Annotated in this window: 57 protein-coding genes (1 of these 57 cut by a window edge); 39 read left to right on the top strand and 18 right to left on the bottom strand. The window is 60.6% G+C overall.

The features are described 5' to 3' along the window. On the bottom strand, positions 1-193 hold the start of the coding sequence (locus I5L79_RS11020) for an EamA family transporter (protein WP_196955100.1). It extends 680 nt beyond the left edge of the window; the window shows 193 of its 873 coding nt (coding positions 1-193); the start codon lies at positions 191-193; its stop codon lies beyond the left edge, outside the window. 87 nt (positions 194-280) lie between these two features. Continuing rightward, on the bottom strand, positions 281-2,353 hold the full coding sequence (gene ispG, locus I5L79_RS11015; protein ID WP_196955099.1) for a (E)-4-hydroxy-3-methylbut-2-enyl-diphosphate synthase: 2,073 nt from the start codon (positions 2,351-2,353) through the stop codon (positions 281-283). A gap of 212 nt (positions 2,354-2,565) precedes the next feature. Between ispG and I5L79_RS11010 the strand changes: the two genes are divergently transcribed. Then, entirely contained in the window at positions 2,566-3,762 is a 1,197-nt protein-coding gene (locus I5L79_RS11010; RefSeq protein WP_196955098.1) for a lactonase family protein, read from the top strand. Positions 3,763-3,795: 33 nt separating this feature from the next. Here the strand turns inward: I5L79_RS11010 and I5L79_RS11005 are convergent, their stop codons facing one another. Then, the gene (locus I5L79_RS11005) at positions 3,796-4,770 is read right to left on the bottom strand and encodes an NAD(P)H-quinone oxidoreductase (protein ID WP_196955097.1); all 975 of its coding nucleotides are present in this window, start codon (positions 4,768-4,770) and stop codon (positions 3,796-3,798) included. Positions 4,771-4,930: 160 nt separating this feature from the next. On the opposite strand from I5L79_RS11005, the gene I5L79_RS11000 reads away from it, so the two are divergent. From I5L79_RS11000 to I5L79_RS10950, 11 genes are all read left to right on the top strand, one after another. Continuing rightward, the gene (locus tag I5L79_RS11000; RefSeq protein WP_196955096.1) at positions 4,931-5,437 is read left to right on the top strand and encodes a hypothetical protein; all 507 of its coding nucleotides are present in this window, start codon (positions 4,931-4,933) and stop codon (positions 5,435-5,437) included. Between the two features lie 86 nt (positions 5,438-5,523). Continuing rightward, complete coding sequence (locus I5L79_RS10995) at positions 5,524-5,922, top strand: hypothetical protein (protein ID WP_196955095.1); 399 nt, start codon at positions 5,524-5,526, stop codon at positions 5,920-5,922. Positions 5,923-6,088: 166 nt separating this feature from the next. Next, a complete protein-coding gene (locus I5L79_RS10990) occupies positions 6,089-6,343 on the top strand; it encodes a hypothetical protein (protein WP_196955094.1) in 255 nt (84 codons plus the stop codon). A gap of 154 nt (positions 6,344-6,497) precedes the next feature. Continuing rightward, on the top strand, positions 6,498-7,028 hold the full coding sequence (locus I5L79_RS10985; RefSeq protein ID WP_196955093.1) for a GNAT family N-acetyltransferase: 531 nt from the start codon (positions 6,498-6,500) through the stop codon (positions 7,026-7,028). A 208-nt stretch (positions 7,029-7,236) separates the two neighbouring features. Then, a complete protein-coding gene (locus I5L79_RS10980; RefSeq protein WP_231403041.1) occupies positions 7,237-7,476 on the top strand; it encodes a hypothetical protein in 240 nt (79 codons plus the stop codon). Between the two features lie 166 nt (positions 7,477-7,642). Further along, entirely contained in the window at positions 7,643-8,107 is a 465-nt protein-coding gene (locus tag I5L79_RS10975; protein ID WP_196955091.1) for a hypothetical protein, read from the top strand. 79 nt (positions 8,108-8,186) lie between these two features. Next, positions 8,187-8,600 (top strand): hypothetical protein, encoded by a 414-nt coding sequence (locus tag I5L79_RS10970; protein WP_196955090.1) that lies wholly within the window; start codon positions 8,187-8,189, stop codon positions 8,598-8,600. Between the two features lie 208 nt (positions 8,601-8,808). Continuing rightward, positions 8,809-8,976 (top strand): hypothetical protein, encoded by a 168-nt coding sequence (locus I5L79_RS10965; RefSeq protein WP_196955089.1) that lies wholly within the window; start codon positions 8,809-8,811, stop codon positions 8,974-8,976. A gap of 96 nt (positions 8,977-9,072) precedes the next feature. After that, entirely contained in the window at positions 9,073-9,552 is a 480-nt protein-coding gene (locus I5L79_RS10960; RefSeq protein ID WP_196955088.1) for a hypothetical protein, read from the top strand. 166 nt (positions 9,553-9,718) lie between these two features. After that, positions 9,719-9,952 (top strand): hypothetical protein, encoded by a 234-nt coding sequence (locus I5L79_RS10955; protein ID WP_196955087.1) that lies wholly within the window; start codon positions 9,719-9,721, stop codon positions 9,950-9,952. A 10-nt stretch (positions 9,953-9,962) separates the two neighbouring features. After that, positions 9,963-10,229, top strand: coding sequence for a hypothetical protein (locus tag I5L79_RS10950; protein WP_196955086.1), 267 nt, complete (start codon positions 9,963-9,965; stop codon positions 10,227-10,229). Positions 10,230-10,446: 217 nt separating this feature from the next. Here the strand turns inward: I5L79_RS10950 and I5L79_RS10945 are convergent, their stop codons facing one another. After that, a complete protein-coding gene (locus tag I5L79_RS10945) occupies positions 10,447-12,636 on the bottom strand; it encodes a glutamine synthetase III family protein (protein WP_196955085.1) in 2,190 nt (729 codons plus the stop codon). A 274-nt stretch (positions 12,637-12,910) separates the two neighbouring features. Between I5L79_RS10945 and I5L79_RS23660 the strand changes: the two genes are divergently transcribed. The 3 genes from I5L79_RS23660 (at position 12,911) to mtaB (ending at position 16,597) form a co-directional block, all read left to right on the top strand. Then, entirely contained in the window at positions 12,911-14,764 is a 1,854-nt protein-coding gene (locus I5L79_RS23660) for an LTA synthase family protein (protein ID WP_196955084.1), read from the top strand. Positions 14,765-14,788: 24 nt separating this feature from the next. Continuing rightward, on the top strand, positions 14,789-15,169 hold the full coding sequence (locus I5L79_RS10935; RefSeq protein ID WP_196955083.1) for a hypothetical protein: 381 nt from the start codon (positions 14,789-14,791) through the stop codon (positions 15,167-15,169). An 87-nt stretch (positions 15,170-15,256) separates the two neighbouring features. Beyond that, positions 15,257-16,597 carry a tRNA (N(6)-L-threonylcarbamoyladenosine(37)-C(2))-methylthiotransferase MtaB gene (gene mtaB, locus I5L79_RS10930; RefSeq protein ID WP_196955082.1) on the top strand — a complete coding sequence of 447 codons (1,341 nt, stop codon included), beginning with the start codon at positions 15,257-15,259 and terminating at the stop codon, positions 16,595-16,597. 200 nt (positions 16,598-16,797) lie between these two features. On the opposite strand, the gene I5L79_RS10925 is transcribed toward mtaB, so the two are convergent. Then, a complete protein-coding gene (locus tag I5L79_RS10925; protein WP_196955081.1) occupies positions 16,798-17,055 on the bottom strand; it encodes a hypothetical protein in 258 nt (85 codons plus the stop codon). Between the two features lie 886 nt (positions 17,056-17,941). On the opposite strand from I5L79_RS10925, the gene I5L79_RS10920 reads away from it, so the two are divergent. The 5 genes from I5L79_RS10920 (at position 17,942) to I5L79_RS10900 (ending at position 20,771) form a co-directional block, all read left to right on the top strand. Next, positions 17,942-18,406, top strand: coding sequence for a hypothetical protein (locus I5L79_RS10920; RefSeq protein WP_196955080.1), 465 nt, complete (start codon positions 17,942-17,944; stop codon positions 18,404-18,406). Positions 18,407-18,424: 18 nt separating this feature from the next. Then, the gene (locus tag I5L79_RS23310; protein ID WP_196955079.1) at positions 18,425-18,835 is read left to right on the top strand and encodes a helix-turn-helix transcriptional regulator; all 411 of its coding nucleotides are present in this window, start codon (positions 18,425-18,427) and stop codon (positions 18,833-18,835) included. 120 nt (positions 18,836-18,955) lie between these two features. After that, positions 18,956-19,828 carry an NmrA family NAD(P)-binding protein gene (locus I5L79_RS10910; RefSeq protein ID WP_196955078.1) on the top strand — a complete coding sequence of 291 codons (873 nt, stop codon included), beginning with the start codon at positions 18,956-18,958 and terminating at the stop codon, positions 19,826-19,828. Between the two features lie 4 nt (positions 19,829-19,832). Next, positions 19,833-20,357, top strand: coding sequence for an alpha/beta fold hydrolase (locus tag I5L79_RS10905; protein WP_196955077.1), 525 nt, complete (start codon positions 19,833-19,835; stop codon positions 20,355-20,357). Further along, on the top strand, positions 20,358-20,771 hold the full coding sequence (locus tag I5L79_RS10900; protein ID WP_196955076.1) for an alpha/beta fold hydrolase: 414 nt from the start codon (positions 20,358-20,360) through the stop codon (positions 20,769-20,771). It begins immediately after the preceding gene. Between the two features lie 230 nt (positions 20,772-21,001). On the opposite strand, the gene I5L79_RS10895 is transcribed toward I5L79_RS10900, so the two are convergent. Beyond that, on the bottom strand, positions 21,002-22,240 hold the full coding sequence (locus I5L79_RS10895) for an ABC transporter permease (protein WP_196955075.1): 1,239 nt from the start codon (positions 22,238-22,240) through the stop codon (positions 21,002-21,004). A 126-nt stretch (positions 22,241-22,366) separates the two neighbouring features. On the opposite strand from I5L79_RS10895, the gene I5L79_RS10890 reads away from it, so the two are divergent. From I5L79_RS10890 to I5L79_RS10880, 3 genes are all read left to right on the top strand, one after another. Then, positions 22,367-23,635 carry an asparagine synthetase B gene (locus I5L79_RS10890; RefSeq protein WP_196955141.1) on the top strand — a complete coding sequence of 423 codons (1,269 nt, stop codon included), beginning with the start codon at positions 22,367-22,369 and terminating at the stop codon, positions 23,633-23,635. 74 nt (positions 23,636-23,709) lie between these two features. Next, positions 23,710-24,084: a hypothetical protein gene (locus I5L79_RS10885; protein ID WP_196955074.1), complete on the top strand. Its 375-nt coding sequence runs from the start codon at positions 23,710-23,712 to the stop codon at positions 24,082-24,084. Positions 24,085-24,189: 105 nt separating this feature from the next. Further along, entirely contained in the window at positions 24,190-26,031 is a 1,842-nt protein-coding gene (locus tag I5L79_RS10880; protein ID WP_196955073.1) for a glycoside hydrolase family 2 protein, read from the top strand. A 208-nt stretch (positions 26,032-26,239) separates the two neighbouring features. On the opposite strand, the gene miaE is transcribed toward I5L79_RS10880, so the two are convergent. The 3 genes from miaE to lpxK are packed head-to-tail and all read right to left on the bottom strand — an operon-like array spanning position 26,240 to position 29,935. Next, positions 26,240-26,881: a tRNA-(ms[2]io[6]A)-hydroxylase gene (miaE, locus tag I5L79_RS10875; RefSeq protein ID WP_196955072.1), complete on the bottom strand. Its 642-nt coding sequence runs from the start codon at positions 26,879-26,881 to the stop codon at positions 26,240-26,242. A gap of 56 nt (positions 26,882-26,937) precedes the next feature. Next, positions 26,938-28,890: a putative porin gene (locus I5L79_RS10870; protein WP_196955071.1), complete on the bottom strand. Its 1,953-nt coding sequence runs from the start codon at positions 28,888-28,890 to the stop codon at positions 26,938-26,940. Further along, positions 28,883-29,935: a tetraacyldisaccharide 4'-kinase gene (lpxK, locus tag I5L79_RS10865; protein ID WP_196955070.1), complete on the bottom strand. Its 1,053-nt coding sequence runs from the start codon at positions 29,933-29,935 to the stop codon at positions 28,883-28,885. Before lpxK ends, I5L79_RS10870 begins: the two co-directional genes overlap by 8 nt. Before the next feature lie 108 nt (positions 29,936-30,043). On the opposite strand from lpxK, the gene I5L79_RS10860 reads away from it, so the two are divergent. The 12 genes from I5L79_RS10860 to groL all read left to right on the top strand — a co-directional run bounded on the left by I5L79_RS10860 (position 30,044) and on the right by groL (position 43,614). Continuing rightward, on the top strand, positions 30,044-30,724 hold the full coding sequence (locus tag I5L79_RS10860) for a uracil-DNA glycosylase family protein (RefSeq protein ID WP_196955069.1): 681 nt from the start codon (positions 30,044-30,046) through the stop codon (positions 30,722-30,724). 126 nt (positions 30,725-30,850) lie between these two features. Beyond that, positions 30,851-31,951 carry a Nif3-like dinuclear metal center hexameric protein gene (locus tag I5L79_RS10855; protein WP_196955068.1) on the top strand — a complete coding sequence of 367 codons (1,101 nt, stop codon included), beginning with the start codon at positions 30,851-30,853 and terminating at the stop codon, positions 31,949-31,951. Continuing rightward, positions 31,941-32,690: a zinc ribbon domain-containing protein gene (locus I5L79_RS10850; protein ID WP_196955067.1), complete on the top strand. Its 750-nt coding sequence runs from the start codon at positions 31,941-31,943 to the stop codon at positions 32,688-32,690. Before I5L79_RS10855 ends, I5L79_RS10850 begins: the two co-directional genes overlap by 11 nt. 115 nt (positions 32,691-32,805) lie before the next feature. Then, the gene (locus tag I5L79_RS10845; protein WP_196955066.1) at positions 32,806-34,380 is read left to right on the top strand and encodes a tetratricopeptide repeat protein; all 1,575 of its coding nucleotides are present in this window, start codon (positions 32,806-32,808) and stop codon (positions 34,378-34,380) included. Between the two features lie 182 nt (positions 34,381-34,562). Beyond that, entirely contained in the window at positions 34,563-35,831 is a 1,269-nt protein-coding gene (gene pabB / locus I5L79_RS10840) for an aminodeoxychorismate synthase component I (protein ID WP_196955065.1), read from the top strand. Between the two features lie 179 nt (positions 35,832-36,010). Further along, a complete protein-coding gene (miaB, locus tag I5L79_RS10835) occupies positions 36,011-37,471 on the top strand; it encodes a tRNA (N6-isopentenyl adenosine(37)-C2)-methylthiotransferase MiaB (protein ID WP_196955064.1) in 1,461 nt (486 codons plus the stop codon). A gap of 138 nt (positions 37,472-37,609) precedes the next feature. Then, positions 37,610-38,920 carry a sigma-54 interaction domain-containing protein gene (locus I5L79_RS10830; RefSeq protein WP_196955063.1) on the top strand — a complete coding sequence of 437 codons (1,311 nt, stop codon included), beginning with the start codon at positions 37,610-37,612 and terminating at the stop codon, positions 38,918-38,920. After that, complete coding sequence (locus tag I5L79_RS10825; RefSeq protein WP_196955062.1) at positions 38,901-39,437, top strand: LptE family protein; 537 nt, start codon at positions 38,901-38,903, stop codon at positions 39,435-39,437. Before I5L79_RS10830 ends, I5L79_RS10825 begins: the two co-directional genes overlap by 20 nt. Before the next feature lie 125 nt (positions 39,438-39,562). Then, entirely contained in the window at positions 39,563-40,999 is a 1,437-nt protein-coding gene (locus tag I5L79_RS10820) for a hypothetical protein (RefSeq protein WP_196955061.1), read from the top strand. Further along, complete coding sequence (gene secG, locus I5L79_RS10815) at positions 41,000-41,383, top strand: preprotein translocase subunit SecG (protein WP_196955060.1); 384 nt, start codon at positions 41,000-41,002, stop codon at positions 41,381-41,383. Positions 41,384-41,632: 249 nt separating this feature from the next. Further along, positions 41,633-41,923, top strand: coding sequence for a co-chaperone GroES (gene groES / locus I5L79_RS10810; protein ID WP_168679981.1), 291 nt, complete (start codon positions 41,633-41,635; stop codon positions 41,921-41,923). 44 nt (positions 41,924-41,967) lie between these two features. Beyond that, a complete protein-coding gene (groL, locus tag I5L79_RS10805) occupies positions 41,968-43,614 on the top strand; it encodes a chaperonin GroEL (RefSeq protein ID WP_196955059.1) in 1,647 nt (548 codons plus the stop codon). Between the two features lie 90 nt (positions 43,615-43,704). Here groL and I5L79_RS10800 read toward each other — a convergent pair whose 3' ends face one another. Beyond that, the gene (locus I5L79_RS10800) at positions 43,705-43,950 is read right to left on the bottom strand and encodes a hypothetical protein (protein WP_196955058.1); all 246 of its coding nucleotides are present in this window, start codon (positions 43,948-43,950) and stop codon (positions 43,705-43,707) included. Positions 43,951-44,072: 122 nt separating this feature from the next. Beyond that, a complete protein-coding gene (locus I5L79_RS10795) occupies positions 44,073-45,497 on the bottom strand; it encodes a peptide MFS transporter (RefSeq protein WP_196955057.1) in 1,425 nt (474 codons plus the stop codon). Between the two features lie 249 nt (positions 45,498-45,746). Here I5L79_RS10795 and pckA point away from each other — a divergent pair, with 249 nt between their 5' ends. Further along, complete coding sequence (gene pckA / locus I5L79_RS10790) at positions 45,747-47,366, top strand: phosphoenolpyruvate carboxykinase (ATP) (protein WP_196955056.1); 1,620 nt, start codon at positions 45,747-45,749, stop codon at positions 47,364-47,366. 79 nt (positions 47,367-47,445) lie between these two features. On the opposite strand, the gene I5L79_RS10785 is transcribed toward pckA, so the two are convergent. Then, positions 47,446-48,615 carry an SDR family oxidoreductase gene (locus I5L79_RS10785; protein ID WP_196955055.1) on the bottom strand — a complete coding sequence of 390 codons (1,170 nt, stop codon included), beginning with the start codon at positions 48,613-48,615 and terminating at the stop codon, positions 47,446-47,448. 178 nt (positions 48,616-48,793) lie between these two features. On the opposite strand from I5L79_RS10785, the gene I5L79_RS10780 reads away from it, so the two are divergent. After that, positions 48,794-49,579, top strand: coding sequence for a S1/P1 nuclease (locus I5L79_RS10780; protein ID WP_196955054.1), 786 nt, complete (start codon positions 48,794-48,796; stop codon positions 49,577-49,579). A gap of 65 nt (positions 49,580-49,644) precedes the next feature. On the opposite strand, the gene I5L79_RS10775 is transcribed toward I5L79_RS10780, so the two are convergent. Next, on the bottom strand, positions 49,645-50,034 hold the full coding sequence (locus I5L79_RS10775) for a VOC family protein (RefSeq protein WP_196955053.1): 390 nt from the start codon (positions 50,032-50,034) through the stop codon (positions 49,645-49,647). An 89-nt stretch (positions 50,035-50,123) separates the two neighbouring features. Here I5L79_RS10775 and I5L79_RS10770 point away from each other — a divergent pair, with 89 nt between their 5' ends. Beyond that, entirely contained in the window at positions 50,124-50,831 is a 708-nt protein-coding gene (locus I5L79_RS10770) for a 16S rRNA (uracil(1498)-N(3))-methyltransferase (RefSeq protein ID WP_196955052.1), read from the top strand. A 52-nt stretch (positions 50,832-50,883) separates the two neighbouring features. After that, positions 50,884-51,552, top strand: coding sequence for a DUF4159 domain-containing protein (locus I5L79_RS10765; protein WP_196955051.1), 669 nt, complete (start codon positions 50,884-50,886; stop codon positions 51,550-51,552). Positions 51,553-51,727: 175 nt separating this feature from the next. Here the strand turns inward: I5L79_RS10765 and I5L79_RS10760 are convergent, their stop codons facing one another. From I5L79_RS10760 to I5L79_RS10740, 5 genes are all read right to left on the bottom strand, one after another. Beyond that, positions 51,728-52,279, bottom strand: a complete 552-nt coding sequence (locus I5L79_RS10760; RefSeq protein ID WP_196955050.1) for a hypothetical protein — start codon at positions 52,277-52,279, stop codon at positions 51,728-51,730. A 35-nt stretch (positions 52,280-52,314) separates the two neighbouring features. After that, positions 52,315-53,181 (bottom strand): bifunctional transcriptional activator/DNA repair enzyme AdaA, encoded by an 867-nt coding sequence (locus tag I5L79_RS10755; protein ID WP_196955049.1) that lies wholly within the window; start codon positions 53,179-53,181, stop codon positions 52,315-52,317. Between the two features lie 243 nt (positions 53,182-53,424). Continuing rightward, a complete protein-coding gene (locus tag I5L79_RS10750; protein WP_196955048.1) occupies positions 53,425-53,994 on the bottom strand; it encodes a 1-acyl-sn-glycerol-3-phosphate acyltransferase in 570 nt (189 codons plus the stop codon). Positions 53,995-54,079: 85 nt separating this feature from the next. After that, entirely contained in the window at positions 54,080-54,841 is a 762-nt protein-coding gene (locus tag I5L79_RS10745) for a patatin-like phospholipase family protein (protein ID WP_196955047.1), read from the bottom strand. Positions 54,842-55,094: 253 nt separating this feature from the next. Beyond that, positions 55,095-55,943: an MBL fold metallo-hydrolase gene (locus I5L79_RS10740; protein ID WP_196955046.1), complete on the bottom strand. Its 849-nt coding sequence runs from the start codon at positions 55,941-55,943 to the stop codon at positions 55,095-55,097. Positions 55,944-55,966 lie beyond the last annotated feature (23 nt).

Below are 55,966 nucleotides of genomic sequence, written 5' to 3'. Positions count from 1 at the left end.
GTAGCTGCCCCAGCCGCGGCCGTACCACTGCCAGCAACACCAAGGCTGATAAACCGATGCGGAGGCTCGTGGTACCGGCCGCCCCCAGCAGCGGAAACAAGCCCTTCGCCAAGGCAGCCCCGGCCTGCACACTGATAATGGCAAACAGCACGGATGGCACCGCCGGCAAGGAAAACCGAGAAGCGTTAGACATTATAAAAGCTTAAACAGGGCTGCTTCTGCTACTGAATGCCTTACCAGCAGACGTATACTCCTAGCGTTTAGGCTACTGTGGCTTGCACTACCCCGCCACCGGCTCCTCCAGCAGTACTGGCTCAATCCAGCGGCCGTCTTCGCGCATAAGCTCAATCAACTCATCTACTGCGCGCTCCTCAGGTACGGCTTTCTTGATGACTTCCTGGCCGCGGTAGAGGGCAATTTTGCCTTTGCCGACGCCCACGTAGCCGTAGTCGGCGTCGGCCATTTCGCCGGGACCGTTCACGATGCAGCCCATGATGCCGATTTTGACGCCCTTCAGGTGGTCGGTGCGCTTACGGATCATGGCGGTGGTTTCCTGCAGATCGAACAGGGTGCGGCCGCAGCTCGGGCAGCTGATGTACTCCGTCTTGCTCATGCGCGTGCGCGCCGCCTGCAGAATCCCGAAGGAAAGCTGGTTGAGCTGATCCAGCGTTTGGAGCCACTCCTGTTTCGGGCGGGCGGGCAGCAGTTCCGTGCTTAGCACCACCCCGTCGCCAAGGCCGTCGAGCAGCAGGCCACCCACGTCGGTGGCGGCGTAGAGCTGGGTTTGCTCGGGCGTCAGCTCGGGATACTGACGGTTGATGATGACCGGGTTGGTCACCCCATGGTTCATCAGCTCGAAAAACGCCCGGCGGATTTCGGGCATGGCGTGGGCATTGTCGGTGTAGAGAATAATTACCGCCGTGGCGTCGTCGCGCAGCTGCGTCAGGGAGGTAGGCGTGAGCGAGTCGAGGTGCTGGAACACAAAGTTCAGCTCGGGGTGGCGGGCGCCAGGGGCAGCGTATTCCGTATGGGTCAGTACCGGGTAATGGTCGGGGCGCTGGCCGGCATCAAGCCAGGCGCTGTAGTCCACCACTTCCTTGAGGCCGTTGGGCAGCATAAACGGCACCGGGCGCTGGCCCGAGTACACGTAGTCGGCGCCGAGGTCATTCATCTGAAACTTGTCCAGAAACGCGGAGTACAGATGGCCCACGGCGCGCAGATCGGCATACTCCACCGCATCCAGGGCCGAGAGGTCTACCATCACCCGGGGCACATTCTGCCCGCCCAGGTTCAGCACCTCGCGGGTAGGGCGGCGGTGGTACTGGAAGGGGTCTATCGGTAATGAGTAATTAGTAATTAGTGATGAAGAATTACGGTCAGGCGACGCGTCATTGCTCATTATTAATTCTTCATTACTAATTACTAATTCTTCGCCCAACGGGCGAATAGGCTTGGCCTCGGCGGCGCGGTTCGTATACCGGTCAATCAGGGCGCGGGCTACGGGGGCTTCGGCTTCGGGAGCTTCCGTGAGGCTCACGCGCACGGTGTCGCCGAGGCCATCTTCCAGCAGGGTGCCGATGCCCACGGCCGACTTGATGCGGCCGTCTTCGGCTTCGCCGGCTTCCGTCACGCCCAGGTGCAGCGGGTAGGGTTGCAGGCCTTCTTCGTCGAGCTTCTGCACCAGCAAGCGGTAGGCCTGCACCATTACCTGGGTGTTGGAGGCCTTCATGCTCAGCACCACGTCGTAGTAGTTTTCCTCCTCACAGAGCCGCAGAAACTCCAGCGCCGACTCTACCATGCCCAGGGGCGTGTCGCCGTAGCGGCTCAGAATCCGGTCCGACAACGAGCCGTGGTTGGTGCCGATGCGCATGGCCGTGCCGTACTGCTTGCAGATCTGCACCAGTGGGCGGAACCGCTCCCGGATGCGCTCCACCTCGGCGGCGTAGGAGGCATCGGTGTAGTCGATGACGTCGAACTTCTTTTTATCGGCGTAGTTGCCGGGGTTCACGCGCACTTTCTCCACAATGCGGGCGGCCAGCTCGGCGGCGTTGGGCGTGAAGTGAATGTCGGCAATAAGCGGCACGTTGCAGCCCCGCTTGCGCAGCTCCTTCTTGATTTCCAACAGGTTCTGGGCTTCCTTCACGCTGGGGGCCGTGATGCGCACGTACTCGCAGCCGGCCTCCACCATGCGCAGGGTCTGCTCCACCGAGCCCAGCGTATCCATGGTGTCCACGGTGGTCATGCTCTGCACCCGAATCGGGTTGAGGCCCCCCATGGGCAGGTCGCCGATTTTCACTTCCCGCGAAAGGCGGCGCTTATACTCGGTGAGGCTGGGGCAATACGTCTTGTTCATAGAAAGGAAAACCAGCGGCGGAAGGCGAAAGTTGCGGCAGGAAGGTGGTACCCGCGGCAAAGGTACGAGCTAATAGCTACGGTCGATGGCGCCGGCGCCCTGCCAGCCTCGCTTGGTAGACGCTCCAGCCCCGCCGATATTTCGCCGTCACAACTCCGGCGCAGTAGCTACCTTGCCTCCCTGACGTTTCATCCTTTTCCCGCGCTGCCCGCATGACCCTTCCAAACTCTTCGCGCCGTCATTTTCTGAAGCTTACCGGTTTGACGCTGGCCGGCCTGCCGCTAGCCGTTTCCGGGTGCGCCTCCGCCCTCACCGGCAGCCGCAAAGAGCCTTCGTACCTGGTGTACGTGGGCACCTACGCCGCCGCCGATGCCGACAGCCTGTTCCTGTACCGCCTGAACCCGGAAACTGGTGCCCTCACCCGGGTGGGCGCCTCGAAAGCCGGCCCCAACCCCACCTACCTGACGCTCGACCCGCAGCAGCGCCTGCTGTACACGGCCAACGAGACCGAGGAATACAACGGCATGAAAAGCGGCTCGGTACGGGCCTTTGCCGTCGACCGCAAAACCGGCGGCCTCACCCTGCTGAATGAGCAGTCGTCGTTTGGACCGGGGCCGTGCTACGTCAGCCTCGACCATACCCGTCGCGTGGCGCTGGTGGCCAACTACGGCGGGGGCAGCGTGTGCGCCCTGCCCGTGCAGGCCAACGGCCAGTTGGGCGCGCCCTCGGCTACCCAGCAGCACACCGGCTCGGGCCCGCACAAAAACCAGAACGTGCCCCACGCCCACTGCTTCCTGCCCGACCCTGCCAACCGCTTTGCCCTGGCCGTGGACCTGGGCATCGACCAGGTGGTGGCCTACCCGCTGGAGCCGGGCACGGGCAAGTTTCTTAACACCCCCACCACGGCCTTTACCACCGCGCCGGGCGCCGGTCCGCGCCACCTCATCTTTCATCCCAATAAGCGCTGGGCCTACCTCATTAACGAGCTGAACTCCACCGTCACGGCCCTGAGCTACGATGCCAGCCAGGGGAAATTCAGCGAACTGCACACGCTTCCCACGCTCCCGGCCGACTTTACCGCGTGGAATGCCTGCGCCGATATTCACGTGTCGCCCAACGGCCGGTTTCTCTACGCCTCCAACCGGGGCCACAACAGCATCGTGGTTTATGCCATTGACCCCGGCAGCGGAAAGCTCACCTGGGTGCAGCACGCCGATACCCAGGGCAAGATTCCGCGCAACTTTGCCCTCGACCCCAGCGGCCGCGTGGCGCTGGTAGCCAATCAGCAGACCAACAACATCGTCACCTACCGCATCGACGCTCAGACCGGGCAGCTCACCCCCACCGGGGTATCGGTAGAGGTGTCCGCGCCGGTTTGCCTGCAGGTGGTGCCCGACTTTCTGGCGTAGCGCGGCTGGGTAATGTACTGAGGTCTCAGCACGTTACCCACCAACTTCCAGCACGATTTTGCCGATGTGCTCACTGCTTTCCATCAATTGATGCGCCGCTGCGGCCTCAGCCAGCGGGAAGCGGCGGTAGATGACGGGGCGAAACCGGCCGGCGGCCAGCAGCGGCCACACGTGTTGCTCCACGGCGGCGGCCAGCGCGGCTTTAAAGTCGGCGGAACGGGGGCGCAGGGTGCTGCCCGTAATGGTGAGGCGGCGGCGCATCACGTCCAGGGCGTTGAACTCGGCCTTGGGGCCCTGCATGGCGTTGATGAACACCAGGCGGCCATCGTCCCTGAGCAGGCGCAGGTTCCGGGGCGTGTAGTCACCGCCTACCATATCCAGCACCACGTCTACGCCCTGGCTTTTCAGCTCGGCTTCAAAATCTTCCATCTTATAGTTGAAGCAGCGCGTAGCCCCCAGCTTTTCGCAGGCGCGGCATTTCTCGTCGGAGCCGGCCGTGGCAAACACCGGAGCGCCCAGCGCTGCCGCCAGCTGAATGGCCGTGACGCCGATGCCGCTGCTGCCGCCGTGTACCAGCAGGGTTTCGCCGGAATGCAGCTGCCCGCGCTGAAACACGTTGTGCCACACGGTAAACACGGTTTCGGGCAGCGTGGCGGCTTCGGCCATCGTCCAGCCGGGGGGCACGGGCAGGCAGTGGCGGGCATCCACCACGGCGTACTCGGCGTAGCCCCCTTCAGCCAGCAGCGCGCACACTGCGTCGCCGGGGTGCCAGCGCCCGGCAGCGGCGCCTACGGCTTCCACGGTGCCCGCAATTTCCAGCCCCGGCACGGTACCGGCCACATCCCCGCTGCCGGCGTACTTGCCCTGACGCAAAAGCACGTCGGGGCGGTTGATGCCGGCGGCCTGCACGCGCACCAGCACCTGGTGCGGGCCTGGCTGGGGTACACTGGCGGAAGTGAGCTGTAATACTTCGGGACCGCCGGGCTGGGAAATGATGATTTGGTGCATAACGAACGGAGAAGCCAGGGCTGTAAAGTTGCGTTGTCGGTTGACAGCATACGGTGCCTACGCCAGCGGGCAGCGGCAGTTTCGTCGGTTTCTGTATGGAATGCTTGTCCGCCCGGCGGCCGGCTGCGTACTTGCAGGGCGCTACTGCGCCACCCGACTTATGAAAAACCGCCCCATCTGGATTACCCTGCTTGGCAACATGACCAAGGCGACCGGACTGGCCGCCTGGCAAACCGGCCGCCTGTTTCGCAAAGCCGCCGCCGCTGCCCTCGACTCGGTACAGGAGGTGCTGCGGGCCGAAGTAAAAAAAGGCAACATCCGGCTGGTACAGGATTTCCTGACCGATAAGGCCCTGCCCGCCGCCCGGGCCCTGCTGCTCGAACGGATGGCTGCCCGCTTGCTGGTGCGCATCGGGCTGCGCGGGGTGCTGGCTTCCAACGTAGTCGGCTGGATCCTGCCATTTGTGGTGGAGCAGCTGATCAAGGTGGCGCACCGCTCCGGCGTGCTCGATAAGCTAAAAGCCCACCCCACCGTAGCCGACTCGCTCACCCGCCTGGACGAGCTGAAGAAAGCGGCCTGGAAAACGCTGGTGCCCGATGCCGGCAGCGGCGCCGAGCTGCTGCCCGACGATGCCGAACTGCCCCGGCAGCTGACTGCGAAGCCATAACGCTTACTTAAACTCGACCATAGCCCGCTGATTCCCGTATGCGGGCCCTACACGTCTGGTTTCACCAGCCCCGGCGTCCCTACCGTATGCAACCCGCGCTGTCGTTTCCTTACCTGAACATCTACCTGCACACGGCGGCCTGCCCGGCTATTGAGCTTCAATGGCTCAGCTTCGCCAACAGCACCAGTTTCCGGCAAAGCGTTTCACAGGGCCTTCAGCTAGCCCTGGAGCACCGCGTGCAGGGCTGGATTGCCGACGACCGGCTGCTGGGCCCCGTACGGCCTAAGGATCTGGATTGGGTACACCGCACGGTGCTGCTGCCGCTCAGCCGGATGGGCCTCCGGCGGTTTGCTTTGCTGGCCTCCGACGACCCGCTCAACCGGCTGACCATCGACCGGATGTACGAGCAGGCCGAGACGGATATTGCCTTCGAGCTGCGTCGCTTTGATGAGATTGAAGAAGCCCGCCGCTGGATATGCGATTAATTTTATTTCAATAGTATCCTTCTCATTAATAGCTACATATATCACACACTCTAAAGTATCAAAGTAAATATAGTCAATTGTTTTTTTTCTTCATGCCGAAAACTTATTCGACCTGATTGCAGCAGTTGCCGTACAGACGGGCTGACCATCACACCACGTACTTCTTATGAAACTGTCCTTCAAATCCCTGCTTCTTTTCGCCGCGTTTGCTGCCTTCGCCACTACTTCGTGCTCGGAGCGCCAGCAGGAAAATGCGGAAGTCACCACCGAAAACGCTGCCAACGAAGCCGGTGCCGCCACCGAGCAAGCCGCCAACGACGTTCAGGAAGATATGGCCCGGGAACCCGGCGACACGGCCGTAGTGCAGAACAAAGAGGCTGATAAGCTCGTGGAGGAAGTTCCCGCGACGCCGCAGAACTAGTTTCTGCCTTGTATGCCGTTAAAAGTGCCCGTTCCGGTAGTTGCCGGAGCGGGCACTTTTGTTTTTAGATGAGTTTGTAGCTAGAACTTAGCCAAGCAGGGTTTTACTGATTTTAGGGTTACTCCAGGCGTACTTCTTTGTTTTATTTTTGTTGATGCTGGAATTAAAACCTTTTAGCGCATCAGACGCTTCGCGGGTAGCCCTGCTGCGAAACCACCCCGTTATCCTGGCCAACGGCTTTAACGGCACCCCCAACCCGTACACCGTAGCCGCCGCCGAGGCATTTATTGCAGCCCAGGCGCTCAAGCAGCCGGCCGAAAACCTGGCCATCTGGCTGGCTGGGGAACTGGTAGGCAGCATTGGCCTGTGGCGAAAAGAGGATGTATTTCGACTAAGCGCCGGGCTGGGGTACTGGGTAGGCGCCCCGTATTGGGGCAAGGGCGTAGCCACCGAAGCTATTGGCTTATTCACCACGTACGCATTTGCAACCTTTGATATAGTGCGCCTAGAGGCCGGCGTATTTGCCTTCAACCAGCCGTCGATGCGGGCTTTGGAGAAAAACGGTTTCTACCTGGAGAGCATCCGTCGGCAGGCCGTGGTCAAGCACGGGCAGATACAGGACGACTACGTCTGGGTTAAACTAAAGCACCCCAACCAGTCGGCGCCTTACCCTACGCCTGGGTAAACGCCGGAGTACCTTACTCCAAAAAGCCCGATTCCTCGGATCGACAAAGCTGGCTGCACTTGCAGGCCCTGCGTCTACTCCCTCACACGCCCTCCACGGCGGTACTACCGTTGCTTGTTTGTCCTGGCGAAAAGCGTATGTTTGGAGTGTATGTTATGCCTGTATGCGTATGGAGGTACATAGGGAACTCGCTGAAATCCGCCGGCAAATGCGGCAGCTGTTTTTAGCCCGGACCGACCTGATGACTCTGGAGCAATGCCGCCTGGAGTGGCAGCGCATCCTGCAGCAGCTGCAGCAGCGCCCATTGGAGCCGGCCCTGGCCGCTCGCATTGCCGACAGCCTCAAGCAGCTGGCCGAGCTGGGCCGGGCTGATTCTCCCTTCTGGACGGCCACAGCCCGGCGTCAGAAGCTGGAAAACGCGCTTATTCAGGCGGTGCAGGGGCTGTAGCCCAACAAATTTCGTTTGAACCCATCGATAAAAACAGGTCACTGTTTCATGACAGCTTACAGCTGATGCGCAGTCAGCCAACGGTAAGAAGCGCATCATTCAGTTGCTGGGGCGCCACCTCAATTTGCCTTCATAGCCCATTAGTAGTCAAATAATTTTATCCCCTATGCATCCTGCCGTTCACCAGAACAATGTTCAGGCATCTACCATCTTTTGGGTAAGCTGCCTTATTTCGCTGCTACGGGTTGGGATTACTATGGCAGTCAAAATGGAGCAGGAAGGGTATGGTATTGTTGCCAAAATTGTTGGTGCAGCTATAGCTCTGGCCTTAATGGGTGGCGTCAGTTTCCTGGTAGGCCTGGGCCTGCGTAAAGGCTATATGTGGGTGAAAGTTCTGGTGCTAACGATAAACATCATCGCACTTCTCGTTTACGGCGTGTCGCTGCTACCTGGCGCCGTGGGCACGGAAATGTTAAAGCGGAATTACGATACGCCGCTGGAGGCCATCTTGCTAAGTCTAGAACTTCTGCTCACTATTGGATTCATTGTCGCCATCTTCCGCGGGTTTGGCATTTCCGACCGGGCTTCTAATCCAGAACACGTCGACACCGTTTTCACAACCACTACCTAAGCCTCCGGCACAGTTGCTGCAGCTGCCGGTGAAGAAGTAACTGAGTGTGACTATAATGACTATAACCGACTGAACTGCTATGGCAGTAACTATTTCTAATAACGACCACCGCGCTGTTTGGTGGTTTTTGACTGGCCTTTTCATTGCTGTATCGACGGAAGCAGCGTATCGGACTGAGCCTCATTTTGTACGCTTATCTCCTGCCTACTTCCTTGGCGTAGCCATCATGGTGGTTCCGGTCGGCCTGGTGTGCTGGGCCGTGTGGCGAGGCCACTACTGGGCAAAACTGCTCATTGTGGCGGCCACGCTCTATGGTCTGCTCAGACCACTGTTCTATCTGCCGCTCTTACACCTCCCAGAATTCACCCCTCGCCTTGCGTTGCTGGCGCTGGCACTCATGGCCCGGCTGGCAGCATTGTTCATCATCATTCGCGACCTGCTGCGCCGGCCCGTGGCCAAAGAGGCTGGAGTTGCGGCGGAGGTAATTGATTGAACTTATGAAACAGCTGCTTGTACTTGCCGCTTGCCTCTGCGCTGCCCCAGCTTGGGCACAGGGTCGCATCACGCCCAAAGCCGCGCAGCTACCGCAGCCTCCGAGTGTTGAGTCAGTCTTACGAGCCAGTGCCAATCCTCGCCTCACAGAACTCGCCCTCCATGCCATCCTGTATCCGGCGTTGCGGGATACGCTTTCTAACCGTCCTATGCCGCACCTGCAGCCCGGCGACCTGGTGTTTATCAGCGAGGAGGTTGGCCAGTGGCTCAAACTGGTGCGGGCCGGCCGGGACGCCACCCGTTACAACCCTGAGCTTGTGCCCTACTTCCTGCGAAAATCTAGCCTGCGCGGCGCTAAGACATTCGTCATCCTTTAGACTTGTCCCCTCTCAGAAGTCGCAGCCGCCACGGGTGTAGCTGGCGCGCCTACGGGGTATCTTTGCGTACCCCGCCGCTATAGAACTTCCCAAGCCATGCCTAATCGGATAGTCTACCTGCTTTTCTCCCTACTGCTCCTGGCCAGCCCGGCAGTTGCCCAATCTACCCTGTCCAAGCCGGCAGCCGTCCCGCTGCTGGACCAGGAGAATGGCTTTCGCGCCTACCACTTCGGCGAGCCGTACGCCCGGTACCCGAAGTTGCGCGTGTTCTTCGACGATGGCCCCACTACTACCTACATCGACCCCCAGGAAGATTTGCACTACGCCGGCGTGCCGCTCACCGAAGTCCTCTACACCTTCACCCCGGATGGCCTGGACCGGATCAGCTTTACTACCCGGGGCCAGCGCCACAGCGACCAGCTCAGGCAGCAGCTCATTGCCCGCTACGGCCCCGGCCAGCCAGGAACCAGCTACGTGAACAGCTACGAGTGGCGAGGCCAGCACGTGGTGCTCAGCTTCAGCGCCGCCACCAAAGAGAACCCCGACGCCCAGGTGCTGCTGCTGCGCCTGCCGTAGGGCAATCCTGACCAAAGTCCCATTTCCTATGCGCCGTTTCCTGTTTCTGCTACTGCTCAGTGGCCTCGCTTCCCTTCCGGCCGCGCTGGCCTAACAGGCAATGCCCGCTACGACCACAACGACCAGGCCTACCACAGCCAACCCGCAGCCGATGTATGGGGTAGCCTTGATCGAGCTCAACCGCAATTTAGGCGGCAGCTGCTATGTGATTCTCTTCGATGGCGTAACCCCGAATCCGAAGGCTAAGCACTACCAAGAGAACGGCCGGGACCGGGAATTTACCCATGAAGCGGCCGCCCTGAATTTTCTCTACGACCTAGGATGGGAGGTAACACCCAATGGCGGCATGATGTCCACGCCATATGTCTACCGCTACTTACTCAAGCAGCGTGGACAGTAACCTCCTGATTATGAATCTTTCTCCTGCTCGACGCCAGAAATTGATCTGGCTACTTGGCATACTCTGGATGCTCTTCCTTCTCTTGCTTGGGCAGGGCCTACTCTTTAAATGGTTCATACCTCACGGGCAACTGGAAAGCTATGATGCATGGATGAGGTACCAGCAGTGGCAATTGGGGTGGCAACGCGGTGCCTGGCTCCTGGCGCTGAGCCTGCTACTAACAGCTGTATATGCTTACCGCAAAATACCGCAGACCATGAATGGCAATACGCGCTAGCCCGCTACCTTACCTTCCTGCTGATGCTGGTACTGAGTCTGTGGTTGGTTGCTGCCTTCTGCATGCCAGGAGGCTTCATGCTGAGCTGATCATGGTGGCCAGTATACGCGGCGTGAGGTATGGGCACAAAAAAAGCCGCCCCACCCGGAACGGCTTTTTCGAAATCGAAACCGAAGAAAATTCCCACCCAACTTCGGTTCGATTCTGGCGCTGGACTCTAGTGCCGGAACAAAAGTTCGCGGTACTTTACCAGGGGCCAGTCCTCATCGGCCACCATCAGCTCCAGTTTATCTACGGAGCGGCGAATGGTGTCGAAATGTGATTTGACGGTGTCGCAGTAGGCAATGGCCCGCTCGCGCGTGTCGTCTATTTTGTTGGCCACTTTGCGGGCATCAACCATCTGCTCCACCTGAGTCTTGATGGTGTTGATGTGCCGCGAAATGGCTTTAATGGTGTCTACGGTTACTTGTGAGCTGTCATCGTCGAGGCCCAGCTCGCGCAGGCCGCGTACGTTGTTCACCAGCTTGGTCTGGTATGCAACCGCCGTGGGGATGATATGGTTCACGGCTAGGTCGCCCATTACCCGACTTTCGATCTGGATTTTCTTCATGTAGTCCTCCAGCAGAATCTCGTGGCGGGCGTGGAGTTCCACGTGCGAGAAGATGCCGTGGCGCTCGAACAGCTCCGAAGCTTCCTGAGTTACCAGCGCATCCAGGGCGTGGGGCGTAGTCGGGATGTTGGCCAGACCGCGGCGGGCAGCTTCTTCTTTCCACTCATCGGAGTAGCCGTTGCCCTCGAAGCGGATGTCCTTGGAGCTGATAACGTACTCGCGCAGCACGTCCACAATGGCCACTTCTTTTTTCTTGCCCTGCTCGATCAGCGCATCCACTTTCGTTTTGAAGTCGATGAGCTGCTCGGCTACAATGGCGTTGAGCACCGTCATGGCCGAGGAGCAGTTGGCCGAGGAGCCCACGGCGCGCAGCTCAAACTTGTTGCCGGTGAAGGCAAATGGCGAGGTGCGGTTGCGGTCCGTGTTGTCGAGCAGAATAGCCGGAATCTTGTCGATGCCCAGCTTGAGGTAGATGTTGTCGCCTTTGTCCAGGGGCACTTTGGCCGTGCGCTCCAGCTCATCCAGCACCGAGTCCAGCATCGAGCCCACGAACACCGACATGATGGCCGGCGGCGCTTCGTTGGCCCCCAGGCGGTGGTCGTTGGAAGCCGAGGCAATGGAGGCGCGCAGCAGGTCGCCGTAGGTGTGCACCGCCTTGATGGTGGTGATAAAGAACGCCAGGAACTGCAGGTTTTCCTTGGGTTTGCGGCCGGGAGCGAGCAGGTTGATGCCCGTATCGGTGCTCATTGCCCAGTTGTTGTGCTTACCCGAGCCGTTGACGCCTGCAAAAGGCTTCTCGTGCAGCAGTACCTTGAAGTTGTGCTTGTCGGCTACCTTGTCCATCAGGTCCATCAGGAGCTGGTTGTGGTCGATGGCGAGGTTGGCGTCCTCGAAGGTAGGCGCGCACTCAAACTGGTGCGGGGCCACTTCGTTGTGACGGGTACGCAGCGGAATACCCAGTTTGTTTGCCTCCTCTTCGTAGTCCAGCATGAAGGCATGTACCCGGGGCGGAATCGAGCCGAAGTAGTGGTCTTCGAGCTGCTGGCCCTTGGCCGGCGAGTGACCAAACACGGTGCGGCCGGTCATCACTAGGTCAGGGCGGGCCGTGTGCAGGGCTTTATCTACCAGGAAGTACTCCTGCTCGATGCCCAGCGTGGTGTTTACGCGCTGTACGTCTTTGTCGAAGTACTGACAAACGTCTACGGCGGCCTTTTCCAGGGCAGCCAGGGACTTCAGCAGCGGGGCTTTATAGTCCAGTGCTTCGCCGGTGTAGGCTACGAAGATGGTTGGGATGCACAGCGTTTTGGCGCCGGCCGTTTCCAGAATGAAAGCGGGTGAGGTAGGATCCCAGGCGGTGTAGCCACGCGCCTCGAAGGTGTTTCGGATACCGCCGTTCGGGAACGACGAAGCATCCGGCTCCTGCTGCACCAGCGCCGAGCCTTTAAAGTTTTCTACCGGACGGCCATCCGAGTTCAGATCAAAAAACGAGTCGTGCTTTTCGGCGGTGGCGCCGGTCAGAGGCTGAAACCAGTGGGTGTAGTGCGTAGCTCCTTTGGCCATAGCCCAGGTTTTCATGGCCGAGGCCACGGCGTCGGCTACGGAACGCTCCACCGGCGCGCCCTGCTTAATAGCCGATTGCAGCTTCTTGAAATATTCCCCGGGCATGGTAGCCCGCATGGCATCGAGGTTAAACACGTTCTTGCCGAACGAGTCTGAGCGACGCTCACCGGAAGAAATCACCTCGACCGTTTTGCGCTGGTCGACTAGCTCAAGAGCTTTAAATCGGAGAATGGCCATACAGGATTTATGTGGAGACTATGAAACGACAGAGGCAAATGTAGAAGAACGGCATCCATGTTTCCAAATGCTCCCTCCAGTTTTTGAGGCCATTTTCTTGAAAAACGTTGTTTTTTTTCACTTACCCCCTCAAAAACTTATACCAACTTCAACTTTTGCGCTGAAAAACACAAGGTACTGTCCTCCGTTGACTAATACAGCACAAGGTTTGGCGAACAGAGCACCAATTATCTTCTCCCGCGCAACCGCACGGCTGTCGGTGTTACTTTTGGGCGTGAATAACCGCTTTGCGTTTCAGCCGCGCTACTTTTTGTTCTGGCTGCTCTTCTTTCTGGTAGCCAAGCTGCTGTTTCTGAGTTACTACCACCAGCTGGCTGCCCCTCTCCCTCTGGCCGAGATGGCGCAGATTGTTATTTTCGGGCTGCGGCTGGATGCATCGGCGGCGGCCTACCTGAGTTTGCCGCCTTTTCTGCTGTTCCTGGCCGACTGCCTGGCCGGGCCACGCTTCCCGCTGGAGCGGCTGCTGCGCTTTGTTACGGCGGTTGCGGTGCTGGTCGTATCAGTACTTACCGTGGCTGACCTGGAGCTGTACCATGCCTGGGGCTTCCGCCTGGATGCCACCCCGCTGCAATACCTGAACACGCCCACGGAAATGGCCGCCTCGGCCGGCTCGGCCCCTTGGCTGATGCTGCTGGCACTTTGGGGGTTGCTGCTGGCCGGCAGCTGGGGCCTGTATACCAGGCTGATAGGCCGGCTGCCGGCGGCTCCGTACGGCTTCGGGCGCGGAAGGGCCGCTTTGGTAAGCCTCCTATATATAGCCTTGGTAGTGGTGCCGTTGCGGGGTGGGGTGCAGCAGATTCCCGTCAACCAGAGCGACGTATATTTCTCCACGGTGCCGTTTGCCAACCATGCCGCCGTGAATACGGCTTGGAACGTGGTAAATTCCCTGCTGCAGCAGAGCAGCACCGTGAATCAGTACCAGTACATGCCCGACAGCACTGCCCGCCGGCTCGTACAGGAGCTCTACGCCGCTCCGGTTCGCCCGGCGCCGGCCTCGCTGCTGCGTACGGCGCGGCCCAACGTGCTCTTCATTATTCTGGAAAGCTTCACCAGCAAATGGGTAGGCAGCCTGGGCGGGCAGCGCGGCACCACGCCCACGCTCGACAGCCTGGCGCGCACGGGCGTGCTGTTCTCCAACATTTACGCGGCCGGCGACCGGAGCCAGAAAGGGCTGGTGGCCCTGCTGAGCGGCTACCCCAATCAGCCCACCACCAGCATTATCAAGTACCCGCGCAAAACCGAGCGGCTGCCTCACCTGGCCCGCTCCCTGGCGCCGGCAGGCTACAGCTCCCGTTATTATTATGGGGGCGAGCTGGCCTTCGCCAACATGAAAAGTTACCTCGTAGCGGCCGGCTACGACCAGATTACCGAGCGCAGTGACTTCCGGGCCAGGGAGCAGAACTCCAAGTGGGGCGCCCACGACCACGTGCTGTTCCGGCGGGTGCTGGATGACCTGGGCCGGCAGCGGCAGCCGTTTTTCGTCACGGCCTTCACGCTCAGCAGCCACGAGCCGTTTGATGTGCCCATGCGCACGCGCTTCCCGGGCACCGATGAGGCGACGCTCTTCCGCAACTCCGTGTATTACACCGACCATGCCCTGGGTCAGTTCTTGCGCGCGGCCCGCCAGCAGCCGTGGTGGAGCAATACGCTGGTCGTGCTGGTAGCCGACCACGGCCACCCGCAGCCGGGCAGCACGCCCAACTATGCTCCGGCCAAATTTCGGATTCCGCTGCTGCTCACCGGCGGCGCGCTCCGGCCCGAAGCCCGAGGCCGCGTCGTCCGTACCATTGGCTCCCAGACGGACGTGGCGGCCACGCTGCTGGCGCAGCTGCAGCTGCCCGCCACGGCGTATCCGTTCAGCCGCAACGTGCTGGCCGCCGATTCAGCTTCGGCCTTTGCCTTCTACTGCTTCACGGATGGGTTTGGGCTGATAACGCCGCGTGGGCCGGTTACCTTCGACAATGCCGCCCGGCAACCGATTACCCGCGGGCCACGGGTGCCGGCTCGGCAGGTGCAGCAGGGCCAGGCCTACCAGCAGGTTTCCTTCGAGGACTTTCTGCGTAAGTAAGGTCGCCGTTTCAACCAGCCCCCAATGGACCAGCCGGAACTCCTGTTTGTGTACAATGCCAAGGCCGGCCCACTAAATGGCCTGCTCGACACCCTGCACAAAACCCTGTCGCCGGCTACCTACGCCTGCTCCCTGTGCGCCCTCACCTACGGCGCTACGAGCATGAAGCCGGAGTGGCGGCAGTTTCTGCGGGAGTTGCCCGTCACAGCCACCTTCCTGCACCGCGACGAGCTACCTCAGCACTACCCCGAGCTGGCCGCGCACCCGCTTCCGGCCGTGTTCCGGCGCCACGCCCCGGGCCCGTGGCAGGTATTTCTGACGCCTCAGGAACTCCGGCAGCCGGATCTGGCCGAGCTAATAGACCTGGTGCGGAGCCGGCTGGCGGCCCGCCGGAACGCGGGCTAAGCAGCAGCCCTGCCCGAGCGGCGCCAACTTCCCTAAGCAAGGTATCTGCAACAACCGGCAAGTAGCCGTATCTTTGCGGCCTTGCTTATGGAAACCAGAAAAGTTGCCTTTTATACGCTGGGCTGCAAGCTCAACTTCTCCGAAACGTCGGCCATTGGGCGGCAGTTTGAGGAGCACGGCTTTGTGAAAACCAGCTTCGAGGACGCAGCCGATATCTACGTCATCAACACCTGCTCCGTCACCGACCACGCCGACCGCAAGTGTCGCAAGGTGGTGAAGGAAGCGCTGAAGCATAATCCCGAAGCGTTTGTGGCTATTGTGGGCTGCTACGCTCAGCTCAAGCCCCAGGAAATTGCCGAAATTCCGGGTGTGCACGCCGTGCTGGGCGCGGCCGAAAAGTTTCAACTGGTGGAAACGCTGGCGGGCTTTCAGAAGCCGGCGGCCGGGCAGCCGGGTCAGGTTTTCGCCTCGCCCATTGCTGCAGCCACCGAGTTTCACGCGGCCCACTCCTACGGCGACCGTACGCGCACCTTCCTGAAGGTGCAGGACGGCTGCGACTATTCGTGCTCGTTCTGCACCATTCCGCTGGCCCGGGGAAAAAGCCGCTCCGGCTCGGTGCAGAGCGTGGTGGAGCGTGTGCAGGCGCTGGCTGCTACCGGCGTGAAGGAAATTGTGCTGACGGGTGTAAATCTGGGCGACTTCGGTCTGCAGGGCCCCGAGCGGGAACGGCGGGAAAACTTCTACGACCTGGTGCAGGCCCTGGACGAGGTGGAAGGCATTGAGCGGTTCCGCATCAGCTCCTGCGAGCCCAACCTGCTGTCCGATGAGATTATCCGGTTTGTGGCCCGCTCGAAGCGGTTTATGCCCCATTTCCACATTCCGCTGCAGTCAGGCTCCAACAAGATTCTGGGCCTTATGCGTCGGCGCTACCGCCGCGAGCTGTACCAGGAACGGGTTGCCCTGATCAAGGAGGTGATGCCGCACGCCTGCATCGGCGTCGACGTAATTGTGGGGTTTCCCGGCGAAACCGAGGCGGATTTCCGGGAAACCTATCAGTTTCTCAACGAGCTGGACGTGAGCTACCTGCACGTGTTTCCGTACTCGGAGCGGGAGAAAACGCTGGCGCCTACCCTGCCCGGCCGCGTGCAGGACCGCCTCCGCCACGAGCGCACCACCCAGTTGCGCGGGCTTTCGGAAAAGAAAAAGCGCTTTTTCTACGAGCAGCACGCGGGTCAGCAGGCGCAGGTGCTCTTCGAAGATGACGTAACCAACGGTCAGATGGAAGGCTTCACGCCCAACTACATCCGCGTTACGGCCCGGTACGACCCCCTGCTGGTAGGCGAGCTGAAGCACCTGCGCCTGACCGCCGTGAACCCACAGAACCTGATGGAAGCCGAAGAGCTGGGCATCGAAGTTTTTCAGCACTAAGGCTGTCATGGCGAGGCCGGTGGCGCATCAGGCCAGTGTGTCCGAAGCAATCCGTCCTGGACAACACTCAACACTATAAAACGTGAAAAGCCCCTGATGCTCGTGCTGGCGTCAGGGGCTTACTCGTTTTATTCAGAGGCCGGATTGACGCCGCTTGCTGCGCGGAATGTCGTTCCTCCCTGCAACGACAGGCAACGGTTCTATCGGCTCAGCTGCCGCTGCATCAGGTCCATCATTTGCTGCATCAGGCGCTGCTGCTCCTGCAGGTGCTGGTTGCGCAGCTCAGCCAGGGCCAGTTGGTGGGCCATCTGCTGCGTGTATAAAGCGGCCTGCCAGCCTTCGGTAGGAGCCTGCGCTGCCGGGGGGGCGGGGTTGAGCGCAGCAACCGGAGCAGCCGCTGCCGCCGGTGGTGCAGCGGCCGGGGCCGGCTCTGGCACTGTGGCGGCTACAGGCGGCAATGGCTCAGGAGTAGGACCAACAGCTGCCGCTGGTGGCGCGGAATCTGCCGCCAATGGGGCTTCTATAGGAGGCAAGGGCAGGGCGGTTTCTTCCTCCTCGAGTGCTGGTGCCTCTTCGTCTTCTGCTTCCTCATTAACGATGGGGGCATTGACCGGCGGAAAAAGCTGGCCCGCTACGGCTACGTACCTGGGGCCTTTACCCAACAGCATCCAGTCTTTTGATACATTTGGATAAACAGTGAATAATGTCTCAAGCAGATCGAAACCCGGCTTATTCCGCCCTTCTATCAGGTGCTGAATAACCGTGGCTGTTCGACCCAGAGACTTTGCAAAGGCATTTTTTGATATACCCAAATCCTTAACAAGGAGCGCAAAACGTTCGGCAACACTTTCGGCCATATTATTCAAATGCTTTAGCTTATATTATTCTGCAAATGTATAATAAAATAAACAAGCTTAGTAGTGGGTGAGTTGCTGGCTAAGTTGTTCCTCGGTTGTAGGGTTTGGAGTTTCTGCTCAGAAAGCGCAGGCGCTTTCTGGTGCTTCGGGCAATTGGGCGAGACGCAATTTGCATCTCGTCGAATTGCCTTGGTCCTCTCTGGTAGTCCTAAACAAAATCGAACACATCGGAAAAATCGGCTTCAGCTTGGCAACCAGCTTATCCCTATTAGTAGCACCTACGCTGAAGTATTTTACAAGACGCGGAGAGGTTTGAATCTGTACTAGCGTTTCCTTCATGCTCCCTTCCCGCACAAAGCCTACGCTCAACCAGCGGGCATCCGGACGGGTTTTACCCATTCTGCCTGGGTTAGGTATCAACTCGGCTCAAAGGATGCCGGGGTGCTGCGGCCAACTATTCCAGGTCGGAAGCTGTTACTTGCCACTTATGCCTGTACCTGCCACCTATACCTACACCTCCGAGCTCTACGAGGGCCCGGCCCTGACGAGCAGTGCCGCGCTGGATTGGCCCGGGGTACGGATTGAGCGCTACCAGTTGGCCCCAGCGGCTCTGCCGGCTCACTGCCACGAGCACCACCTGCTCCTGGTGCATCAGGGGCCGCAGCCGGTAGTCGCCAGTCGCCGCACCGGAAGCCGCGTGGAAGCAGACCAGTTCCGGCACGGCGACGTAGGCCTGTACCCGGGTGGGGAGTACGGCCCGTTTAACTGGGACAGCCCGGTAGACATCATTCAGGTGCATCTGGATGCCCAGGCCCTGGAAAACCGGGCCCGCCGCGACCTGGACGTGCGCGCCTTCGTCCTGCGGGAGCGGTTTCGCTGCGAGGATGGACTGCTCGCCCAGCTCGCTCAGCAGCTGCTGGCGGCCACGGGCCGGGCAAATGGCCTCGGGTAGCTCTATGCCGAGTCGCTGGTGACGACGCTCTGCTACCATCTCATTGAGCACCACGCCACGTTCGAGCACCGCCCAACGAGCGGGACCGGGGGCCGGCTGCCGGCCGCGGTGCTGGCCCGCATCGATGCTTACCTGGAGGCCCACGCGGAAGCGCCCGTTACCCTGGAGATATTGGCCGGACTGGCCAATCTGAGTGTGTTTCACTTCGCCCGCCGTTTCAGACACACCACCGGCCGCGCCCCCTACCAGTATGTGCTGGACTGGAAAATCCGGCGCGCCCGTGCTTTGCTGCGAGCCGGCGAGCTGCAGGTGGCCGCCATCGGCGATGCGCTGGGCTTTGCCTCGCCGGCCCATTTTGCTGCCGCCTTCAAGCGGGCCGTGGGCCAGAGCCCCCGGGCGTTTCAACAAGGCCAGGCCGCGCACCAATAGCGCAGGAATATGTAAGTAGAAGGCAGGAATCAGGCACTGGCCTGGGAAGCATTGGGGGACCTTTGAGGTAATTAAAGCGGCCGCCGAACTGCGGTGCTTTCACCCTCAACCCCTGCTTGCATGAATGCTCTTATTGTAGTGGCCGGCGCCACCGGCGACCTGGGCGGCCGCATCATCAGTGCCCTGCACCGGCGCGGCGCAACCGTGCGGGCGCTGGTACGCCCCGAAACCGACCCGGCGAAGACAGACCGCCTCAGCCGGCAAGGCGCGGACGTATGGCGCGTCGAATTCACAGACCATGCGGCCCTCGCCCAGGCGTGCCAGGGCGCGAGTTGCGTGGTGTCGGCCCTGGCGGGCCTGGAGGAGGTTATCGTGCAGGCTCAGTCGCGGCTGCTCAGCGCGGCCGTGGCAGCGGGCGTGCCGCGCTTTATTCCCTCCGACTTTGCCAGCGACTACACCCTTCAGGCGCCCGGCGCCAACCGCAACTTCGACCTGCGGCGCACGTTCCGGGCCCGCCTCGACCAGGCTCCCATCTCCGCAACGTCCATTCTCAACGGCGCTTTCGCCGAAGTGCTGAGCTACAATATTCCGCTGCTGGACTTCCGGCAGCAGCAGGTAGACGCCGACTGGCGCATCGACTTCACCACGAAGGACGACACGGCTTCCTTTACGGCCGCTGCTGCCCTGGACCCGGCCACACCCCGCTTCCTGCGCATCGCCAGCTTTCAGCCCAGCCCGCGCGAGCTGGTTGCCCTGGCCGAGGCCGCCGGCAAAGGCCGCTTCACGCTGGTGCGGCTGGGCTCCCGCGCCGACCTGGCCGCGGCTATCCGGCGCGCCCGGGCGGCCAACCCGGCCGGTGAGCAGCAACTCTACGCCGACTGGCTGCAGATGCAATACCTGCTGAGCATGTTCAGTGTGCAGAACCCGGCGCTCGACAATGCCCGCTACCCGGAGCTGACCTGGACCAACCCCATCACCTTTTTAACCGCTTAAGCCTGTGCAACCCGTTTCTTCCCTGTTTCCGGCCTCCTACTCCGACGAGGCGCTGCTCCGACGCCTGCCCGGCTTCACTGACCACTACGCCACCGTTAACGGTGTGCGGCTCCACTACGTAGAGGACGGGAGTGGCCCGGTGCTGGTGTGCCTGCCGGGCTGGCCGCAAACCTGGTACTCCTACCACCCCATTGCCGCCGGGCTGGCCCGGCATTACCGGGTTATCATCGTTGATATTCGCGGCATGGGCAGTTCTGAGAAGCCCGCCGCGGGCTACGACAAGAAGACCATGGCCCAGGACATCTACGAACTGCTGCGCCACCTGGGCGTGACGAAAGCCTCGATCCTGGGGCACGACATCGGCGGTATGGTGGCCAGCAGCTTCGGGTTTAATTATCCGCAGGCCACCCATAAGCTTATACTGGCCGATGGGGCGCACCCCAGTGAAGGTCTGCGGCAGATGCCGCTGCTACCAGCCCCCGGCTCCTTTACCGATAAGATGAACGGACAGCAGCCCTACCTCTGGTAGATGGCCTTCAATCAGGTGAAGGATTTGCCCGAGCAGCTGCTGGCCGGGCGGTTTGAGTATCTGCTGGAGCACCTCTTTCGCTACGTGATGCTGGACGAGAGCCGCATGTCGGCCTTCGACCGGGCAGTGTACGCGGCCGTCTACAACCAGCCCGAGAACATCCGCGCCTCAAACGCCTGGTATCAGGCACTGGCCCAGGATATAGCCGATGCTGGCACCTACGCGCGCCTTACCATGCCGGTGCTGGGTATCGGCAGCCACGTGTCGTACAGCTACCTGCAAATGAGTTTGCCTTATATGGCCGAAGACGTCCGGGTCGTCGGGATCTTAGACAGCGGGCACTATATGTTCGAGGAGCAGCCGGCGCAGGTGCTGGCAGCCGTCCTGGACTTCCTGCAGCCACCGGCCAGCTAACGGCGCCGGGGCAGCCGCTCTCCGGCTCATACCTACGTGCCAACCTGCAGTTGTCGGCAGTCTGAGAAAAGCAGCACGGCGCTTGCAGTTTGCGCTGATGGTGCTCTGCCTTGCCACTTAGCTGCTGCCCGAAAACGCATAAGCCAGCTGTTCCCAACCCGTCATCGATAAGGCCAGGGACGCGCTATTTCCATTCTGCACGGTTCGGTTTCCTAGGCGCCGCTTCTCTCCTACTCGTAGCGCAGGCTTTCGATGGGGTCGAGGGCGGCGGCTTTGCTGGCGGGGTAGTAGCCCGAGGCCAGGCCCACCGTTACGCAGATAATCAGGCCCATCGTCATCCAGAGCCAGGGCACCACGAAGCCGCCGCTGCCCACAAACAACGACACGCCGTTGCCCATAGCCACGCCCAGCAGGATACCGAACAGCCCACCCATGATGCAAATCACAATGGCCTCGATCAGGAACTGCTGACGGATTTGCAGGGCCGTAGCGCCCAGGGCCTTGCGCACCCCAATTTCCCGGGTGCGCTCCGTGACGGATACCATCATAATGTTCATGAGGGCAATGCTGGCGCCGAGCAGGGTGATAAAGCCTACCAGGAAACCGCCCACTTTCATCCCCCCAGAGAGGCTGTCCAGCTTGGCGGCCAGGGAGTCGGAGCGCTCCAGGTCAAAGGAGTCTTCCTGGCCCAGCTCGTCGTGGCGCACGGCGCGCATGATGCCGGTGGCCTGCCCTGTTACGTAGGTCAGGTTTTCGGGCTTTTCCACGGCCGTTTTCACGTCGTAGGTGAGAGCTTGCTGGCGGGGCATCTGGTTGCCGGTTTCCAGCGGAATCAGGATGGTGCGGTCGGCGCCGCCCCCGCCCATGGTGGGGCCGCTTTTCTCAAAAACGCCCACCACCTGAAACCGGCGCCCCAGGAAATACACGTACTGGTCGACGGGATTCTGGCTGGGAAACAGCTTGTCCTTGATTTCACTGCCCACAATGGCTACGTTGGCGCCATTATCCAGCTCCGTCTGCGAAAAGCTCCGGCCGCTGCCCAGCTCGTAGTTCTGAATCAGCAGGTAGTTTTCGTCGCCGGCCACCACGTTCATGTTCGGGTTGGTTTTCTCCCCGTTGGCTTTCACCTCCGTAGCGCCCGCAATAAAGGCGGAGAGGCCCACCTTGGCATCGTCGCCGAGCTGCTCCTTGTACTGCTGGGCCTGCAGGTAGCTGATGGGTGGGTAGGTGCGCTCCCGGCGGCCGCCCTGCCGGAAGCGGTTGCTGTAGCCCTTGGCCGTCATTTCAAAGGAGTTGGCGCCCAGGCTGGCGAAGGTCTGGTTCAGGGAGTTCTTCATGGCATCAATAGCCGTGAGAATACCTACCAGCGCCATAATGCCAATGCTCACAATCAGGCCCGTGAGCACCGTGCGCAGCAGATTACTGTGAATGGAACGGAACGCTTCCCGAATGTTTTCTAGCAAGTGCATACCTCAGACCCTGAAATTGGTGCCTGCCCCACGTGGGGCGGGCGCCGCAAGGTAACCGCTTTCGGGCGGACTCCCGCTGGTTTTGGTACATTTGCTTACGTTGGTTTTTTACGGATATCGTACATGATGCGGAAGTCGTTTTTTCTGTTTGTGGGCTTGCTGCTGACCCTGTTGCCGCTGGCGGCGCGGGCCAACCGCGTGCTCATTCCCATGGATCAGACCCAGAAGGAGCACCTCAAGGCCTATGGCATTGCCTTCTGGCTGCTCACCCGGCAAGTAGAGGTAGACTGGCTGCTGAATTACCGCGGCGGGGCCTTTGCCTGCAACGGCGTGGAGGGCCTGGAAAATGAGCTGGCCGTGCGGGGCGTGAGCTACCAGGTGATTTCGGAAGCCCAGTACAGCAGCGTGCTGCAGGAAATAGCCGACCCCAACGCCAACATGGACATCATGAAGCTGGAGAAAGTGCCCAAGATTGCGGTGTACACGCCCAAGGGCAAGCAGCCCTGGGACGATGCCGTGACGATGGTGCTTACCTACGCCGAAATTCCCTACACCCAGATCTACGACGACGAAGTGCTGCACGGCGACCTGCCCAAGTACGACTGGCTGCACATTCACCACGAGGACTTTACGGGCGAGTACGGCAAGTTCTTCGCCTCCTACCGCAACCGCCCCTGGTACCAGCAGCAGCAGCGCGACTCGGAGGCGGCAGCCAAGCGCAATGGCTTTGCCAAAGTAAGCCAGATGAAGGGCGCCGTGGTCACGCGCATGCAGGAGTTCGTGGCCGGCGGCGGCTTCATGTTTGCCATGTGCGGGGCCACCGACACCTACGACATTGCCCTGGCCGGCCTGGGCATTGACATGGTGGAAAGCATGTACGACGGTGACCCGTCCGACCCCCAGGCCCAGAGCAAGCTCAACTTCAACCGCACCCTGGCTTTCAAGGACTTTCAACTCGTGCGCGACCCATACCAGTACGAGTACTCCAACATTGACATGCAGCCCCAGGAGCGCGGGGTGTACGAAGACAACGACTATTTCCAGCTGTTCACGTTCTCGGCCAAGTACGACCCGGTGCCTACCATGCTCACCCAGGACCACGAGAAAACCATCAAGGGCTTTATGGGTCAGACCACGGCCTTCCGCAAGCAGCTCATCAAGTCCGACGTGGTAATAATGGGCGACAACAAGGCCTCGGGCGAGGTGCGCTACATGCACGGCACGCTGGGCAAAGGCACCTGGACGTTCTACGGCGGCCACGACCCCGAAGACTACCAACACTTAGTAGAAGAAGAGCCCACCGACCTGGCCCTGCACCCCAACTCCCCCGGCTACCGCCTCATTCTAAATAACGTGCTCTTCCCGGCCGCTAAAAAGAAAAAGCAGAAGACCTAAGCCGGACATATTTCGGAAATCATTTAGCATCCGACGCATGTAAGTTCTCGAATCCTCGTGGGCTAGGTATCCTTATGAGAAAAGTTATTCTCAGTGTATTGGCCGGCATCATTTTCGGCGTGTTAGCCAGCACTTTTCTCTCAAAAAGGCTCGGCAGTAAGCCTATTCCTGAAGGCTACGTCTGTGTAATAGTAAAGAATCAATCAAAGAGACCTATAAAGCTCCTTACATTAAAGCATGAACGAGGCAGTATAGAGGTGAAGGGGCTTCAGCAGGGAGAGCAAACAAACGTCATTTTTAAAAGCCCCGGTGAAAACGCTTATTCTGTCATTGCCAAATTCGAAAGCGGTTCTACAGTAGCTTCCCGCAAAGAGTATATTGAGGGTGGCTATCGGAGAGTCAACACCATATTTACTGATACTATTAGGCTGGAGCGCAACGCGTATTAATTTGTTGATGGCACGGGCTATTCAGGTGGGCTATGCAGAATTGAAACAGATGGCATCCGTAACGCCCAAATTCCCGTTTGTAAGCCCTAACCTACCGGCGCTTTCATGAATTCCACGCAACCTAACTACGGTTTTTCGGCTACCAATGGCGACCTGCGCACGACGAACCCGCTCCCGCGGGCCGTGTTGCGCTCCAACAACTACCTGCTGCTCGACGGGGAATGGCGCTTTGCCCTGGACCCTGATGATGTGGGCCTGCGCGATGCCTGGTACGTCAGCCACCAGTACGAGCACGTAGCCAACTGGCCCGGCTCGGTGGAGGAGCACATGGACCAAACCCGGGAGCCCGGCCAGCCAACTTCCCGGTGGCAGGACAAGGTAGTGGCCTGGTATGAGCGGGAATTTCCTTTACCCGAGCGGGGCGACGACCACAGCCTGTTCCAGCTCACGTTTGGGGCCTGCGGCTATGAAACCCAGGTATGGCTCAACGGGCATCTGCTGCGCACAATTGAGGGTGAGGACATTCACTACGGTGAGTACACGTCGTTTTCCTTTGAGTTGCGCAACGAGTACCTGCGCCCTATCAACCGCATCACCGTGCGCATTGCCGATACCATGGACGCCGAAACGCCCCGCGGCAAGCAGGAGTCGCACGTGTACAAGCGCGGCGGCATCTGGTACCAGACGCACACCGGGGCCGTGCGCTCGGTGTGGCTGGAAATGGTGGAGCGCAACCGTCTTCGCACCCGCGTGGGCGTGGAAAGCGTGATTGAAGACCGGCTGGTACGCTTCAATATGACCACCCGAATTCACGACCCCGGCGTGTATACTGTACGCCTGCAGGTCTTCTCCACCAACGAGCCGGCCCCGCAGCCCCTGGCCGTGTCGGAGTTTGAGCTGCGCCTGGAGGCGGGCCAGCGCCAGCAACGCATGGTGATGGAGCTGCCCGGGGCAAAACTCTGGGGGCCGGGCATGCCCAACCTTTACCGGCTGGTGGCTCAGCTCATCGACTCCGAAGGATATACCGCTCAGATTGAAACGCATTTCGGGCTGCGCAAAGTGGAATCCAGAGGGCGGCACGTGTACCTCAACAACGAACCTACCTACCTCGACGGCATCCTCTACCAGCCCGGCACGGCCACCTACGAGGAAATGCGCCTGCACATGCACGCCATGCTCGAGCTGGGCTGCAACCTCGTGCGGGTGCACATTGCGGGCGTCGACCCGCGTATCTACAACCTGGCCGACGAGCTGGGTCTGCTCTTGTGGGTAGAAGTGCCGAGCCCCCACTCCTCCACCCCGCGCAGCCGCGAAAATCACCGCGCCGAGCTGCTGCGCATGCTGGCCCTTATTCAGTCGCACCCCTCGGTGGTTATCTGGAGCCTCTACAACGAGGACTGGGGCTGCCAGGACATTGCCACCAACCCCGAAACCCGGCGCTACATCATCGACATGTACCACTACATGCAGATCGAGCATCCGCAGTTTCTGGTGGTGGACAACGACGGCTGGCAGCACATTTCGCAGGAGGGCCGCCTGAAGTCCGATTTACTCACGGCCCACCTCTACACCCCCGACCTGCCGCGCTGGCAGGAGTTGCTCGACCGGCTGGTGGAGGGCGAAATGATTGGTACGGCCGCTTTCCCACTGGTGGTGGGCGACCCGTTCTTTTACCGTCGTCAGAAGCCCCTGATCGTGAGTGAGTGGGGCGGCTTCGGCTTTGCCGACTACGGCGGCCCCCAGGCCGGAGAAGAGCGCACGGAGCGCATCCGTCAGTTCAAGCAGGAACTGCGCCGGCGCGATATTGCCGGCGACGTTTACACCCAGGCCACCAACATTGAGGACGAACGTAACGGCGTTATCGACCCGCACACGGGCGCGCTGTCGGTGCCGGCGGGCCTGCTTTCTTCAAAGGGGGATGGTGAACAGGTAACAGGTAACAGGTAACAGGTAACAGGTAACAGGTTTGAACGCGTCGGTGCGAGGTGGAGTCGAAACAATCCGTCCTGAGCAACGTGTAAAGTTCTGAAATGGTGAAAAGCCTCTGTCGTCAGTACAAACGGCAGTGGCTTTTCTGGTTTTATAACTGGTCTGGTGCAATACAGGATGGATTGCTGCGGCGCCGCCTCGCACCGACGCGTCACTCACTTCACCGCTAGTGCATCCGGTCGTCGCGCACGGGCAGATTAGTCACGATGTTGCCCTCAATTTCAAGCAGCTCCTGGAGGCGGGCATCCACTTCGCGGGCGTCGCAGTATTCCTTGGCCAAATCCACGTACGCTACGAAATGCCCGGCTTCCGACACCATCAGCTCGTAGTAGAACTTGCTGAGGTCGGGGTCGGGAATGTGTTTCCAGAGCAGCTTGAACCGCTCACAGCTGCGGGCCTCAATCAGCGCCGACACCAGCAGCTGGTCCATGAGCTGCCGCTCGCGCTGGCCGCCTTTGCGCACGTGGGCCATCAGCTGCACCACGTATTCGTCGCGGCGGGGGCGGCCCAGCTGGTGGCCGCGCTTGCGCAGCTCCTGCAGCACCCGCTCGAAGTGAGCCCACTCCTCGGCTACCAGTTCCGTCAGCTCGTCTACCAGGCGCGTTTTCTCCGGATATTTTACAATCAAGCTGATACCGGTACTGGCCGCCTTCTGCTCACAGTAGGCATGGTCGACGAGGATATCCTCAATGTTTTTGCTGGCTATATCCACCCAGCGCGGGTCGGTGTTCAGCTTAAGCTTAAGGATGGTTTTCTCGCGTTTTTGAGCTTCTTCCTCTGAAGGCTGGGGCGCCGAATAATCCGTCATAGTAGTTCAAGAGCAGCTTTCCATACGCTTTGCTAAAGAGCGTATCAGCTAATTAGTTAATCAAAGAAATTCCAGCGCAGACCAAACTGAAAGCTGCGCGGGTTGCCGGTGTAGTAGGGCGTGGTGAAATAGCCGTTGCGGTACAGGCCCTGGTTGAGGTAAGCCAGCTTCAGGAAGAACGTGACGGCCTTGATGTCACCGCTCACGAACACGTCCATCACCGGGTAGCTGCGGGCCGTGAAGCTGTTCTGCACGAAAAACTGCTGGGTGCTGGGGCTGTAGTCGTAGGGCCGCCAGCGCGACTGAAAGTAGGTTTCCAGCCCGATCTGCCCGAACAGCGCCTTCTTGAACAGGTAGCCCTGGTAGGCCACGCGGCTGTTGAGCACAATGGCCGGAATCCGCAGGCCGTCCCCGTTGCCTCCCCCGGTCAGGGTCAGGTCGTGGTCGGCGCGGAGCTTGCCCAGCACCAGCCGGTGGCGCAGGCGGCCAATGAACAGCTGCCGCTCAGTATCCAGCTGCGCTGGTACAGCCTGCTCGTTGTAGTACACCAAGCTGGTAATATTCACCACGGCGCCTTCGGCCAGGATGCGCTGCGGCCCAAACGTGCGCTCGGCCCGCACCAGCAGCTGGTTTACTTTGGTATTGTTAAAGGGCTTCTGGTCTTGGCCTATATGATTCCACTGGAAGTGGTTGCCATCGAACTGCTGCTGGGTGAGCGTGGGCGAGTACGAGGTGCTGGCTATTTCGGCCGTCAGCGGCCCCAGCCGGGCAGAGGCCCGCAGCCAGTATTCATCCGCCAGCTTGTACTCGCCGGCGGTTTCAATGGCAAACTGCTGGTAGCGGAACGCGGCCGTGCCGCCCAGAAACACCTGGTTGAAGGTACGCTCTGAGGTTGTAGGCGTAGTTCCGTCGGCCAGCAGAGAGCGGGTTTCGAGGCGGGCGTTGCGGTAGCGGCCGTAGAGGCGGTAGTCCACGGCATTGGTGTGGCCAAGCACGCCCACGGTGTTATCGAGCTGCCGGTAGTTGGCGCGGTCTTCGGTCTTGAGCGAGTCGTAGCGGGTCTGGCGCCGGGCCGTAGCGGGCGAATAATACCGGATGCGCCCCTCCGCATCGTAGGGAATGGCGTCGTCGTTGTAGCGGTTCTGCTGGCGGTTGAAGTCCAGGGTGTGGTAGGCGGTGAGGCCCTTGCTCAGCAGGCGGTAGGTTTGGGTGAGGTGGGCGTCGTCGCGGTTGTCGCGGTTCACGGCCTGGGAAAGCCACACTTCCTCCAGGCGGTAGTCGAACAGCTGGCGCAGGGCAGTGTCTCCCACCTGAGGCCGGATGCCGCCCTGCTCCACCGCCTCGTGCCGGGTGATAAGGTAGTTAGCCAGCAAATGATACCGCTCATCCTCGGTCTGGTAGCGGCCAAACAGCGTAATGGTGGAGTGGCGCACCATCTGGTTCCGGGGAATAGAGGCCAGGACTTTGTTGCTGGCCACGCGGTTATAGGTGATACCCACGTTGGCCAGCTTCTTGAAGCTGCGGCTGTGGGTAAGCTCAAAAATCTGCTCGCCCACGGAGCTCTGCTGGTAGCGGAAGTAGGTGAACGGCGAGCGGGTGTCGTAGTACGGGATGGTGGCTGGGTTGGGCGCGTACCGGTCGAAGGCGTTGCGGCCCAGGCGGGCGCCCAGCTGGGTGGGCATCTGCCAGAGCAGGCGGCGCGAGGCCGTACCCAGATTGCCCAGATCCTGGTAAAACGACGAATCGGGCAGCCAGTAGCGCTGGTTGTGGAAGGTGTTGAGGGTGGTATCGAGCGTGGTGCCCTCGGTTTGGTCGCGTAGCACGTCCCGCTCCCGCACGATGCGCGTAGTCAGCGGCCCGTAGAGCACCTTGGTTGAGTCGTCGATAATCTGGGCGCGGGCCGGGGCCGCCAGCAGCAAAGCCAGCAAACCCGCCAGCAGCGCGGCGCGAAACCCGGCGGCGAGGCCACTTTTTCGCCACCGCAAACACAAAGCAAATAAATCAGACAACAGCGTGGGGCTGAAAGGAAGACATCAGAAACTGCCGAAGCTGGTGGGCACCATCCCCCAGCAGCCGGACTTCAATGGGAATAAAAAACACCGGTACGCCCGCCAGCGCGGCTTGCAGGGCCGGCTCGCGCAGGCGCATGGCGTCCTTTTGCGTGGTAAAGATGCTGCCTCCGGGCGGGAGTTGGGCCACTACCGCCCGAATTTCGGCCTCGGTGAAAGCGTGGTGGTCGGCAAAGGCGGCGTGGTGCGCCAGCGCGTAGCCGGCCTGCGTCAGGTACTCGCGCAGTGGCCCGGGTTGGGCAATGCCCGTCAGCAGCACGCCAGCCAGGCTGGCCGGCGCGGCCGCCGCGCCTACCGCCACGGGTGCCCCGTAGGTATAGCTGGAGAACAGCACCGGCGCGCCCGGCCGGCTGTAGCACCCGATGCGTTGCCGGATTTCCGCCTGCTCGGCGGCGGGCAATTCGGCGGGGCACTTCGTGACGATGATGACATCGGCGCGGCGGGCCCCACCCCGGCTCTCGCGCAGGCGCCCGGCGGGCAGCACCCAATCCTCGTAGAAAGGCCGCTTGTGCTCCGTGAGCAGAATACCCAGCGTAGGCCGCACGCGGCGGTGCTGGTAGGCATCATCAAGCACCACGGACGTGGCGGTGGTTTCGGCCAGCAGGTGCCGGATGCCCAGGCGGCGGTCTTCGGCCACGGCCACAGGCACGGCGCCCGCAAAATCCTGCCAGTGCTGCAGGGGCTCGTCGCCCACGGTAGCAGCGGTTTCCTTTTCAGTTACGCGGCGGTAGCCCTGGGTTTGGCGGCCGTAGCCCCGACTCAGAATGACGGGCTGCTCGCCCAGCTGCTGCAGCTCGCGCACCACCCAGGCCACGTGCGGGGTTTTGCCGGTGCCGCCCACCCGCAGGTTGCCCACGACAATAAGGGGCGCCTGAAAGCTGCTGCTGGCTTTCAGCCCCGTATCGTACAGCCAGTTGCGCATCGCCATAACGCCGGCGTAGAGCCAGCTCAAAGGCAGCAGCAGGAGCGTTACGAAGGAGTTCATGCAAAGACGGGCAGAATGGCGCTTGCAAAATTAGCGGGTTAAACGCTGCCAACCCGGCAGCCGACTAACGTAAGCGCAGAGAAAACTGATGCTTCCGGCCTTCCCGCTATGTCATTTGCCGACCGGCTCCTGCCCTTTCTGACTGAATTTCCGCTGCCCCCGCCCCTGCCCGACGGAGTGCAGGCCATTAGCCCCTACCAGGAAAACACCCCGCGCGAGCTGCTTACGCAGTTTGCGCGGCAGTATTACTCCGGCGACCAGCCCCGGGTGGCACTGCTGGGCATCAACCCCGGCCGCCTGGGTAACGGCCGCACCGGCATTGCCTTCACCGACCCGGTAGCGCTCCAGGATGCGTGCGGCATTGCCAACGCGTTGCCCCGGCAGCGGGAGCCATCCAGCCAGTTTGTGTATGAAGTGGTGGCGGCGCTGGGCGGCCCGGCGGCGTTTTTCCAGGACTTCTTTCTGGGCTCTCTCTACCCGCTGGTGCTGTTGAAAAACGGCCTCAACTACAATTACTACGACTCACCCGCCCTGCAAACCGCCCTGCTGCCCGCCATCCGCGACGCGCTGCAGCGGCAGGTGCACGAGGTAGGGCTGGCCCGCCACGCTGCCGTGTGCCTGGGTCGCCGCAACGCCCTGCTCCTGCACCGCCTCAACGAGGAGCTGCAGCTATTCAGGCGCATCGAGGTGCTGGACCACCCGCGCTACCTCATGCAGTACAAGCGCCGCCAGCTCACCGAAAACGTGGCCCGCTACATGGAAGTGCTAAGTAAGGTACGGGTGAGCTGATGAACGGACTGCGGGCGCAGTGTGGGTAATGCCTCCCCTGGTGCGCAGCCTTGTAAAGGGCCCTACTTTCCCCACAATTATTTCCCACATTTGCCACATTCCTCACATTACCCACATTAAAAAACAATGCCCACCGTTCAAGCCCTCATGCGCGTGCTGGAGCAAGCGGCGCCGCTGGCCTACCAGGAAAGCTACGACAACGCCGGGCTGCAGTGCGGCGACCCGGCTATGGAGGTCCGGGGTGTGCTCATTGCCCTGGACTGCACGCCGGCCGTGGTAGAGGAAGCCCGCCGCCGGGGCTGCAACGTGGTAGTAGCCCACCACCCGCTCATCTTCAAGCCGCTCAAGCGCCTCACCGGGGCTACCGAAGTTGAACAGACGCTGCTGCTGGCCATCCGCCACGATATTGCCCTGTACGCCGCCCACACCAACCTCGACAATGTGCTACACGGCGTGAACCGCAAGCTGGCCGACAAGCTGGGCCTGCAAAATCTGCGTATCCTCGACCCCAAACCCGGTTTGCTCGCCAAGCTCATCACCTACGTGCCGCCCACCCACACCGAAGCCGTACTGCAGGCTCTGTACCAAGCCGGCGCCGGGCAGATTGGCCAATACTCGGCGTGCAGCTTCCGCACTTCCGGCACCGGCACCTTCACGCCCGGCGCCGACACCAATCCGTTTATCGGGCAGCCCACGAAGCCGGAAGCCGTAGCCGAGGAGCAGGTGCAGGTGCTGCTGCCACTGCATTTGCAAGGCGCGGTGCTGAAGGCCTTGTGCCTCGCCCACCCCTACGAGGAAGTGGCCTACGAAATCGTGAAGCTCGAAAACGTGCATCAGGACGTGGGCGCGGGCATGGTGGGCGAGTTGCCGGAGCCGCTGGGCCCGGCTGAGTTCCGGCAGCGCCTGAAAGCAGCCCTGGGCGTGCCCGTGGTTAAGCACACCGATTTCGATCAGCCCATTCAAAAAGTGGCGCTGTGCGGCGGCGCGGGTGCTTTCCTTATTGGCAAAGCCCGCGCTGCCGGAGCCGATGCCTACGTGACGGGCGACCTGAAATACCACGAATACTTTGGGGCCGAAGGCCGGCTGATGCTCTGCGACGTGGGTCATTTCGAGAGCGAGCAGTTTACCGGGGAAATCTTCCGGGATTTGCTTATGGGCAACTTTGGGAGTACTTTTGCGGTCTTAATTGCTGAGACCCTCACCAACCCTGTCCGTTATGATTGCTAACCCCTCCGCGGAAACCCCGGTTGCCAGTAAGCTGGAAGCCCTCCTGAACCTGCAGCGCATCGATTCGCAGCTTGATGAAATCCGGCGCGTGCGGGGTGACCTACCCGAAGAGGTGCGTGACCTAGAGGACGAAATTGCGGGCTACGAGGTGCGCGTGAGCAAGTTTGATGAGGAAATTGCTGGCCTCAACGAGCAGATCAAGCAGCGCAAGCAGAACGCCAAGGACGCCGAAGGCCTCATCAAGAAGTATGAGGACCAGCAGCAGAACGTGCGCAACAACCGTGAGTACGAGGCCATTGCCAAGGAAATCGAGCTGCAGCGCCTGGAAATCCAGATTTCCGACAAGAAAATCAAGGAAGCCCAGTACCACATCGAGCAGAAAATCCAGGACATTGCCGGCACCAAGCAGCGCCTGGAAGAGCGTAAGAAAGACCTCGACAACAAGAAAGTAGAGCTGGACACCATCGTGGGCGAAAGCGAAGCCGACGAGAAAAAGCTCATGGATGAGCGCGAAGGCGCTGCCAAGCCCGTAGAAGAGCGCCTGCTGACAGCCTACACCCGTATCCGTGGCAACGTGCGCAACGGCCTGGCCGTGGTGACGGTGAAGCGTGATGCCTGCGGTGGCTGCTTCAACACGGTGCCCCCCCAGCGCCAGGCCGACATCATCGCCCACAAGAAAATCATTGTGTGTGAGCACTGCGGCCGCGTGCTGGCTGATGTGGAAGCCCGTATTGCATAGCTTGGTAAAAAGCACTAAGTGACAGGTAACACGCAACGTATTCTATCGGACGTGTTACCTGTCACCTTATCAAACTCTTAAAAGGAACGGCCCCGTGCCGTTCCTTTTTTCTTGTATGACTGGCTTGGTCTGGCTCCTGCGTACGCTCCACCGACGGCGGTGGCCCCTGCTCCTGGGGCTGCTGGCGGTGCTGTGGCTGCCCGGGCCAGCCGCCGGGGCGGGCCAGGCAGTTGTCGAACGCCAGGCTCCAGCCACTGAAGCCCTTGATCCGTTAACTGATTTCAACTTTCAGCTGACGCCTGCTGCCCGCCGTGCCTACGCCGAGCTGCTGAAGCTGCGCCCCGCGCCGGCCCGCGCCCTGCTGCGGCCCGAGGAGCAGCGCGCCGCCGGCAGCGCCGGCACCCTGCTTGTAGCCGACTGCATCGAGTTCACGGAGCTGATGATTACCCAGGATGCCCGCCGCTACGAGCCGCTCATCGACGCCCAGGACGAGCGGCTGGCCCGGCTGGAAAAGTCGCCCGAGCAAACGGCGCTGCGCGCCTACGTCGCCGCCGAAATTCGCCTGCATCAGGCCGCCGCGCAGGTTGCATTTCAGCACGAAATCCAGGGGGCGTGGAGCATGCGGCAGGCCTACGCGGGCATGCAGCAGGTGGTGCGCCGCTACCCCAGCTACCTGCCGGCCCGCAAAACGCTGGGCATGATGCAGTTTTTCATTGGCTCCCTGCCCGAGGGCTACCGCTGGTTTCTGAAGCTGCTGGGGCTGCCGGGCTCCGTGGAGGCCGGCCTGCTTAACCTGCGCGCCGCCGCCGGTCAGCCCAACGACTTCCAGCCCGAAGCCCGCATTATGCTGGCCCTGGTGGAGGAAACCTACTACAAGAAAACCGAGCAGGCCGTGCAGCTGGCCAGCTCCTGGACCATCCAGCAGCCCGACAACCTGCTGTTCAGCTACCTGGCTATCAGCCTCAACAAGCGCCAGCACCACACCGAGGCAGCGCTGGCAGCCTACCGCGCCCGGCCCACCGGCGCGGGCTACCTGCCCGTAGCCTACCTGCACCACATGGCCGCCGACCTGCTGCTCTACCAGGGCCAGTATGCGGCTTCAGAGCGCGAAAACCTGCAGTTCCTGCGCGAGTTTCAGGGCCAGCACTACCGTAAGGATGCCGCCTTCAAGCTGTACCTGACGGCCTGGCTGCGCGGTGATAAGGCCGCAGCGGAACGCTACCGGCGTCAGATCGGGGCTGGGGGGCGTACAGTGGTGGAGGAAGATACCTACGCCCAGCGCTTCTACGATGGCCGCGTGCCCCTGAACGCCACCCTTACCCGCGCCCGCCTGCAGATTGATGGTGGCTACTACCGCGAGGCCCTGGCCACGCTGGACACCTTCCGCCCCACCCGCCAGACGCCCCTACGCGACCAGATAGAGGCACCCTACCGCCGGGCCCGCGCCTGGCAGGGCCTCGGCCGCACCGACTCGGCCCGGCTGCTTTATCGCCGCACTATTGCCGTGGCTGGCGACGCGCCGTACTACTTTGCGCCCCAGTCGGCCCTGCAGTTGGGTTACCTGTACCAGGCCGAGGGGCAGAAAAGCACGGCTCGCGCCTACTTTCGGAAAGTGCTGGCCTACCCCAAGCACGAGTATAAGAACAGCACCGACACCAAAGCCAAAGTTGCCCTGCAGGAGCTGGATTGATGAATGTGCTCATGTGGAGAATATGCTGAGGCGCTAATGCCCTGGCGGCAGCCTTGGCCCACTGTGCGGGCGCGTCTGCCCACCGACGGATAGGAGCCCGTCTCCCGACTGGCGGCCGCGCCAGTAGCCATCCACCGCCCGCGCCGCCCCACCCGTCCCCTGCCGCCTCGTACTTTTGCGCCGTGCTTACCGTTCCGCTTGCTTCCCTTCCGCCCGACTTCCTGGCCCGTGCCCTGCGCTGGGCCGCCGGCTTCGCGCACTGCGCCTACTTCGAGCCGAACGGGCTGGAGTACCCCAACGGGCCTTTCGACCAGCTGCTGGGTGTAGCCGACAACGCGCCCAACGCCCCCCGCACCCTGGCCGAGCTGCGCCAGAGGCGGCCGCGCCCCGTGGATGCCACCCCGCGCATGGGCTTCCTCACGTATGAGCTAAAAAATGAGATAGAGCAGCTGCACAGTGCCAACGTCTCGGGGCTGGATTGGCCGGCACTGCATTTTTTCTACCCGCAAACCTGGCTGTATTGGCGGCGTGATGTGCTGGAAATCTATGGTCAGATAACTGGCGTGCTCGACGCTATCCTGGCCACGGCTGTGCCGCCGCCAATGCCCCCGGCCGTGCCTGCTCTGACGCCTCGGATGCCCAAGGCCGATTACCTGGCGGCCGTGGAAGCTATTCGGGAGGACATTCTTAATGGCGAGGTGTACGAGCTGAATCTGTGCCAGGAGTTCTACGCCGAAAACGTCAGTCTGGACCCGGTGGATGTATTTCTGCAGCTGAACGCGGCCTCCCCCGCCCCGTTTGCCGGCTTCTTCCGCCACCACGACCACTACCTGCTGTGCGCCTCACCCGAGCGGTTTCTGGCTCGACGTGGGACTACTATTCTCACCCAGCCCATCAAAGGCACCATCCGACGCGGCACTACGCCCGCGGAAGACGAACAGCTGCGCCAGACGCTGCGAGCTGACGAGAAAGAGCAAGCCGAAAACCTGATGATTGTGGACCTGGTGCGCAACGACCTGGCCCGCGTAGCCCGCACCGGCACCGTGCAGGTACCCGAGTTGTTTGGCCTCTACCCTTTCCGCCACGTCTGGCAGATGATATCGACCGTGCAGGCCGAGCTGCGGCCCGACGTGGATATGGTGGATGTGCTGCGCGCGACCTTCCCGATGGGCTCCATGACCGGTGCCCCGAAAATCCGGGCCATGCAGCTGATTGAGCAGTATGAGCGCACCCGACGCGGCCTCTACAGCGGCAGTATCGGCTACGTCTGGCCCGATGGGGAATTTGAGTTCAACGTGGTTATTCGCAGCCTGCAGTACCGCTCGGACACCGGCTACCTTTCCTTCCAGGTCGGCTCGGCTATTACTTATGACTCGGTGCCGGAGCGCGAATACGAAGAGTGCCTGCTCAAAGCCCGCGCCCTGCTAGAGGTACTGAAGGTGAAATGGTGAATTAGTGAGTTTGACGTTCCAACTGCTCGGCTTGCGCAAGTGGCGCCGCCAGAACGTCAAACTCACTAATTCACTAATTCACTAACTCACCGCCCCTGCCATTCTGTCATTTTCGTCCCGAAAGGTTATCTTTGCCGTTCTCTGAACTGTGAAGCTGCCGCCTGCAAAAGGCTTTTTCCATGTCCCAACCGCTGATTACGCTCGATTTTCTCGATACGCCCACCTTGCCCACGCCCGCCGTGGACGCCACCACGCACGCGCATGAGCCCTCGGGCGCTGTGCGCGTGCAGGCCGCTACCCGCACCGGCCGCACCCGCAAGCTCTACATTGAGAGCTACGGCTGCCAGATGAACTTTTCCGACTCGGAAATCGTGTCGAGCATCCTCTTCAACGAAGGCTTCGATACCACTGACCAGCTTGAGGGAGCCGACCTGGTGCTGCTGAATACCTGCTCCATCCGGGAGAAGGCCGAGCAGACCGTGCGCATGCGCCTTTCCCAGATCAACAGCCACAAAAAGCGCAACCCCGGCCTGCTGGTGGGGGTGCTGGGCTGCATGGCCGAGCGTCTGAAAAGCAAGTTTCTGGAAGAAGAAAAGCTGGTGGATTTGGTGGTGGGCCCCGACGCTTACCGCGACCTGCCCCAGCTCATTCAGCAGGTAGATGGCGGCCAGAAGGCCGTAAACGTGCTGTTGAGCCGCGAAGAAACCTACGCCGACATCACCCCGGTGCGCCTGAACTCCAACGGCATCACGGCCTTCATCAGCATCATGCGCGGCTGCGACAACATGTGCTCCTTCTGCGTGGTCCCCTTCACCCGGGGCCGCGAGCGGAGCCGCGACGCGCACAGCATTGTGCAGGAAGCCCGCGACCTGGTGGCTCAGGGCTACAAGGAAGTAACCTTGCTGGGCCAGAACGTGGACTCTTACAAATGGGCCTCGGAGGATGGGCTGGAGTTCGTGAACTTCGCCCAGCTGCTGGAGCGCGTGGCCCTCATCAGCCCCCTGTTGCGGGTGCGCTTCTCCACCTCCCATCCGAAGGACATTACCGACGAGGTGCTGCACACCATGGCGCGCTACGACAACATCTGCAAGTACATTCACCTGCCGGCTCAGAGCGGCAACTCGCGCGTGCTCAAGCTGATGAACCGCACCTACGACCGGCCGTGGTACGAGGAACGGGTGCTGGCCATCCGCCGCATTCTGGGCGAAGACTGCGCCATCAGCACCGACATGATTTCGGGTTTCTGCTCCGAAACCGAGGAAGAGCACCAGGACACGCTGAGCTTGATTGATTTCGTGCAGTACGACATGGGCTACAACTTCTTCTACTCCGAGCGCCCCGGCACCCTGGCTGCCCGCAAGCTGGAAGACGACATTCCCCTGGACGTGAAGAAGCGTCGCCTGCAGGAAGTCATTGACCGACAGCAGTTGCACGCCCGGGCCCGCTACGCCCGCATGGTGGGCCGCGTGCATCAGGTGCTGGTGGAAGGTCGTTCGAAACGCTCGGAGGAGCAGTTGAGCGGCCGCAACAGCCAGAACCAGGTGGTCATCTTCCCCAAAGGCACCGCCCAAAAAGGCGACTACGTGAACGTGCTGGTAACTACTACCACCGGCGCCGCGCTGCTCGGGGAAATTATCTAAGACACTGTTAGCCTGCTTAGAACAAACCACATCTAGCACTCAGAGCCGATTTGCTGTCCTTAAGCTCATGGTGTTCTTCGTGGCTGCTTCAAATAAAACGCTCCGTTTTTCGTCTTCCCCACGAAAACCCACCCCGACTTGACACCTTCCGAAATACAGAGTATCAAACAGCGCTTCGGCATCATCGGCAACGCGCCTACGCTGAACTACGCCATTCAGGTGGCGGCGCAGGTGGCCCCGACCGATATGACGGTGCTGATTACGGGCGAAAGCGGCTCCGGCAAGGAGTCGTTTTCCAAAATCATTCACGCCCTGTCGCCGCGCAAGCACGGGCAGTTCATTGCCATCAACTGCGGCGCCATCCCTGAGGGCACCATCGACTCAGAGCTGTTCGGGCACGAAAAAGGCTCCTTCACCGGCGCACAGGAAGCTCGCAAAGGCTACTTCGAGGTGACCAACGGCGGCACCATCTTTCTCGATGAAATCGGGGAAATGCCCCTGGGTACCCAGGCCCGCCTGTTGCGCGTGCTGGAAAATGGCGAGTTTATCCGGGTTGGCTCCAGCAAAGTACAGAAGACCGACGTGCGCGTGGTGGCCGCTACCAACGTGAATCTACTGGATGCCGTGCGTGAAGGCCGCTTCCGTGAGGACCTGTACTACCGCCTCAACACCGTGCCCATCACCGTTCCACCATTGCGTGAGCGAGGAGATGATATCTATCTACTATTCAGAAAGTTCGCCACGGATTTTGCCGACCGATACCGCGTGAAGCCCATCAGCCTCAACCCCGAGGCAGTGCAGGAGCTGCAGCGCTTCCGCTTCCCCGGCAACATCCGCCAGCTCAAGAACGTGGCCGAGCAGATGTCGGTGCTGGAAACGGACCGCGAGGTGGATGCCCGCCGCCTGCGCGGCTACCTGCCCGCCGACCAAAGCAGCCGCCTGCCCATGCTGGCCCACGCCGCCGGCCAGGCCACCGACGGCGCCGGCAACGCCTACTCGGAGCGCGACCTGCTCTACAAGGTGCTGTTCGACATGCGCCGCGACATGACCGACCTCAAGCGGCTGGTGCTGGATTTGGCCGGTGGGCAGCGCCCCCAGGAAACCCAGGAGCTGCTGCGCCAGAACAGCCACCTGTTCACCAACCTCAGCCCCGTACCATACGAAAATGGCCGCCCCCTGCGCCCAGCCGCCGATGGGGCCGCCTCGGAGTACATTCTCACGCCTTCCATCGAGGAAACCACGGACTACGAGGACGATAGTCAGCGGGTGGAAGACATTCCGCACGAAACCGAGGAGGAAACCCTAAGCCTGGAAGCCAAGGAAAAGGAAATGATTATCAAAGCGTTGAAGAAACACAACAACAAGCGCAAGTACGCCGCCCACGACCTGGGCATTTCGGAACGCACCCTCTACCGCAAGCTCAAGCAGTATGATCTGGAACAAGTGTAAGTCGGCTATCAGCTACGGGCTGCTGGCCGTTAGTTTCCTGTTTTCGGTAGCGGGCTGCTCGGTTTACTCATTTACCGGTACGAATACGGGCACAGCCAAAACCATATCCATCCAGACATTTTCGAACAATGCGGCTAATGGACCTTCCTCTATTTCCCAGCAGTTCACCGAGGATTTCAAGGACTTCTTTCAGCGCAACACCACGCTGAAGCTCGTGCCTCGCGACGGGGATTTGCAGTTTGAAGGGGCCATTATTTCCTACGACATTGCTCCGGCCGCTATCGAAAAGCAGGATGGCCGCGACCAGGCTGGCAGTAACCGCCTCACCATTCAGGTGCGGGTGAAGTATACGAATACCACTGACCCCAGTCAGGACTTTGAGCAGACCTTCCAGAGCCAGGATGATTTTCCTGGCTCGCAGGATGCAGCCCAGATCAATGCTGACCAAACGAAAGTCCGTGGAATCACCCGAACTATTATTAGTAATGTCTTTAATAAGTCGGTGGCCAACTGGTAAGTAGCTGGCGCAACTGGTTTGCTGGCTGAAATTCCCGTATTGTTGCGCCCCGTCAGCTTGGGCGACCTGACTGCTCATCTTCCTGGCCCAATAACCAACCATCTGCCTCACAATAATTTACCTGTATGACCCGCGCGTCGCTGCTGCAGATTCTTGACCACGTCACGCGTATTTCGCCGGGCGAAGTGCGTGAGCTGGAGCAGCTGGCGGCCGCTTTCCCCTACTGCCAGACGGCCCACCTGCTGCTGGCCAAGGCCGCCCACGACCAGGGCAGTATGCTGGCCAGCCAGCGCCTGCGCCACGCGGCCACCTACGCCGCCGACCGGGAGTTGCTGCGCCGCCTGATTGAAACCACGGCTGAGCCGGCTTTGGTAGATGCGCCGGCCGCGGCCCTGGTTGCCGCGGTGCCCGCAGAAAGCCAGTCGGAGCCCATCAGCACGCTTCATGAGGAGGCAGCCGTGGCGGAACTGACAACGGTTGAGGTATCCGCTGGTGTGGCGGAGCCCACTGTCTTGCCCGAAGTGGAGCCTGCTGAGGCGCGCACGGAATCCGTTGCGCCCACGACTGCGCCGGAGGTAGAACTGGTTGATGTAACGGAAACGCACCCGCTGCCGGAGCCTGCCGCTGGGGAAGTTACTGCTGAAAGCTACCCGGCAGTGTCTTCATCAACGGAGGGAACGTCGCTGCCCGCAGAAGAAGCCCTTGCACCGCTTTCGGTCGAAGCCCTGACAGAGCAGCCCGACTTGCAGCCGGAAGCCGAAGCAGCCGATGAGGCACCGTTGTTGGCTGCTGAAGAGCCTGCGACCGAGGAAGCTCCTGCTGCCAGCCTAATCGGGCCGGACGCTGCCGCCCCGGAAATACCTGAGGACGCGGTAGAGACTACCAACCAGGAAGAGGCAATTGCTTCCCTGCCAGTCGCAGAAAGCGCCGAAATAATACCTGTTCCCGCGCTCCTCATCCCCGACGACCTGCCGGCCCTGCCGCCTCCCATCCGTCCCCCGGCCGATGCAGGCTCTTCCCGCTTCGAGTACGGCTTTGAGGAGCCGGAGCCCGCGGCTCCCCCCATCGTGTATGAGCTGCCTGAGGCCGAGGATGAAAACACGGCCCGCACCATGCCCGCGTTCTACGCCGATGCGGCCGTTGGCTACGGACTGGCAGGGGGCAGCCGGCTGGGCTACGCCCTGGAGCCGAGCGAAGCCCTGGCCCGGCCGCTGCCGCTTGATACCTTCTTCGAGCCCGACGCTTTGCTGCTGGCCTACGCGGAAACCCATCGGCCGGCTCCGCTGCCTACGTCCATCGACCTGATCAACCGTTTCCTTAAGAATAAGCCCCGCCTGAAAAGCCCGGCTACCCTGCCGCCTCCCACCGACGAGCAGGCCGATTTATCGGTGCGCAGCACCCGCAGCGTGCCGGAGCTGGCCTCCGAAAGCCTAGCTAAAATCATGGTTCGGCAGGGAAAAGTGGCCAAAGCCATTGAAATATATGAACGGCTGATGGTGCGCCAGCCGGAAAAAAAGGCGTACTTTGCCGACCAAATTCAACACCTGAAACTTACGGAGTAGATGTACATTGCCCTGATTAGCCTGATCATTCTTGTATGCTTGCTGCTGGCCCTGGTGGTGCTGGCTCAGAACCCCAAAGGCGGTGGCCTCTCCAGCCAGTTTGGCGCGGGCGGCACGGCCCAACTCATGGGCGTAAAGCGCACCGGCGACCTGCTGGAGCGCCTCACCTGGGGCTTCGCCATTGGCCTGATTGTGCTGGCCTTGGGTACGCACATGATCAACGGGCAGTCGGATGCGGGGCCCGTGCGTAGCGTAAACCAGCAGCGCGCCCTCGAAACCCGCGTACCTGCCGCACCGGCTCCTTCAGCCGCTCCGGCTCAGGCCCCTGCTACTGCTCCGGCCACCACGCCGGCTCCCGCTCCGGCGGCCCAGCCCGCTCAGTAAGTCTGCCGTCAGCCGTTTTCGGCTTTCTCCCTACCATCCGGTGGTTCCGCTTGCGGAGCCACCGGATGTTTGTTTTTGGCCCGCTGCAGTGGCAGGCTCTGTCAGCTGTGTGTCAGGATTTGGTGCAAGATTCCGCCAAGAATGCGGTTTTCGTGTTCATTCTGTCAGGTTCGGGCGGGCTGGCACAGGAAGTGTTGGGCAGCGGGCACCACCTTGTTTCAAGTAACCTTTTCAACCAAAACGTACCATATGTCGCTTAGCATGAAACCGCTGGCTGACCGCGTCATCATCGCGCCGGCCGCTGCCGAGGAGAAAACCAAATCGGGCATCATCATCCCCGACACGGCCAAAGAAAAGCCCCAGCGCGGCGAAGTTGTAGCTGTAGGCGAAGGCAAAGTGGCCGACAACGGCACCACCATCAAGCCTCAGGTAAGCGTTGGCGACCAGGTGCTCTACGGCAAGTATGCCGGCACCGAAATCACCGTAGAAGGCACCGACTACCTCATCATGCGGGAGTCGGACATTCTGGCCGTGCTCTAAGCTTCTTTTCTTCTCTCTGATCTACAAATTCTCCCCACACAACGATGGCGAAGAACATCCTATTTGATACCGACGGCCGCGACAAACTGAAGCGCGGCGTAGATAAGCTGGCGAATGCCGTGAAAGTAACCCTGGGGCCCAAAGGTCGCAACGTGGTTATCGACAAGAAATTCGGTGCCCCCTCCATCACCAAGGACGGGGTGACGGTAGCCAAAGAAATTGAGCTGAAAGACCCCATCGAAAACATGGGCGCTCAGCTGGTGAAGGAAGTAGCCAGCAAAACCGCCGACCAGGCCGGTGATGGCACGACCACCGCTACCGTGCTGGCCCAGGCCATCTACACGGCCGGCTCCAAAAACGTAGCCGCTGGTGCCAACCCCATGGACCTCAAGCGTGGCATCGACAAAGCCGTGAAAGCGGTAGTGGAGAACCTGAAAGCGCAGTCGAAGAAGATTGAAAACTCTTCAGAAATTGCCCAGGTAGGCACTATTTCGGCCAACAACGATGCGGAAATCGGCCAGATGATTGCCGATGCCATGGACAAAGTAGGCAAGGAAGGCGTGATTACGGTGGAAGAAGCCCGCGGCACCGAAACCGAAGTAAAAACGGTGGAAGGCATGCAGTTCGACCGTGGCTACCTCTCCCCCTACTTCGTCACCAATGCCGAGAAGATGGAAGTGGAGCTCGAAAATCCCTTCATCCTCGTGTATGACAAGAAAGTAAGCACCATGAAAGAGCTCCTGCCCGTGCTGGAGCAAGTGGTGCAAACCGGTAAGCCCCTGGTTATCATCTCCGAAGACGTGGATGGTGAGGCCCTGGCTACGCTGGTCGTAAACAAGCTGCGCGGCTCGCTGAAAATTGCGGCGGTGAAAGCCCCTGGCTTCGGCGACCGTCGCAAAGCTATGCTGGAAGACATTGCCGTGCTTACGGGCGGTACTGTTATCAGCGAAGAGCGCGGCTACAAGCTCGAAAACGCTACCCTGGAGTACCTGGGTCAGGCCGAGAAAATCATCATTGACAAGGACAACACGACCATCGTGAACGGCAAAGGCCAGAAAGATGGTATTACGTCCCGCATCAACGAAATCAAGGCTCAGATCGAGAAAACCACCTCGGACTACGACAAAGAGAAGCTGCAGGAGCGGCTGGCCAAGCTGTCGGGCGGCGTTGCCATCCTCTACATCGGTGCTTCTACGGAAGTAGAGATGAAGGAGAAGAAGGACCGCGTAGACGATGCCCTGCACGCTACCCGCGCCGCTGTTGAGGAAGGCGTGGTGCCCGGCGGTGGTGTAGCCCTGGTGCGTGCCCTCGACGCCTTAGCCGGCGTGGATACGCTGAACGGCGACGAGCGCACCGGCGTAAACATCATCCGCACGGCGCTCGAAGCTCCTCTGCGCACCATCGTCCAGAACGCTGGTGGCGAAGGCTCGGTAGTAGTGCAGAAGGTACGTGAAGGCCAAGGCGACTACGGCTACAACGCCCGCGAGGACCGTTACGAAAACCTGATGGCCGCTGGTATCATCGACCCGACCAAGGTAACGCGCCTGGCGCTGGAAAATGCCGCCTCTATTGCCGGCCTGCTCCTGACCACCGAGTGCGTGATTTCGGACGAGCCCGAGGATGATAAAGGTGGCGCTGGTGCCGGTGCTGCCGGTATGGGCGGCATGGGTGGCATGGGCGGCATGATGTAAGTCGAAAGCCGTTAGCTACTGACTTTTAGCTATTGAAAAAGCCCCGCTGGATTCGTCCGGCGGGGCTTTTTTCTTGCGTATTGGCGGCCTTCAGTTCTTCCTGATCAAATGGTGGCTGAACCCGATCAGCAGCACTACTGTCACCACCAGCACGCAGGTTACCCATTTCATGAGGCTGTAGCTGGCGCACAGGTCGTGGCCGGATACGGCGGAAAGGCAGCCATCTACCCCGGTTTCGTATTTCAGGCTCACCTGCACGCTAATCAGGCTTATGGCGGCCCATAGCGAGGCAAAGCTGAAGAGGATAATGAGTACTGTGTGCAGGCGGTCTGACATATATAAACGGCTTATATACCGAAAGTAACCGATAACGCCTCGGCATTAAATTAACCTATAGCCTCAAAAAAGCCCCGCCGGACGAATCCAGCGGGGCTTTTTTGAGGCTATTGCCTGATGGTTTAGCCGCGGCCGTGCATCATGTAGAAAAGCCTCTTGGCAATGGCAACCAGAATCAAGCCGGCCAGAATAACGAAGCCAGCAATCAGCCCGAAGACTTTGAGCGCGCCCAGTTCCTCTACGTACTTGGCAATGTAGCCACCGGCAATCTGGGCCACGAAGGGCGCCAGGAACCATACCCCCATCAGCATGGACGTGAGCGTGGGCGGCGAAAGGCGTGACACCATCGACAGGCCAACCGGCGACAAGCACAGCTCCCCAACGGTGTGGAAGAAATACGTGGCAATAAGCCACCAGATGCTGGCTTTGATTGTCTGGTCGGCTACGTCGCCGCCGCGCTCCATCACGGCGCCTACCATAAACAGGAAGCCTACGCCCAGCAGAATCATGCCCAGGCCCATTTTCACGGGAATGCTCAAGTCCTTCCCCTTGCGGCTCAGGTTGATCCACAGGGCTGCTACCGGCGCGCCCAGCAGCACAATAAAGCCTGCATTCACCGACTGGAACCAGGACGTGGGAATCAGGAAGCCCAGCACCTCACGGTTGATGTACTTATCGGTATAGAGCGTGAGGGATGAGCCGGCCTGCTCGAACCCGGCCCAGAAAAACACCACGAACAGCGTAATAATGAAGATAACGGCCATGCGGTCGGTTTCTTCCTTGGTGAGCGGCGCCTTGGCAATAGTCTTGTCCTCATTCTGGCCTTCGGGGTACATGCCCACGTCGCCGAGGTAGCGCTTGCCCAGCAGGTTGAAAAGCAGCTGCCCGAGCAGCATACCAATGCCCGCCGCCAGGAAGCCGTAGCGGAAGCCATAGTTGGCTACCTGCTCCACGCCATCCACCACGGTTTTGGTGGCGAACAAATCCTCCGCCAGGTAACCGCACACCAGCGGGGCCAGGAAGGCGCCCGTGTTGATGCCCATGTAGAAGATGGTGAAGGCGGCGTCGCGCCGGGAGTCGCCCTGTTGGTACAGCTTACCTACAATGGTGGAAATATTCGGCTTGAAGAAACCGTTGCCTACGCACAGCAGCAGCAACCCGAGGGCTGTGGGCCAGGGAAGCCCGAAAAAGGCCGCTTCCCGGGAAAGATCGGGCTGCATAAACAGGAAAAACTGCCCCAGAGCCATAGTAAGGCCCCCGATCAGGATGGCACGGCGCTGACCAATGTATTTGTCGGCCAGCCAGCCCCCCAGAATAGGCGTCAGGTACACAAAGCCGGTGAAGTAGCCATATATCAGCGAAGCACTGGCCGCCGGAATGCCCAGGCCACCCTCCAGGGCCGTCTTCGACAGGTAAAGCATGAGCAGGCCCCGCATACCGTAGTAGCTGAACCGCTCCCACATTTCGGTGAGAAACAGCAGATAAAGCCCGGGCGGATGACCTTGTTGCGTGTTGGGTTGCTCCTGAACAACGGAGGTTGATTGCATGAAAAGTAAATAAGATGTGGAAGGAGAACAGTTTTCCGCCCAAAGGCAGATGGGGTTGGTAAATCTACAAAACTTTCCCAACTGACTTGATCTGTCAGCCTATTCGCTAAAAAGCGAATTTTCACTAGTAAACATAGAAGCGAAAATTCGCTTTTCTAAAACATATCATAAGCAGTCCGCGTTTTTGTCTATTTTTGTCCTTTAAATACCCCGTTTTTTCCCACCCACCCTTACTTCATTTTCGGCTCTATGCACCCAACTGGCGCCAATGTATCCGCTCGCCTTCAGGCACTTGGATTCACCCGGACTACCGGTCCGGTCTACCTAAACCTTCCGCCCGCCGACTTGGTAGAGCATGCCCTTCGTCGTAGCGAAGGCACCCTCACCGACACCGGTGCGCTCATGGCTGACACCGGTAAATTCACCGGTCGTTCCCCCAAAGACCGGTTTGTAGTACGCGACGAAAGTACTGCAGAAAGCGTGTGGTGGGGGGATATCAACATCCCATTCGCTGCCGATAAGTTCGACCAGCTACACGTTAAAATGGTGGAGTACCTGGCTGACAAGGAGCTGTTCGTGCGCGACGCCTACGCGGGTGCCCACCCGGAGTACCAGCTGAAGTTGCGCGTAGTAAACGAGCTGGCCTGGCACAACCTGTTTTGCTACAACATGTTCCTGCGCCCCGCCGAAGGCGCCGACACCAGCTGGACGCCCGACTTCAGCATTATTTGCGCCCCGGGCTTCGAGGCCGACCCAGCCGTAGATGGCACCCGCCAGCCGAACTTCGCCATCATCAACTTTGCAAAGAAGATGATTCTGATTGGCGGCACCGGCTACGCGGGCGAAATGAAGAAGGGCATCTTCGGGGTGCTCAACTACCTGCTGCCTCACGAGAAAAACACCCTGAGCATGCACTGCTCGGCCAACATTGGGGAGCGGGGTGATACGGCCATTTTCTTCGGCCTCTCGGGCACCGGCAAAACCACCCTTTCCGCCGACCCCAACCGCGGCCTCATCGGCGACGACGAACACGGCTGGATGCCCGGCAACGCGGGCATCTTCAACTTTGAAGGCGGCTGCTACGCCAAGGTTATCGACCTGAGCCAGGAGAAAGAGCCCCAGATCTGGGACGCCATCCGCTTTGGCTCCATCGTGGAAAACACGCGCTTCGTGCCCGGCACGCGCACGGTGGACTACGCCAACAAGAGCGTGACGGAAAACACCCGTACCGCCTACCCCATTTCCTTTATCGACAACGCGGTGGAGCCGTCCGTGGGCGGCGTGCCGAAGAATATCTTCTTTCTAACGGCCGATGCCTTTGGGGTGCTGCCTCCCATCAGCAAGCTCGATAAAAGCCACGCTATGTACCACTTCATGAGCGGCTATACCGCCAAGGTAGCCGGTACGGAAGTGGGCATCACGGAGCCTCAGACGACTTTCTCGGCCTGTTTCGGCCAGGTTTTTCTGCCCCTGCACCCCACCACCTACGCTGAGATGCTGGGCCAGAAGATGGACGAGCACGACGTGAACGTGTGGCTCATTAACACGGGCTGGACGGGCGGCGCCTACGGAACCGGCGCCCGTATGAAGCTGCCTTACACCCGGGCCATGATTACGGCAGCCCTGAACGGCGAGCTGGAAGACGTAGAGTTTGTAAAGCACCCGATCTTCGGGGTGGAAATGCCCACGGCGGTATCCGGCGTGCCAGCCAACATCCTGGATCCGCGCAATACCTGGCACGACAAGGAGGCGTACGACAAGACGGCCGCTGATCTGGCCGACAAGTTCGTAGCCAACTTTCAGAAGTTCGCCGACTTCGCCAACGAGGAAATCATGGCCGGGGCACCCAGAGTAGCCGTAGCCGTGTAACGCGTAGGTGACGATGAAAGCAAAAAGGCCCGCAGCTTTAAAGCTGCGGGCCTTTTTGCTTTGTATACTGGCCTTTAGGCTAGTGTACGCTGGGCGTGCTGTCGTTTACCGGGTAAGTGAACTGGGTTTCGATAACCGGTGCCGGTGCCACGGGCGCGGCCTGAGGCTGTGGTTGTGGTTGTGGTTGTGGTTGTGGTTGTAGCTTTGCCGGGGCAGTGGCAGTGCTGGTACCATTGGTTTTCTTGCCCCGTCCCAGCACCGATACCAGGGCTAAGCCGGCACCCGCGGCCAGGGCCATCTTGAGTACGGGCACTTTGCTGGTCACGGCTTGGGTATAGTAGCTGTTTTCGCGGGTGTGGCCGGGGTAGTTGCCGCGTTCCTCCAGTGCGCCCATGGGGTGGTCGAGGGCGTTCTGGCTGAGCGGGCGAGGCGGGTAATCGGCCTTTTCCTGCTTGACAAACGCGTTTTCCATAAACTTATCGAGCAGGCGCGGCGTCCATTGCTCCATTTCGATAAAGGCTTTGCCGCCTCCGCCCACTACTACCGAACGCTCGAAGGTGGTAGCACTGTGCAGGATGGCGCGGGCTACGGTTTCGGGCGCGTAGGCAGGTGGGGCGTGCTTGGCTTCGCGCTCCATAAAGTTTTTGGCGTGAATGGGGTACGGCGTGTCAATGGCGGCGGGCTGAATAAGCGTCACCGAAACCGGGGCGCCCTCCATTTCCAGCTCCATGCGCAGGCCGTCGGTGAAGCCTTTCACGGCGTGCTTGCTGGCCGAGTAGATGGTCTGCAGGATGGCAGTAATATCGCTCAGGATACTGCCCACGTTGATAATGGCCCCGCCCTTGTGCTTGAGGTGGTGGGCAGCTTCCATCGAGCCGTTCACCAGGCCCCAGAAATTCACGTCGAAAAGCTGGCGCATATCTTCCTCCGGAATCTGGTCGAGGCGGCCGTAGATACTTACGCCGGCGTTGTTTACCCACGTATCGAAGCCGCCAAAGCGCTGCTCGGCTTCGCGCACGATGTTTTGAATGTCTTCGCGCCGGCTTACATCGGCTACCACGTAAGCAGCCTCGCCGCCGTGGTCTTCAATTTCTTCTACCAGCTCACGCAGGGCTTTTTCGCTGCGGGCCGCCAGCACCAGCCGGGCGCCCTGCTGGGCCGCCATACGGGCCGTAACAAGACCGATGCCCGAGGAGGCGCCGGTAATGACGATAACCTGGTCGCGTAGTTTTTTGAGTTTGGGTGCCATGGGAAAAATGCTTTTTATCCTTGAATGGGAATAGTGCTTTTTTCTATACGACAGGCACCACGTTCCGGCAGTGTAAAATATGGCGCTGCGGACCGGCAACGGAGCTTACCATACATTGAATGCAGCTATCCGCCGAAAAACGGGTATTTTGCGGACACGTTCTTTTTGGTCTTTTTTCATGTTGAACCGTTTTCTACCACTGGCCTTCGCGCTGCTGGCTCCTGTCGCCTCCCACGCCTGGGGCGTGGATGGGCACCGCGCCGTAGGCCGCATTGCCGAGCGCCACCTCACCTCTAAAACCCGCCAGGCCGTGCAGCGCCTGCTGGGCACGGAAACCCTGACGTTGGTGAGCACCTACCCCGACGAAATCCGCTACTATCCCGATTTCAAGGAAACCGGGCCCTGGCACTACGTCAACACGGCTTCGGGCCTCAACCAGGAGCAGTACCTGACGGAGCTGCGCGGACAACAGCAGGCCAACGCTTACAATGTGCTGCTGGCCAAGCTCAAGGAAGTGAAAGACCCGGCCAAAACGCCGGCCGAGCAAGCTGTGGCGCTCAAGTTCATTGTGCACCTCGTAGGCGACGCCCACCAGCCCCTGCACGCGGGCCACGCTGAGGACAAAGGCGGCAACGACATCAAGCTGAAATTCCGGGGCAAGGACACCAACCTGCACAGCCTCTGGGACAGCGGCCTGATTGACTACCAAGGCCTGACTTACACTGAAATGGGTCAGGCCTATGACTGCAAGCTGCCTCGTGCCCTCACCCAGGTATGGGAAAAGGCCACGGTGGAGCAGTGGTTCTGGGAGTCGTACCAGGCCAGTGAGCAGATTTACAAGGAAGCCCCCACCGGCACCGACATCGACTACAAATACTTTCCGGCCCACTCCGAGCTGATGAAGGTACGCATCCAGCAGGCCGGTATCCGGCTGGCACGACTGCTGAACGACACGCTGGGCTAAGCTGTGGATGTAAGCCTTGCTGTGAAAAGCCTCCTGGCACAAGCTGTGCCAGGAGGCTTTGTATTTTAATTACCGGCGCCCGTTACCCGCCAGGGCGGATTTTTGCGGTTCTTGCCGGCGTGATACAAAATCAGCTGGTGGCCATCTGGGTCTGTCAAACGGGCCTCGCGCCACAGCCACGGCTGGTCGGTGGGCAACTCATCGAACATTAAGCCGGCAGCCTGCAGCTGGCACACCCGCTCATCCAGATCGGCACATTCAAAATATATCCAGATGCCGCTACCGACGGGCAATTCTTCTGCGTGGTGCAGGGAAAACGTAGCATCACCCTCGGGGCATTCAAAGCGGGCGTAGCGCGGCTGAGCATCCACAATCAGGTGCAAGCCTAGGCGCTGATAAAACGCCACGGCAACGGGCAGATTGCGGGAAGGAACGGTCAGCTGATTCAGGTTCATGAGCGCCCGGGTTGGTATGAGCAGGTTATAGTGGCAATATGCACCCGCGGGCGCAATTCAGGCCCATCAATTCGCCGTAGCTTTGCCGTATGCCACACACTTTTTTCGCCCCCGACCTCGCCCTGCCCACCTATACCCTACCCGAGGATGAAAGCAAGCACGCCGTCCGGGTGCTGCGCTTGGCGCCCGGCGATGCGGTAGTGCTGGTAAACGGGCGCGGGGGCGTGTTTCAGGCCGAAGTAGACATGGCCGATGCCAAGCGCTGCCGCCTGCGCATCACCCGGGAAGAGCAGGTGCCGCGCCGCCCCTACCAGGTGCACGTAGCCGTGGCACCCACCAAAAACCTCGACCGGATGGAGTGGCTGGTGGAAAAAGCCACGGAAATCGGCGTGGATACCCTCACATTTCTGCGCTGCGCCCGTTCCGAGCGGCGGGAGCTGAAGCTGGAGCGCCTGGAGAAAATTGCCATCAGCGCCCTTAAGCAGAGCGGGCAGGCCTGGCTGCCGCAGCTTTCCGAGTTAACGGATTTCGGCCGCTTTCTGCCTACTGTGGAACCCGCCACCACCTTCATTGCCCACCTCGACGAAGGGGAACGGACTCCCCTAGCCCGCGTGGCGGCAGCCGGCTCCGGCTGCCGCATCCTCATTGGCCCGGAAGGCGACTTTACCCCCCAGGAAATTGATGCGGCTTTTGCCCGGGGCATCCGGCCTGTAACCTTGGGCAACTCGCGCCTGCGCACCGAAACCGCCGCGCTGGCCGCCGTGCACACCGTGCACGTAGCGCGGGAATTAGTATAGCGTGAACTTTGTAGTTTGCGGGAGTCTGTTACTGATTGAATTAAACGCCCCTATGCTCAAGAATCTGCTTTTTTTGCTATTTCCGCTGCTGTTGTCGCTCACGGCGGCCGCGCCTGTAGCGCCCAGCTTCCGCATTGCCAAGCTGCACTACGGCGGCGGGGGCGACTGGTACGCCAACAAAACCAGCCTGCCCAACCTCATCCGATTCTGCAACCAGACGCTGAAAACCAACATAGCCCCCGATGAGGCCACCGTGGAGCTCGACTCGCCGGAGCTGCTTACCTACCCTTTTGTGCACATGACCGGGCACGGCAACGTGGCCTTCACCGACGTGGAAGCCCGCAACCTGCGCCGCTACCTCATTGGCGGCGGCTTCCTGCACATCGACGACAACTACGGGCTCGACAAGTTTATCCGGCCCGAAATGAAAAAGGTGTTTCCTGAGCTGGAATTCGTGGAGTTGCCCTTCTCCCACCCCATCTACCACCAGAAATACCCGTTTCCGCGCGGCCTGCCCAAAGTGCACGAGCACGACGGCAAGCGGCCCCAGGGTTTCGGCCTGCTCTACAAAGGCCGGCTGGTGTGCTTCTACTCCTATGAGTGCGACCTGGGCAACGGCTGGGAAGACTTGGGCACCTACCCCGAAGACACGCCCGCCACGCACGAAGCCGCGCTGAAAATGGGCGCCAACCTCGTCACCTACGCCCTGACGCAGGAGTGAGCGAAGTTGGCCAGGAAGAAGGAACGACAGCCTTAGACATTGCCAACATATTCTTCAAACAAAAAGCCCCTAGCGTGTGCACACGTCAGGGGCTTTTCACATAGTAGGGCTCATCTACGTTGCCCAGGACCGATTGCTTCGTCGTTCGTACTCGCAACAACACGGTACTCACCCCTCAGAACCGGCGCTGCAGAATCTCGCCCAGGATGAAGGCGCGGCGTACATCGGTGGGGTTGCGAAGCTGCTCGGCAAAGGACGCTGGGGGCGCTTGCTGGGCTTGCTGACGGCTCCAGTAGTCTTCCTGACCGTGCTGCACGGCGGCGCGGGGCTGGGCAGAGGCCCGGCGGGCAACCGTGGCCGGCGCTTCCAAGCTGCGCGGTTCCCGCATCTTCGCGGGCTTTTCCTGGCTGCGTGCCGGCTCAGTAGCCGCTTCCAGGGACCGGGTGGGGCGGGCAGCTTCCTGGGGCAGGGCCCGACCAGCCGGCGTAGTAACCGGGCCTTTTGCTTGGCCGGTATTTTCGGCCATCATCTGCTGCAACAGGTCTTCAAAGGACTTCGCCGAGGGGCTGGACGTCACGGGGCGGGGCTTGCCTGTGCTATCGGGCCGGGAGTAGCGCCGCTCCTGCTGCTCCCGGGCCGTGGTGGCGCGGGCTTTCTGAATCATGCGCCATACAAACACGACCAGCGCGACCAGAATCCAGAGTACGGTTTGCAGTTTTTCGGGCATGGAGCGGCGCGGTAGCGGGTAGAACGACGGGTAAGCTACGCAACTTGGGCCGTTTGTTTTTCAGCCTGCGCCATTTCCCAGCCAATCAGGGCTTTTTTCGTGACGCTGCCCCAGCGGTACTGGCCCAGCGCGCCCTCTTTCCGAATAACGCGGTGGCAGGGAATAAGTACGGCCACGGGGTTGGCACCTACGGCCGAGCCCACGGCCTGCAATGCTTTAGGCTGGCCAACGGCTTGGGCCACGTGCTGGTAGCTGACGACCTGCCCGCCGGGCACCCGCAATAGTGCCTCCCACACCTTCACCTGGAAATTGGTGCCGCGCACGAGCAGGTGCAGCGGCTGACCGGCCACGGGCGCAAACGCCCGCTCCACCAGTGGGGCCGTCATCTCCTCATCGGGCTCGAAGCGGGCCTGGGGCCAGTTTTTCCGCAATTCCTGCAAGGCGTTTTCGGCATCAGTTGCTTCAGCGCCCAGCAGGTGCAGGCCACACACGCCCCGGCCCGTAGCCGCCAGCAAGGCCGGCCCGAAAGGGGTAGCGTGCACCCCGTAGCCGATGCGCACGCCCGCGCCGCCCGTGCGAAACTCGTGCGGAGTAACGGCCTCCAGGGTCACGAACAGGTCGTGCAGGCGCGAGGAGGCCGACAGGCCGGCTTCCTCGGTGGCTTCAGACAACGAGGTGGCCTGAGCCAGGCGGGTTTTCAGAAAATCGGCGGTGAGGTACTGCACGAAGCGTTTGGGGCTGATGCCGGCCCACTCGCTGAATAGCCGCTGAAAGTGAAACGGACTCAGGTGCACGGCCTCGGCTACTTCGTCGAGGCTGGGCTGGCGCCGAAAGTTTTCTTCCAGGAATTGAATGGCCCGGGTAATGCGCTGATAATCGGAGATGGAAGCAGAAGCAGACATAGTGTAGGGGCTTAAGGAAAAATAAAGCTACTGCCCTACTCCCGCGCCCTCAACCCGATTCTTGCGGAGTTGCGCGCTGCTTCCTACTTTATGCCACAAAGAATTTGAAGTGCTAAGTAAAGTTTTGGTCGGTGTAGAGACGCATACTTGCGTCTCCCCGATTATGCTATATGTTCAACGAGGAGACGCAAATATGCGTCTCTACAATTGATCCGCATCAATCAGAAAGCCAGTCAAACGTCCTTACCGCACGCCCTGCTCCGGAAAGCGTCCCTGCTTGGTGCGGTAGAAGGCTTTGATTTCCTCCAGGTCCTTTTCGTAGTCGCCGGTGGGCCAGAACGCGGGGCCTACGCCAGCTTCCTTCTTGCTGTAGTCAAGGTAGCCGAGCAGGATGGGCACCCCGGCTCCCATGGCCGCGTGGTAAAAGCCCTTGCGCCACTTAGGCTGGTACTTGCGGGTGCCTTCGGGCGTGATGAGAATCACCAACTCGTCGCGCTCCTGGAACAGCTGAATCATTCCGTCTACGAGACTGTTGTTGCGGCTACGGTCCACCGCCAATCCGCCCAGGCTGCGCACCAGTGCGCCCAGCACCGGAATAGTGGTCCACTCCTTCTTGATGGTGAGCTTCACGTCCACGTCCATCAGGAAGAAAGCGGCGCGGGAAAACATAAAGTCCCAGTTGCTGGTGTGCGGAGCGGCAATCATCATGCTTTTCTTGATGTCGGGCGGAACCTGCGGCCCCAGGTGCCAGCCGGTTATCCAGAACCAGAACTTCGAAAACAGATACCAGAAAGTAGAAGTCTTGCGCGCCATGCGGGAAATGAGCCGGTAGCGGGGTGAAAATGCTACGGCGAATCAAAGCTAGAGAAATGTACCGGAAGCGCCCAACCGACGGCCCTCAGCTTAGCAGCTGGTCCAGGTCGCGGGCCCGGCTGAGCGTGTAGCGGTAGCCAATGTCGAACAGCTCGGAGGCGCGGCGGTAGCTCAGGGCCCGAAACTGCGCCAGCTCCGGGGGCTCCAGGAGCAGCCGGCACTGCTGCTTGCTAAGCACGGTGTTGCCGCCGATGGCCAGGTTCAGGGTGCGCTCAATCAGGCTGGGCAGGGACGTAACCTGGGCCGCGCGGTTGGGCGGATTGCAGTGTACGCCTACCAAGCGCAGCTCGGGCCGGGCCAGCAACGGCTCTACGGGCAGGTTATTGAGCAGCCCCCCATCCACCAGCTGGCGGCCCTGGTACTCCACCGGCCGGTACAGAATGGGCACCGCCGAGGTGGCCATGAGTGGCGGCACCAGCGGCCCGCTGCTAAACCACACCGACGTACCTTCCACCAGGTCGGTAGCCAGTAGCGTGACGGGCAGGCGCAGCTGCTCGAACGTGGCATTGGCGCCCAGATGCTGCTCAAACAGCGTACCTATGGCCGCCATGTGCAGCAGTCCGTAGCGGCTCAGGGCAATGCGCGTGAGGCGGGTGAGGTTGACGTCCTGCAGCAGCCGCAGAATGTCCCGGGGTGGAAAGCCTGCCGCGTAAAACACCGCCGCAATGCCCCCCGACGACACCCCCGCCAGCGCCCCAATGGGCACTTGCAGCTCATCCAGCGCGGCCAGCACGCCCAGGTGCGCAATTCCCCGCGCCCCACCCCCGGAAAGTGCCAGTCCTAGCATGTGGTGAGGTGGTTAATGTGCTGCGATTCGCTAGCGTGGAAAATGTGCTGAAGTGCTAATTACGACGTGTCATTGCTTCGGCTTCGCCTCGCAATGACACGTCCTGAGCAATGCAACAAGCCCCAAGGTGTGACAACACCCCTGACGCCTGCGCAAACGTCAAGGGCGTTGTGGGAGAAGAATGTGTCTCGTGTTGTCCAGGACGGATTGCTTCGGCTTCGCCTCGCAATGACAGCTAAATCACCTGCATATTCTACAGCTCCGTCAGAGCAAACGTTTCGGCCAAGCGTACGCCTTTTTCCGTGTGCTGCACGGTGCAGCAGGCGGCGGCGGGGTCGTGTTCCAGCAGCAGCACCCAGTTTTCGTCGGCGGCGCGGCGCAGCACCTGCTCCTTTTCGGCCAGGGTTTGCAGAGGGCGCATGTCGTAGCTCATCACGTAGGGCAGCGGAATGTGCCCTGTGCTGGGCAGCAGATCAGCCATGAACGCCAGCGTGCGGCCTTTGTACTCCAGCACCGGCACCATCATCTTCTCGGTATGCCCATCGGCGAAAATGATTTCCCGGAACATGGGCAGCTCGGCCGGTACCCCAGCGGCAGCATCGACAAAGCGCAGGTGGCCGCTTTCCTGAATGGGGAAGATGTTTTCGCGCAGAAAGCTGGCTTTCTCGCGCGGGTTAGGCGTCACGGCCCAGTCCCAGTGGGCCTGGTTGTTCCAGTACGTGGCATTGGGGAAAGCCAGGTCCAGCTTGCCGTCGGCCTGGCGTACTACTGAGCCCCCGCAGTGGTCGAAGTGCAAATGGGTCAGAAATACGTCGGTGATATCGGAGGACGTGAAGCCGAGCTTGCGCAGAGACTTTTCCAACGTGTCGTCGCCATGTAAGTAAAAATGGCTGCGGAACTTCTCGTCCTGCTTGTCGCCGATGCCATTATCGACCAGCACCAGCCGGCCAGCGTCCTCAATCAGCAGACAGCGCATGGCCCAGGTACACATATTGTTCTGGTCGGCAGGGTTGAGCTTCTGCCACATGCTTTTGGGCACCACGCCAAACATGGCGCCGCCATCCAGCTTAAACAGCCCGGTATCGAGGGTATGAACGTGCATAAGTCATTGGTAATGAAAAAGAG

The organism is Hymenobacter guriensis (genome assembly GCF_015773195.1).
GTDB classification, from domain to species: Bacteria; Bacteroidota; Bacteroidia; order Cytophagales; family Hymenobacteraceae; genus Hymenobacter; species Hymenobacter guriensis.
The sequence above is the reverse complement of the archived record's forward strand: the minus strand, read 5'-3'. Positions and strand labels throughout refer to the sequence as shown.

Coding starts and splice junctions, on each gene's coding strand:
- ispG (WP_196955099.1), bottom strand. CDS start 2,353: ATGAACAAGACGTATTGCCCCAGCCTCACCGAGTATAAGCGCCGCCTT.
- I5L79_RS11010 (WP_196955098.1), top strand. CDS start 2,566: ATGACCCTTCCAAACTCTTCGCGCCGTCATTTTCTGAAGCTTACCGGT.
- I5L79_RS11005 (WP_196955097.1), bottom strand. CDS start 4,770: ATGCACCAAATCATCATTTCCCAGCCCGGCGGTCCCGAAGTATTACAG.
- I5L79_RS11000 (WP_196955096.1), top strand. CDS start 4,931: ATGAAAAACCGCCCCATCTGGATTACCCTGCTTGGCAACATGACCAAG.
- I5L79_RS10995 (WP_196955095.1), top strand. CDS start 5,524: ATGCAACCCGCGCTGTCGTTTCCTTACCTGAACATCTACCTGCACACG.
- I5L79_RS10990 (WP_196955094.1), top strand. CDS start 6,089: ATGAAACTGTCCTTCAAATCCCTGCTTCTTTTCGCCGCGTTTGCTGCC.
- I5L79_RS10985 (WP_196955093.1), top strand. CDS start 6,498: ATGCTGGAATTAAAACCTTTTAGCGCATCAGACGCTTCGCGGGTAGCC.
- I5L79_RS10980 (WP_231403041.1), top strand. CDS start 7,237: ATGCGGCAGCTGTTTTTAGCCCGGACCGACCTGATGACTCTGGAGCAA.
- I5L79_RS10975 (WP_196955091.1), top strand. CDS start 7,643: ATGCATCCTGCCGTTCACCAGAACAATGTTCAGGCATCTACCATCTTT.
- I5L79_RS10970 (WP_196955090.1), top strand. CDS start 8,187: ATGGCAGTAACTATTTCTAATAACGACCACCGCGCTGTTTGGTGGTTT.
- I5L79_RS10965 (WP_196955089.1), top strand. CDS start 8,809: ATGCCGCACCTGCAGCCCGGCGACCTGGTGTTTATCAGCGAGGAGGTT.
- I5L79_RS10960 (WP_196955088.1), top strand. CDS start 9,073: ATGCCTAATCGGATAGTCTACCTGCTTTTCTCCCTACTGCTCCTGGCC.
- I5L79_RS10950 (WP_196955086.1), top strand. CDS start 9,963: ATGAATCTTTCTCCTGCTCGACGCCAGAAATTGATCTGGCTACTTGGC.
- I5L79_RS10945 (WP_196955085.1), bottom strand. CDS start 12,636: ATGGCCATTCTCCGATTTAAAGCTCTTGAGCTAGTCGACCAGCGCAAA.
- I5L79_RS10935 (WP_196955083.1), top strand. CDS start 14,789: ATGGACCAGCCGGAACTCCTGTTTGTGTACAATGCCAAGGCCGGCCCA.
- mtaB (WP_196955082.1), top strand. CDS start 15,257: ATGGAAACCAGAAAAGTTGCCTTTTATACGCTGGGCTGCAAGCTCAAC.
- I5L79_RS10920 (WP_196955080.1), top strand. CDS start 17,942: ATGCCTGTACCTGCCACCTATACCTACACCTCCGAGCTCTACGAGGGC.
- I5L79_RS10910 (WP_196955078.1), top strand. CDS start 18,956: ATGAATGCTCTTATTGTAGTGGCCGGCGCCACCGGCGACCTGGGCGGC.
- I5L79_RS10900 (WP_196955076.1), top strand. CDS start 20,358: ATGGCCTTCAATCAGGTGAAGGATTTGCCCGAGCAGCTGCTGGCCGGG.
- I5L79_RS10895 (WP_196955075.1), bottom strand. CDS start 22,240: ATGCACTTGCTAGAAAACATTCGGGAAGCGTTCCGTTCCATTCACAGT.
- I5L79_RS10890 (WP_196955141.1), top strand. CDS start 22,367: ATGCGGAAGTCGTTTTTTCTGTTTGTGGGCTTGCTGCTGACCCTGTTG.
- I5L79_RS10885 (WP_196955074.1), top strand. CDS start 23,710: ATGAGAAAAGTTATTCTCAGTGTATTGGCCGGCATCATTTTCGGCGTG.
- I5L79_RS10880 (WP_196955073.1), top strand. CDS start 24,190: ATGAATTCCACGCAACCTAACTACGGTTTTTCGGCTACCAATGGCGAC.
- miaE (WP_196955072.1), bottom strand. CDS start 26,881: ATGACGGATTATTCGGCGCCCCAGCCTTCAGAGGAAGAAGCTCAAAAA.
- lpxK (WP_196955070.1), bottom strand. CDS start 29,935: ATGAACTCCTTCGTAACGCTCCTGCTGCTGCCTTTGAGCTGGCTCTAC.
- I5L79_RS10860 (WP_196955069.1), top strand. CDS start 30,044: ATGTCATTTGCCGACCGGCTCCTGCCCTTTCTGACTGAATTTCCGCTG.
- I5L79_RS10855 (WP_196955068.1), top strand. CDS start 30,851: ATGCCCACCGTTCAAGCCCTCATGCGCGTGCTGGAGCAAGCGGCGCCG.
- I5L79_RS10850 (WP_196955067.1), top strand. CDS start 31,941: ATGATTGCTAACCCCTCCGCGGAAACCCCGGTTGCCAGTAAGCTGGAA.
- I5L79_RS10845 (WP_196955066.1), top strand. CDS start 32,806: ATGACTGGCTTGGTCTGGCTCCTGCGTACGCTCCACCGACGGCGGTGG.
- miaB (WP_196955064.1), top strand. CDS start 36,011: ATGTCCCAACCGCTGATTACGCTCGATTTTCTCGATACGCCCACCTTG.
- I5L79_RS10825 (WP_196955062.1), top strand. CDS start 38,901: ATGATCTGGAACAAGTGTAAGTCGGCTATCAGCTACGGGCTGCTGGCC.
- I5L79_RS10820 (WP_196955061.1), top strand. CDS start 39,563: ATGACCCGCGCGTCGCTGCTGCAGATTCTTGACCACGTCACGCGTATT.
- secG (WP_196955060.1), top strand. CDS start 41,000: ATGTACATTGCCCTGATTAGCCTGATCATTCTTGTATGCTTGCTGCTG.
- groES (WP_168679981.1), top strand. CDS start 41,633: ATGTCGCTTAGCATGAAACCGCTGGCTGACCGCGTCATCATCGCGCCG.
- groL (WP_196955059.1), top strand. CDS start 41,968: ATGGCGAAGAACATCCTATTTGATACCGACGGCCGCGACAAACTGAAG.
- I5L79_RS10800 (WP_196955058.1), bottom strand. CDS start 43,950: ATGTCAGACCGCCTGCACACAGTACTCATTATCCTCTTCAGCTTTGCC.
- I5L79_RS10795 (WP_196955057.1), bottom strand. CDS start 45,497: ATGCAATCAACCTCCGTTGTTCAGGAGCAACCCAACACGCAACAAGGT.
- pckA (WP_196955056.1), top strand. CDS start 45,747: ATGCACCCAACTGGCGCCAATGTATCCGCTCGCCTTCAGGCACTTGGA.
- I5L79_RS10785 (WP_196955055.1), bottom strand. CDS start 48,615: ATGGCACCCAAACTCAAAAAACTACGCGACCAGGTTATCGTCATTACC.
- I5L79_RS10780 (WP_196955054.1), top strand. CDS start 48,794: ATGTTGAACCGTTTTCTACCACTGGCCTTCGCGCTGCTGGCTCCTGTC.
- I5L79_RS10775 (WP_196955053.1), bottom strand. CDS start 50,034: ATGAACCTGAATCAGCTGACCGTTCCTTCCCGCAATCTGCCCGTTGCC.
- I5L79_RS10770 (WP_196955052.1), top strand. CDS start 50,124: ATGCCACACACTTTTTTCGCCCCCGACCTCGCCCTGCCCACCTATACC.
- I5L79_RS10765 (WP_196955051.1), top strand. CDS start 50,884: ATGCTCAAGAATCTGCTTTTTTTGCTATTTCCGCTGCTGTTGTCGCTC.
- I5L79_RS10760 (WP_196955050.1), bottom strand. CDS start 52,279: ATGCCCGAAAAACTGCAAACCGTACTCTGGATTCTGGTCGCGCTGGTC.
- I5L79_RS10755 (WP_196955049.1), bottom strand. CDS start 53,181: ATGTCTGCTTCTGCTTCCATCTCCGATTATCAGCGCATTACCCGGGCC.
- I5L79_RS10750 (WP_196955048.1), bottom strand. CDS start 53,994: ATGGCGCGCAAGACTTCTACTTTCTGGTATCTGTTTTCGAAGTTCTGG.
- I5L79_RS10745 (WP_196955047.1), bottom strand. CDS start 54,841: ATGCTAGGACTGGCACTTTCCGGGGGTGGGGCGCGGGGAATTGCGCAC.
- I5L79_RS10740 (WP_196955046.1), bottom strand. CDS start 55,943: ATGCACGTTCATACCCTCGATACCGGGCTGTTTAAGCTGGATGGCGGC.